The 57671-nt window shown below is 65.5% G+C and carries 33 protein-coding genes (2 of these 33 cut by a window edge); 13 read left to right on the top strand and 20 right to left on the bottom strand.

Going from position 1 to position 57671, the window contains the following annotated elements:
• A protein-coding gene (glgA, locus tag J8F10_RS01415; RefSeq protein ID WP_210651978.1) for a glycogen synthase GlgA crosses the window boundary here: on the bottom strand, positions 1-249 show its 5' portion. It extends 1257 nt beyond the left edge of the window; 249 of the gene's 1506 nt are visible here — the first part of the coding sequence; the start codon lies at positions 247-249; its stop codon lies beyond the left edge, outside the window.
• 357 nt (positions 250-606) lie between these two features.
• On the opposite strand from glgA, the gene J8F10_RS01410 reads away from it, so the two are divergent.
• Positions 607-1605, top strand: a complete 999-nt coding sequence (locus J8F10_RS01410; protein ID WP_210651976.1) for an IS701 family transposase — start codon at positions 607-609, stop codon at positions 1603-1605.
• A gap of 217 nt (positions 1606-1822) precedes the next feature.
• Here J8F10_RS01410 and J8F10_RS01405 read toward each other — a convergent pair whose 3' ends face one another.
• A complete protein-coding gene (locus tag J8F10_RS01405; RefSeq protein ID WP_210651974.1) occupies positions 1823-3175 on the bottom strand; it encodes a hypothetical protein in 1353 nt (450 codons plus the stop codon).
• A gap of 726 nt (positions 3176-3901) precedes the next feature.
• On the opposite strand from J8F10_RS01405, the gene J8F10_RS01400 reads away from it, so the two are divergent.
• Positions 3902-5602 carry a sigma-70 family RNA polymerase sigma factor gene (locus tag J8F10_RS01400; RefSeq protein WP_210651973.1) on the top strand — a complete coding sequence of 567 codons (1701 nt, stop codon included), beginning with the start codon at positions 3902-3904 and terminating at the stop codon, positions 5600-5602.
• 231 nt (positions 5603-5833) lie between these two features.
• Here the strand turns inward: J8F10_RS01400 and J8F10_RS01395 are convergent, their stop codons facing one another.
• The gene (locus J8F10_RS01395) at positions 5834-6133 is read right to left on the bottom strand and encodes a hypothetical protein (RefSeq protein ID WP_210651971.1); all 300 of its coding nucleotides are present in this window, start codon (positions 6131-6133) and stop codon (positions 5834-5836) included.
• Positions 6134-6484: 351 nt separating this feature from the next.
• Here J8F10_RS01395 and J8F10_RS01390 point away from each other — a divergent pair, with 351 nt between their 5' ends.
• The gene (locus J8F10_RS01390; RefSeq protein ID WP_210651970.1) at positions 6485-7510 is read left to right on the top strand and encodes a hypothetical protein; all 1026 of its coding nucleotides are present in this window, start codon (positions 6485-6487) and stop codon (positions 7508-7510) included.
• Between the two features lie 104 nt (positions 7511-7614).
• Here the strand turns inward: J8F10_RS01390 and J8F10_RS01385 are convergent, their stop codons facing one another.
• Positions 7615-8799, bottom strand: a complete 1185-nt coding sequence (locus tag J8F10_RS01385) for a thiamine-phosphate kinase (protein WP_246522750.1) — start codon at positions 8797-8799, stop codon at positions 7615-7617.
• Between the two features lie 100 nt (positions 8800-8899).
• On the opposite strand from J8F10_RS01385, the gene J8F10_RS01380 reads away from it, so the two are divergent.
• From J8F10_RS01380 to J8F10_RS01370, 3 genes are all read left to right on the top strand, one after another.
• A complete protein-coding gene (locus tag J8F10_RS01380) occupies positions 8900-9388 on the top strand; it encodes a metallophosphoesterase family protein (RefSeq protein WP_210651969.1) in 489 nt (162 codons plus the stop codon).
• A 70-nt stretch (positions 9389-9458) separates the two neighbouring features.
• A complete protein-coding gene (locus tag J8F10_RS01375) occupies positions 9459-10865 on the top strand; it encodes a trypsin-like peptidase domain-containing protein (RefSeq protein WP_210651968.1) in 1407 nt (468 codons plus the stop codon).
• A gap of 129 nt (positions 10866-10994) precedes the next feature.
• Positions 10995-14360, top strand: coding sequence for a S41 family peptidase (locus J8F10_RS01370; protein WP_210651967.1), 3366 nt, complete (start codon positions 10995-10997; stop codon positions 14358-14360).
• 142 nt (positions 14361-14502) lie between these two features.
• Here J8F10_RS01370 and J8F10_RS01365 read toward each other — a convergent pair whose 3' ends face one another.
• The 3 genes from J8F10_RS01365 to J8F10_RS01355 all read right to left on the bottom strand — a co-directional run bounded on the left by J8F10_RS01365 (position 14503) and on the right by J8F10_RS01355 (position 19579).
• Positions 14503-15441, bottom strand: coding sequence for an SMP-30/gluconolactonase/LRE family protein (locus tag J8F10_RS01365; protein WP_210651966.1), 939 nt, complete (start codon positions 15439-15441; stop codon positions 14503-14505).
• A gap of 268 nt (positions 15442-15709) precedes the next feature.
• Entirely contained in the window at positions 15710-18796 is a 3087-nt protein-coding gene (locus J8F10_RS01360) for an HzsA-related protein (RefSeq protein WP_210651965.1), read from the bottom strand.
• A 231-nt stretch (positions 18797-19027) separates the two neighbouring features.
• Positions 19028-19579, bottom strand: a complete 552-nt coding sequence (locus J8F10_RS01355; RefSeq protein ID WP_210651964.1) for a hypothetical protein — start codon at positions 19577-19579, stop codon at positions 19028-19030.
• Positions 19580-19965: 386 nt separating this feature from the next.
• On the opposite strand from J8F10_RS01355, the gene J8F10_RS01350 reads away from it, so the two are divergent.
• Together J8F10_RS01350 and J8F10_RS01345 are read left to right on the top strand one after the other, a co-directional pair.
• Positions 19966-20403, top strand: a complete 438-nt coding sequence (locus J8F10_RS01350) for a DUF2784 family protein (RefSeq protein WP_210651962.1) — start codon at positions 19966-19968, stop codon at positions 20401-20403.
• A 70-nt stretch (positions 20404-20473) separates the two neighbouring features.
• On the top strand, positions 20474-21766 hold the full coding sequence (locus J8F10_RS01345; RefSeq protein WP_210651960.1) for a glycosyltransferase family 4 protein: 1293 nt from the start codon (positions 20474-20476) through the stop codon (positions 21764-21766).
• 203 nt (positions 21767-21969) lie between these two features.
• On the opposite strand, the gene J8F10_RS01340 is transcribed toward J8F10_RS01345, so the two are convergent.
• From J8F10_RS01340 to J8F10_RS01290, 11 genes are all read right to left on the bottom strand, one after another.
• Entirely contained in the window at positions 21970-22617 is a 648-nt protein-coding gene (locus tag J8F10_RS01340) for a hypothetical protein (RefSeq protein ID WP_210651957.1), read from the bottom strand.
• A gap of 740 nt (positions 22618-23357) precedes the next feature.
• Entirely contained in the window at positions 23358-24239 is an 882-nt protein-coding gene (locus tag J8F10_RS01335; protein ID WP_210651955.1) for a transglutaminase family protein, read from the bottom strand.
• An 18-nt stretch (positions 24240-24257) separates the two neighbouring features.
• Positions 24258-26849: a circularly permuted type 2 ATP-grasp protein gene (locus tag J8F10_RS01330; protein ID WP_210651953.1), complete on the bottom strand. Its 2592-nt coding sequence runs from the start codon at positions 26847-26849 to the stop codon at positions 24258-24260.
• Between the two features lie 132 nt (positions 26850-26981).
• Entirely contained in the window at positions 26982-30449 is a 3468-nt protein-coding gene (locus tag J8F10_RS01325) for a transglutaminase family protein (RefSeq protein ID WP_210651950.1), read from the bottom strand.
• Between the two features lie 22 nt (positions 30450-30471).
• Positions 30472-31500, bottom strand: a complete 1029-nt coding sequence (locus J8F10_RS01320; protein ID WP_210651948.1) for an alpha-E domain-containing protein — start codon at positions 31498-31500, stop codon at positions 30472-30474.
• Between the two features lie 62 nt (positions 31501-31562).
• Entirely contained in the window at positions 31563-33083 is a 1521-nt protein-coding gene (locus J8F10_RS01315) for a circularly permuted type 2 ATP-grasp protein (protein WP_210651946.1), read from the bottom strand.
• Positions 33084-33271: 188 nt separating this feature from the next.
• A complete protein-coding gene (locus J8F10_RS01310; RefSeq protein WP_210651944.1) occupies positions 33272-34738 on the bottom strand; it encodes a glutamate synthase subunit beta in 1467 nt (488 codons plus the stop codon).
• Positions 34739-35004: 266 nt separating this feature from the next.
• Entirely contained in the window at positions 35005-39573 is a 4569-nt protein-coding gene (gene gltB / locus J8F10_RS01305; protein ID WP_210651934.1) for a glutamate synthase large subunit, read from the bottom strand.
• A gap of 1306 nt (positions 39574-40879) precedes the next feature.
• Positions 40880-42562, bottom strand: a complete 1683-nt coding sequence (locus J8F10_RS01300; protein ID WP_210651933.1) for a SulP family inorganic anion transporter — start codon at positions 42560-42562, stop codon at positions 40880-40882.
• Between the two features lie 109 nt (positions 42563-42671).
• A complete protein-coding gene (locus J8F10_RS01295) occupies positions 42672-44135 on the bottom strand; it encodes a sigma-54-dependent transcriptional regulator (protein WP_210651931.1) in 1464 nt (487 codons plus the stop codon).
• Positions 44136-44137: 2 nt separating this feature from the next.
• Positions 44138-45571 (bottom strand): sensor histidine kinase, encoded by a 1434-nt coding sequence (locus J8F10_RS01290; protein WP_210651929.1) that lies wholly within the window; start codon positions 45569-45571, stop codon positions 44138-44140.
• A gap of 522 nt (positions 45572-46093) precedes the next feature.
• On the opposite strand from J8F10_RS01290, the gene J8F10_RS01285 reads away from it, so the two are divergent.
• Both J8F10_RS01285 and J8F10_RS01280 read left to right on the top strand, forming a co-directional pair.
• A complete protein-coding gene (locus J8F10_RS01285) occupies positions 46094-47533 on the top strand; it encodes a proton-conducting transporter transmembrane domain-containing protein (protein WP_210651928.1) in 1440 nt (479 codons plus the stop codon).
• On the top strand, positions 47530-48906 hold the full coding sequence (locus J8F10_RS01280; protein ID WP_210651926.1) for a proton-conducting transporter transmembrane domain-containing protein: 1377 nt from the start codon (positions 47530-47532) through the stop codon (positions 48904-48906). Before J8F10_RS01285 ends, J8F10_RS01280 begins: the two co-directional genes overlap by 4 nt.
• Positions 48907-48997: 91 nt before the next feature.
• Here J8F10_RS01280 and J8F10_RS01275 read toward each other — a convergent pair whose 3' ends face one another.
• A complete protein-coding gene (locus J8F10_RS01275) occupies positions 48998-51157 on the bottom strand; it encodes an efflux RND transporter periplasmic adaptor subunit (RefSeq protein ID WP_210651925.1) in 2160 nt (719 codons plus the stop codon).
• Positions 51158-51359: 202 nt separating this feature from the next.
• Between J8F10_RS01275 and J8F10_RS01270 the strand changes: the two genes are divergently transcribed.
• The 3 genes from J8F10_RS01270 to J8F10_RS01260 all read left to right on the top strand — a co-directional run bounded on the left by J8F10_RS01270 (position 51360) and on the right by J8F10_RS01260 (position 55963).
• Positions 51360-52253 (top strand): hypothetical protein, encoded by an 894-nt coding sequence (locus tag J8F10_RS01270; RefSeq protein ID WP_210651923.1) that lies wholly within the window; start codon positions 51360-51362, stop codon positions 52251-52253.
• A gap of 384 nt (positions 52254-52637) precedes the next feature.
• Positions 52638-54278, top strand: coding sequence for a TolC family protein (locus tag J8F10_RS01265; protein WP_210651921.1), 1641 nt, complete (start codon positions 52638-52640; stop codon positions 54276-54278).
• A gap of 38 nt (positions 54279-54316) precedes the next feature.
• The gene (locus J8F10_RS01260) at positions 54317-55963 is read left to right on the top strand and encodes a TolC family protein (RefSeq protein ID WP_210651919.1); all 1647 of its coding nucleotides are present in this window, start codon (positions 54317-54319) and stop codon (positions 55961-55963) included.
• A gap of 195 nt (positions 55964-56158) precedes the next feature.
• Here the strand turns inward: J8F10_RS01260 and J8F10_RS01255 are convergent, their stop codons facing one another.
• A protein-coding gene (locus tag J8F10_RS01255; RefSeq protein WP_210651917.1) for an efflux RND transporter permease subunit crosses the window boundary here: on the bottom strand, positions 56159-57671 show its 3' end. The gene runs 1886 nt beyond the window's last position; only the last 1513 of its 3399 coding nucleotides appear in the window; its start codon lies off the right edge, out of view; it ends in the stop codon at positions 56159-56161.

Raw genomic sequence — 57671 nt, 5'->3', positions numbered from 1 at the left:
CGGTAAGTGCGAGCGGTACACGCGGCACGCGAGCACCCGGTCGCCCATTGGCACGGGGAGCACGATCCCGGTGCGCTCGATGGGCACCCCGGACCGGCGCACGGAGTTGTAGAACGGCATCACAACGGAGACGGAGTTCCCGCGCCGCGCCAGTGCCGCGGGCAGCGCCCCGGCAACGTCCGCCAGCCCCCCCGTTTTGGCGAACCCGACCACTTCGCTCGCCGCCACCAACACCCGCAAGCCGGCCACGTTGTGTCCCCGAGTCAGTGTTCAGTTATTCGCGTTCAATCGTCTCAGCGCCACCCACGCGGCCCAGGAGTGTCTTATCGGTCGTCGCACCGTCGAAACGGTATTTTGCTGTCTTCAAGCCCTAGTTCCGAAACACCACTCACTATCCTTGCGTTCACGACAGAAGCAGGGTCCCCTCACTTATGCCGTAATCCGTCCCAACCTCTTGGAGAGGAACCGTGCATGCGATTTGCCTGCCGAGCGGCCGCAAATCTCGCCTGCGCAATCTATTTCCACAAAATCTTATTACGTTAGGTGTTACGCAGTGCGGCGTTTTTGGGGCTTGCGCGGGTGCCGGTGTGGTACTACGATCGGCCCATGAGCGTACCCAAGGTGTTCCCGCGCGACTACATCGAGTTCCTGATCGCGACCCCGAAGGCGTGCTCGGGGGCGGAAGCCGCGCGGGTGCAGCCGGCGGTCCCGGACCCGCCGGCCCACGACGCCTTCACTCGCCTGCTGACCCGATTGGAGCCGGACCCGAGCACCCTTTGGGCCGAAGCCGCAACCCAAGTCCGGCGCGCCGGCGGTGTCCTTGTCATAGATGACTCGACCCTCGACAAGCCTTACGCCAAGGCCATCGAACTGGTGACCCGGCACTGGTCCGGCAAGCACCACGCGGTCGTCCAGGGGATCAACTTGGTGTCCTTGCTGTGGACCGACGGGGATCGCCATATCCCGTGCGATTACCGGGTGTACGACACGGGCGACGGGCGCACCAAGAACGACCACTTCGGGGACATGATCCGGACCGCCTACGCGCGCCGGTTCAAGCCCCGGTGCGTCGTATTCGACGGCTGGTACAGTAGTTTGGACAACCTCAAATTGATACGCGACTGCGGGTGGACGTGGCTCACCCGGCTCAAGTCGAACCGGCTGGTAAACCTCGACCGTCGGGGCACGCGAGCCCTGGCGGACACGGCCATTGCAGCCACGGGCACGGAGGTGTGGCTGCCGGGGTTCGGGTTGGTGAAGGTATTCGGGATCGCCATCCCAAACGGTGGCACCGCGTACTGGGCCACCAACGATTTGGCGATGACGGACTTGGCGCGGTTGCAGCTCGCGGACTTCTCCTGGGCCATCGAGAACTACCACCGAGGGATCAAACAATGCACCGGGATCGAGCGGTGCCAGTGCCGAACGGCCCGCGCGCAGCGGAACCACATCGGGTTGGCCCTGCGCGCGTTCCTCCGGTTCGAGGCCCACTGCTTCGCCCGTGGCGTCAGTTGGGTGGAAGCCAAGACCGCCATCATTCGAGACGCGGTCCGCAGCTACCTCACGCGACCTCATATTTGCTTCCCAAACATGCGGACTGCGTAACACCTATACGTATATCATTGCGGCAATTCGCTAACAACACTGTGCCCCGAAAACGTTAGCGTTTGTTAGCCACGCGATGCCCGAGGGCAGTCGCGTCTTAGTTCGGTGTCTCCTGAAAGCCGGCCTTCGGGTTTGTAGAGGTGAGCCACCCCGACCCGAACCGCCGTAGACACCAAGCACTCTCTTATCAGCGCATTCGGCCACTTGGACGCAGGAATTACTTCTTCTCCTCGACGATCTTCTTGGTAACAGAGAGGCTCCGCACAATGCGCGTGACTTCGGACCGGATGTCCGCGTCCGCTGCGGGCAAGCGCGCGGCAACCGTGAGTCCGCCATCAGTTTGTTTCAGGACCGCGTATTCGAGTCGCACCTTCTCCGTACCGAAGGTTGCATCAAGCGAAAAGCGGTCCAATTGCACCGGCTCGGAGCGAATTTGCACCGGTTTCTCGCTGGCGGTAATTTGTGCTTTCTCCTTCGCCAAAAAGCCGGTTACTTCCTTGAGGTAGTCGTCGGGCACGGGGACTTTTGCCGGCGACTCCAGCGTGATGAGAACGCCCGCACCGCGGGCGTGATCGAGCGTGAGTTGCTTACCCTGCACGGCACCGACGCGCCAGCCGCGCGGGTACAGGAAGCGAACCCCGAGGTCCGCGTTGTCGTACAGGAGGAGCGTATTTTCCGCGTTCGGTCTCAGTTCGAGGTCGCGGAGCGAGGCGTCGGAGAGATCCGCGGGCATCTGCGGGACGGGCGTGCGCGTCATCGTGAACTGTCCCTCGATTACGCCGGCCGTTTGCCCCTTCCCGTCGAGTAGCTCGTGTGTGCCCTTCACCGAAAGGTAGGTCAGCACGTTGTTCCCGAGGTCGAAGTACGCGGTGCCCTCGAGTTTCTGGCGGTTCGGGCCGTCCTCGTTCACCCCGCGAACGGTCCCACTGATCTTGAGGCGCGCGAGCCGACGGTCGTTGAGCTTCGCAATGCCGACGAACTCGACCGTGATCGCGCCTTCCTCGATCTTCTCCATGTCGGTCAGTTCGGAGACGCTCGCGGCGGTCGCTTTCCAGCTTTGGCCCGGCTTTACTGCGTTCGGGGGAAGAAGACCGGGCACGAGCGCCGGGTTGAAGACGTCGGTACGGACGACATCGATTTCGCCCCACGTCAGGGGGCCGTCCGGCGAGAACGGGGCCTTGCGCTCGCCCGCCTTGATGATGACCATGCGCCGCACGGAAGGCCGAAGCCCTGCGTCTTGCTTCGCCTCACCGACCGTGCGCTCGAACGCGACATCGCGGTACGCCCGGACGGTCTTGAGTAGTTCCGCATCATCGGGCTTCAGGAGCCGCTCTTCATAGGTGAGTTTGCTAGTGCCCAACACTGGCACGAGCTGTGGCGCCTTCCCCTTATCGGTGGACGGGAGCGCGAGTTTGCCGGTGAGCTTCACCTGCACTTCGACTTTCGTGGTGTGGCCGGGCTTGAAGGGCTCGACGAGCGCGATCGCGTCTTGCGCTCTTACACGGTCTGCGAGTACCGTGAGAAGCAGCACGGAAAGAGCAACGCGGCTGAATCTGAAGGGGGTGCGCATAGTGTCCTCAAAATCGCCCGGTTCGCGCGCCATTCTAGCGCAGTTTTGTTCCTGTTCCGGCGCAAACTTGAGGCAAAATCGGGTTCTTGTTATGAAGTGCGTAAGGTGTGATGATTAGTTCGATTGGGTCAAATGTGAGAACTGGCGCGAAGCGACTCAAGTCGGCAATATCGCTTTGCAAAAAAGAACACATTGGAAGAAAAGAAAGTGTCCTTCCGACACGTGTTCCAAACTCATTAAGGCAAGAAGCAAAAATGTTGCTGCAGAGCATTCGATCGCAAGTTACGATTGAGTAACGATTAGTGACCGCAGCGATTTGTGATTCGGGTCGAGTTTTGGTCTTTGGCAAGCGACGTGCTACTAGGTGAAGCGACTTCGCGGATTACCGCCGAGACGAACACCCCGAGATCGCACCGCCTTCGCGTCCAGTCCTTGATAACTAGCGATTTAGTGAGACCGGTGAACCCCTAACACGGGGCGTGTATCCAATCCAACAGATTGGCTCAAGTCCGAATTTTGGTCACCATTCTCATGGGGAACTGGGTAAGAACGGATAATCGCGAAGAGTATCTCATTGAAGACAACGAAGTCGTGAAACCCGCGACGGGTTGAAGCGAATACCAGATAGAGTCCTGACCCCATCTTACCGCCGGGGACTAGTGATCCGGCGATCAGATACAGTTGAGCCATACGAGCGGGCCGTTTGCCCGCGGCCGGGAGGAGCCGGTGAATACTTTTAAAAGCCAAGTTCTGAAGGAACTGACCGAGCAACAGACCCGGTTCGCCCCGGCCGCGCGCCGGCAGGCCCAGATCGCCAACGCCCAGAAACTCTTGGGCGAAATCGAGTCGGGCAAGGCGTACCCGTACCAATACGTTTGCTACCGCGTGACCGAGTACCGGTCGGACGCGCACCTGGATCTTTTGCTCACGGGCGACGACCTCAAGCACGACCTCGCGCAGTTCATTCGTCGCGTCGAGCGGTCCGTTCCGCCGCAGCCGATCGAGCAGACCGTCGAGCCCATGCTCACGCTCGATGAGGTGAGCAGGCGATTTAACGTCTCTACGAAGACCATTTCCCGGTGGCGTGTGAAAGGTCTGTCCGCGCGGCGGGTGAAAGTTAACGGGCGCAGTCAATTGGGGTTCCCCACCATCGCCGTCGAGCGGTTCGTGGCGGAACACAAATTGCTCGTTGAGAAGGGTGCCCGGTTCAGCCACCTGACGGACGTTGAAAAAGAAGGTATTCTCCGACTGGCACGCGAACTGCGAGATGCCGGCGGGACGCTCACGGAGGTGAGCAAGAAGATCGCGACCCAACTGAGCCGCAGCCCGGAGGCGGTGCGCTACACGATCAAGAACTTCGATCGCGGCCACCCCGAGGGGGCACTGTACCCGCACGCGACCGGTCCGTTGAGTGATGCCGCGAAGCAGGAAATCTACTTGGCCAAGCGACAGCACGATGACGATCTGAAGAACGCCAAACCCACGGGGGATACCGTGAACCTTATTGCCAAACGATTCGGCCGCACCCGGTCCAGTATGTACCGGGTGGTGAACGAAGTGCGGGCCAAGGAACTGGTTCGCCAGCCGGTCGATTACATCTATAACGCCGAGTTCGACGACCCGACCCGCGAAGCCGCCATGCTCGGCGAGATGCCCGGCCTGGCCGAGTTCGAGGCCAAGCGCATCGGCAAGACCCCGCCGAAGGACGTGCCGCCGCACATGGCGCACTTGTACGAGTGGCCGCTGCTCACGAAGGAGCAGGAGCAGCACGTGTTCCGCAAAATGAACTTCCTGAAGCACCAGCTCCACAAGCTCCAGGACGCGATGGACCCCGCGAAGGCCCGGGTGCAGGATCTCGTGCGCGTCGACGAACTGAAGGACGGCATCCGAGACTGTCGCGACGTGCTCATCAACTGCAACCAACGGTTGGTGTACGCCCAGGCGAAGCAGAAACTCGCGCTCGGCGAGAACATCGACGACCTCGTGAGCGACGGGAACCTTTCGCTGATGCGGGCGGTCGAAAAATTCGACTACGGTCGTGGAAATAAGTTCAGCACCTACGCGACGTGGGCCATCATGAAGAACTTCGCCCGGTCGATACCGGACGCGAAGACCCACAAGCAGCGGTACATGACGGGCCACGATGACCTGTTTGAAGCGAAGGCCGATGTGCGCACAGATGAGCAAGAAGTGCTCGCACTCGCGGACCAAGCTCGGTCCCGCGTGAACCGGCTCCTCGAGCACCTCGACGTTCGCACCCGGGAAGTGATCCGGATGCGGACCGGCCTGGACGGGTCCGAGGAAATGACGCTGGAGCAGATCGGCCAGCACTTCGGCATCACGAAGGAGCGGGTGCGCCAGATCAACGTTCGCGGGATGAAGATGCTCCGCGAATGGGCCGCGAAGGAAAACGTCGAAGTGCCGTGATCGGGCACCGATCACGGTGTAAGGACGCGACCCACCCTGGAAGCGGGGTGGGTCGCGTCGTTTCTGCTATGAGTGATTCGACCGGCGCATGCGGAATGCGTATTTTCTTTGGCCGGTCGGTGCCGTGTTGAGGTCGTGCGAACGGCGCGGCGTAAGCCCGCCGGTTAAGCCTATGGAGCACCGGCGGGCTTGCGCCGCGCCGTTCGCCAATGCCCTGTGAGATTGTGCGATTCACCCGCGCGGGGCGAAGATCCCACTGATGAGTAGTCCAACGGACAGCGCGCCGAGGGCACCGAGCAGGCCCGAAACCGCTGCCGGCTTCGGTTTCGCGACCGGGCGTCGGGGGGCACTTTCGATCCGCGTCTGGCAGGCTTTGCAAACCGGCACCGGGCGCCCGTTCACAGCAGGAAGGGCGCGAATGCGCGCGAGGTACGCGGGGTTATCGAGATTGTCGGTTTCGACGAGGAACCGGAGCTGTTGAGCGGGCTCGAGGTTACCCTTGCAGGACCAACAGCGGCACAATTCAGTCACGGCAGTCCTCACCGCGTGCGGAAACAGAGGCAGAAGCCTCGGGGGGGCAAAAGTAAGTGGACGGAGAGGTTACGAGTAAGTGTAAGGTATCTCACTCTCGCCGGGAGTCAAAGTTTCGGGCGGCAAGCTACCAGTTTTCGCCAATTTGTCGAGATCGAAATCACGTCGATTACGCATTTGACAATCTCCCGTGCTTCGCGTCTCGTCTGAATTACAGGAACGCGCTGCCTTTCCACAGAGAAGCGAAATCCGCACTATGCTGTTAGCCGAGTCGCCGTAACTCGTCACAAACAATCTCCGATCGGCGGCGCCCGACACCGCCCGTTCTCACACTCTTTTCGAGGCCTCATCATGCGGACGCGGATCGCTGCCGGCATTGCCGTGCTCACGGCAGTGATGGTCGTTCTGGCGGGCGGCTCGTCGAGCCCCGCCGGCGCCCAGGATAAATCCAAGATCGTCCCACCGGCCCACCTGTACGGGCACGACCTGCGGGTGCGGACGGGCGGCGATCCGAACTTCGGGCCGACCACGCCGCGCATCGGCGTCGAGTTCTTCCGCGACGAATCGACGCGGGCCATCGTCGCGATCAGCGACTCGGGCTCGATCGCGGTCACGAAGGCCCCGATCGGCGCACTGGGCATGGACAAGACGTGCAAGTGGCTGACCGCCCACGACCTCTCGTGCCGCAAGGCCGGCGAAGCGGAGTTCACGCAGAAGACCAAGAAGTTCGGCGTCGAACTGTTCCAGGACCGGGCCTCGAACACGTTACTCTACGTGTCGGAAACGGGCAGCGTCGTGCTGGCGCCGGTCCCCGGCGGCTTGGTGACCGACAAGGGTCCGAAGTGGCACCACGCGCTGGAACCGAAGGTGCGCGCCCCGGAACAAGAAAAGTTCGACGCCGCGAAGAAGTTCGGCGTGGAGATTTTCAAGGACGAGAACACGGGCGGGTTGATCTACGTCACCGAAGTCGGCGCGATCGCCCCGGCCGCGGCCCCCGGTGCCGCACCGGACCCGAAGAAGATCCTGCCGCCAAAAACGATGTACGGGCTCGTGCTCCGCGTGCGCGGGGCGGACGAAACCGAGTTCACCGCCAAGACGAAGCAGATCGGCGTAGAAGTGTTTGAAGACCCGAACTCGAACGTGCTGCTCTACATCACGGAAGCCGGGTTCGTGGCGACCGCGCCGAACACCGCGAAGATCCCGGCCGACGCGAAGGGCGTGACGTGGAAGGGCGCGATGGCCCTCCGTGCCCGTAAAGCCGGCGAAAAGGACTTTGACAAGGCCCGCAAGTTCGGGATCGAAGTGTTCGAGGACAACCGCACCGGGAACCTGATCTTCATCAGCGAAACCGGCTCCATCGCGGTACTGCCCAAGTAGGCTTTAAGTCGAAAGTCAGAAGGTCACAGGTCGTAAAGTCGAAGACCCTAATAATTGGGGTCTTCGACTTTACGACCTGTGACCTTCGACTTGCAGACCGAATCTCACAGCGCGTGTACCCACCCCGTTGGCGCGAGTGGCTTCCGCGCGGCCCCCTCTTCGATCCACAAGCCTGCTTCGATACACTCCCCGATCTTGGCCAGTCCCGGTACCGGTGGCTGATGCAGTAGCTTCGCACCGTCCGCCGGCGACACCGCGAACACCAGCTCGAAGTCTTCCCCGTCCCCCAGAGCGTGCTGAAGTGGCGTCTTGCCCGACGTGCGGCTCAGCTCACGCGCGGCGTCAGAAATGGGAATCGCTTCCGCCCATAGCACGGCACCACACGCGCTCTCTTCACAGATGTGATTCAGGTCAGCGGCGAGGCCGTCACTGATATCGAGCATCGCCCGCAGTTCGACCGCTTCGTGCAAAAGGAGCGCTTCGCGCACGCGCGGGGTGAAATCCAAGTGGTGCCCCGAGATACTTCCCCCGAGCGGGCCGGTCACGAACAACCAGTCGCCCGGCTTCGCGCCGGAGCGCCGTACCGGGCCGCGCGCGGTGGCTTCGCCGAGTGCCGTGACCGAGATCACGAGTTTGTCGGTCCAGGTGTTGGTATCACCGCCCACAATTGCGACACCGAAAGCGTCCGCGACATCACGCAGCCCGAGATAGAGTTGTTCCGCAAGACCTACCCCCCTTTCAGAGAAAGGGCTGTCGGCAGAACCTACCCCCCCCGCCCCCCTCGCTCCTTGTGAGGGGGGCGGGGGGGGGGATCCCTTACAAGGAGCGAGAGGGGGAGGTTGTAGCTGTAACCCCTCCCCAACCCCTCCCCTAAGCGGAGAGGGGCTTAAAACCACCTCGGGTTGCGTTGTGTCTGCCGCATTTGGTTCTGTTCCCCCTTCCTTCCTAGGGAAGGGGGTTAGGGGGTTAGGTTGCCTTTGCCTCTCTTCAGGGAGGGGGGATGGAGGGGTAGGTCGAGGTAGCGCCACACTCACGACCGCGGCCGTGGGCACACCGGCCATCGCCGCGATGTCACTCAGGTTCACCGCCATCGCCTTGCGCCCGATCCGGCGCGGATCGATTTCCGAGAGAATGAAGTCCGTGCCGTCCATCAGCATGTCGGTCGTGACGAGCAGTTCGTGCGCGGGCGGCGCGAGCGCGGCACAGTCGTCACCGGGGCCGATCCGCACGCGCGCATCGGTCGGGGTTTGTGCCCGCAACCACGCGATGTACTCGAATTCATTTGGCATTGGTGTCGCGCTTCACGTGTACGAGCCATCGCGGGTTCCGATGGTCTGGGTGTATAGTACGTTGACGACAGTTCCCTTCTCACTCCGTTTTGGCGCGGCTATGCGTCTGGGTATCCTCTCCGACACGCACGACGAACTGGAGCGCACGCGGCACGCCATCGAACTGTTACGGGCCGCGGGAGCCGAAGCACTGATTCATTGTGGCGATCTGGTGTCGCCTGCGCTCGTGGCCGCTCTACGTGTGCTGCCGAGCTGGTTCGTGTTCGGGAATCACGATTCGGACATGGTTCCGCACCTCGAACGAGCTGCCGCCGAGTTGGGCGTTACCTGCTTGGGTTGGGGCGGCGTGGTCGAACTGGACGGCAAACGCATCGGTGTAGCCCACGGCCACATGAGTGCGGACGTGCGCCGGGTGCTCGCCGCGCAACCCGATTACTTCCTGTCGGGCCATTCGCACATCGCTTCGGACGTTGTGTCAGGTTCGGTGCGGCGGGTCAATCCCGGCGCGCTTCACCGCGCCGATGAATTCACTGTCGCGCTGTTGGAAGTGGGGAGCGGTGAGTTGCGGTTCCTCTGCGTACCGAAGTAGTGGTGCCGTGCGCGGGTTTGCGTCTGGTACAATCATTTCCAGTAGGCAAATGCACCGCGGAGAACACACGATGAAAGCCGAACGCTGGGCGCTCGCTGCCGGGTTTCTCGCTCTGGGACTGGCCGGTGGGATGTTCGCCACGCAGCCGCTTTCCGGCCAACCCGCGGTGCCGCAACTGAACCAGCCCCAACCCCTCCCGGGGCGCGAGTGGCAGTCACTCGCGCCCGTGGCGAAGCGCGTGCTGCCGGGCGTGGTGTGCATCGAAGGCAAGGGGCGGGCCAAGCGGCTCGCGGGCGAGGACACCGACCCCGGGTTCGGCTCCGGCGTGCTCGTCGACGCGACCGGTGTCATCCTCACGAGCAACCACGTCGTGACCGATCTCGATTCGGTCGAAGTCACCCTCACCGACGGGCGCAAATTCTCCACCGGCGACATCCGACGCGACCCGAAAACTGACATCGCGCTCGTGAAGATCGAATCGAAAGATCCCCTGCCCTTCCTCGAGTTCAGTGACAGCGACGCGATGGAAATCGGCGACCGCGTGCTGGCAGTCGGTGCCCCGTTCGGCCTCACGGGTTCGGTCACGAGCGGCATCGTGAGTGCAAAGGGGCGCAACAACCTGAAACTGAACCAGTTCGAGGACTTCATCCAGACCGATGCGGCCATGAACCCGGGCAACAGCGGCGGGGCACTCGTGAACCTCGACGGCAAGGTGATCGGCCTCACGGCCGCGATCAAAACGCGCAGCGGGGGCTTTCAGGGCGTCGGCCTCGCGGTCTCCAGCAACCTCGCGAAGAAAGTGGGTGACGAGTTACTCAAAAACGGTCCCGCGCGCCGGCCGTTGCCGCCGTCATTCGGGATCGCCGTCCGCGACCTCGACGAAGAGAGCGCGAAGAGGGCCGGGGCACGAAGCACGAACGGCGCCGTGGTGACGAGGGTCGTCGATGATTCGCCCGCGGCCAAAGCCGGTATTTCGATCGGGGATGTGATTACCAAGATCAACGGCGAACTGGTCAAAGGTTCGCGCGACGTGCAGAAGATCACCGCGATACTGCCCGCCAACCAGGTCGTCGACGTCCTGCTCTGGCGCGACGGCAAGTTCTACGTCGGCAAGGTGAAGGTGGAGGGCGAACAGCAAGCACTCAAACCGGATGCACCTTTCGCCCCCGCACCGGGCGGCGTCACCGCGGACAAGATCGGACTCGCGCTCACTGATCTCACGGCCGAGTCCGTGAAAAAGAGCAACTTACCGAAGGATTTAAAGGGCGTGGTGGTCGCGACCGTTGCGCAGAACAGCCTCGCGGAGAAGTCCGGCCTCAGTCGCGGACTGATCGTACTGAAGGTGGATAAGGTCGCCGTTACCTCGGTCGCGTCCTTCGACGAAGCGCTGAAACAAGCGAGCACCGAAAAGGGCGCGATACTGCACGTCCTGCGTGCGAACGGCGACGTGGATTTCGTGGTGCTGCGGTTGAAATAACAGTACACAGGGCGGGAGCCCGGTTCTTCGCCCCGGGCACGTTTATTCCCTTCCACCCGCGTTCGCGGCGCGTAAGATGTCGCTTGCCTATCCTTTGTATCCTCTCCCAGCCCCATCGAGGCGTTCATAATGAAACGCTCGTTCCGACTCGTTTTGCTCGCGGCGGGGATATTTGCCCCTGCCAGCGCGAGCGCCCAGCCCGATGCTACCGACACGCGGCTACTCACAATGCCGGCCGTGAGCGCGAAGAACATCGCGTTCGTTTACGCCGAAGATTTGTGGGTCGCCGATATTGACGGCAAGAACCCGCGCCGGCTCACCACCGACCTCGGCCTGGAAGCCTACCCGGTGTTCAGCCCCGATGGGCAGACCATCGCGTTCAGCGCCCAGTTCGATGGCAACACCGACGTTTACACGATTCCTCTCGGCGGCGGCGCCCCCACGCGGCTCACCGCGCACCCCACGCCCGACATCGTTCGCGGGTTTACCCCGGACGGCAAGAGCGTGCTGTTCTCGTCGCCGCGGAACGTTTACAGCAACCGCTACCAGCAGCTCTTTACCGTACCCCTTACAGGGGGGATGCCGACGCAGCTCCCGATCCCGTGGGGCTTCGAGGCCGCGTACTCGCCGGACGGTGAGTACATCGCGTACACCCCGGTGCGCGACGCCACACCGCAGTGGAAGCACTACCGCGGCGGCACCCACTCGCGCGTCTGGATCTACAACGTTAAAACGCACGACGTGACCGAGATCTCGCAGCCCAAGGACCGGTGCAACGACCTCGACCCGAACTGGGTGGGGCACACGCTGTACTTCCGCTCGGACCGGGCGGGCGAGTACAACGTGTTCGCCTACGACACCGATAACAAGGACATCAAGCAACTCACCAAGTTCACCGACTTCCCGGTGCTCGACATCAACACCGACGGCAAGCAACTCATCTTCGAGCAAGCCGGGTACCTGCACCTGATGACGCCGCCCGAGTCCGTTTCCACGCGGCTGAAAGTCGGGATCACGATCGATAACAACGAGGCCCGCGCGCGGTTCGCGAAGGGCGCAAAGTACGTGCGCGACGTGAGCGTCTCGCCGAGCGGCTCCCGCGTCGCGGTGGAGTTCCGCGGGGAGATCGTGACGGTTCCCGCCGAGAAGGGCGACGCCCGCATCCTGACGAACACGCCCGACATTCACGAGCGCAACCCGTCATGGTCGCCGGACGGCAAAACGATCGCGTACTTCTCGGACGCCGGCGGCGAGTACCAACTCGTTCTCGCGCCCCAAAGCGGGAAGGGCGAGGCCAAGAAGGTCAAACTCACCGGCAGCGGCTTCTACTTCAACCCGATCTGGTCCCGGGACTCGAAGAAAGTTCTTTTCACCGACAACGCGGAAACCGTGTTCGTGCTCGACGTCGAGTCGAACAAGATCACGAAGGTCGTGGAGCCGAAGCACGGCCTCGGGCGCAACCTGACGGCGGCGAGCTGGTCGCCAGACTCGAAGTGGGTGACCTACGCGCTCAACACGCCCGCCCAGATCTCCCGCGTGTACGCGTACTCGCTCGAACAGAACAAAGCGACCCCGATCACCGACGGGCTGACCGAAGCGAACGGACCGGTCTTCGACGCGGGCGGGAAGTACCTGTACTTCCTCGGCTCCAACGACACCGGCATGAGCAAGCACGGGTTCAGCCAGTCGGCCGCGGACAGCCGCCAGCCCCGGTGGTCGATCAACCTCGTGGTGCTGAACAAGGATCTGCCGAGCCCGTTCCTGCGCGAGAGTGACGAGGAGAAGGGCGAGGGCGAAAAGCCCACCCCGAAGACGGACAAGAAGGACAAGGACGCGGCGTTCGCGATCGATTTCACCAACATCGACCAACGCATTCTGGCCTTCCCGCTCCCGACCGGTAACTACGCCGGGCTGCAAACCGGTAGCGCGGGCCAAATCTACTACCTCACGCGCTCCGAGGGGGGCGGGGGCGGTGGACCGGGTGGCGGCGGGGGCGCGACGCTCAGCCGTTACGACCTCGAGCGCCGGCGCGCGACCGTTGTGCAGGCCGGGGTGCAGGGGTACGAACTCACGCCGGACGGCCGGAAAATGCTCTACTCCACCGGCAATGGCAACTGGTTCATCACGTCATCGGCAGGTGGTGGCGGCGCGTCCCCGGCCGGCCCGACCAGCGGCGCAGCGCGCCCGGGCGGTCGGCCGACCGCACCGGCCCCGAGTCCGGCGGGCGGCGACGGCGGCGACGGCAAGGTGAACTTCGAGGGCATCGAGGTCCGCGTCGACCCGCGCGCCGAGTGGAAGCAGATCCTCGAAGAGGCCTGGCGCATCAACCGCGACTTCTTCTACGACCCCAACATGCACGGCGCCGATTGGCCCGCGGTGAAGAAGAAGTACGAAGTGTTCCTCCCGCACCTGACGAGCAGCGCGGACCTGTACCGCGTGGTCCGGTGGATGCTGTCGGAACTCGCGGTCGGGCACAGCTACATCACGAGCTTCGGCGAGCGCACCTTCGAGCGCAAGACCGTTCCGGGTGGACTGCTCGGCGCGGACTACGAGATCGCCAACGACCGGTACAAGTTCAAGAAGATCTACGGCGGGCTGAACTGGAGCGCGACGATGCGCTCGCCGCTCACCGCGCCGGGCGTGAACGTGAAGGAGGGCGAGTTCCTGCTCGCCGTGAACGGCAAGGAGCTGAAGGCCCCGACGGAGGTCTTCGCGCTGTTCGAGAACACCTCGGGCAAGTTGACCGAACTCACGGTCGGGCCGAACGCGGACGGAACGGGTTCGCGTACCGTGACCGTCGAGCCGATCGCGAGCGAGTACAACCTGCGCAACATGGACTGGGTGGAGGGGAACCTGAAGAAGGTCGAGAAGGCGACCGGCGGGAAGGTCGGGTACGTTCACGTGCGCGACACCGCGGCCGGCGGCATGGCCGACTTCAAGCGGTACTTCTTCCCGCAAGTCGATAAGGACGCACTCATCATCGACGAGCGGTTCAACAGCGGCGGGCAGATCGCCGACTACTACATCGACATCCTGCGCCGGCCGTTCGCGAGCTACTGGGCGCCGCGCCACGGGGCCGACAACCGCTCGCCGAGCGCCGCGGTGTTCGGGCCGAAGGTCATGATTATCGACGAGGGAGCGGGGTCCGGCGGCGACATGCTGCCGTACATGTTCCGCAAGTTCGGCGTCGGCCCGCTGGTCGGCAAGCGCACCTGGGGCGGGTTGGTCGGCATTTCGGGCTACCCGGTGCTGATGGACGGCGGAACGGTGACCTCACCCAGCTTCGCGATCTGGTCGCCGGACGGCGGGTTCATCGTGGAGAACGAGGGCGTGGCGCCCGACTTCGACGTGACCATGTGGCCGAAGGATCTGATCGCCGGCAAAGACCCGCAATTGGAAAAGGCGATCGAACTGGCGCTGGAGGCGCTCAAGAAGAACCCGCCGAAGAAGGACACGCGGCCCGAGTACCCGAAGCGGGCACAGCCGCAGCCGTAAGTAAAACGAAAGAGAAGAACCGCAGATAACGCGGATCACGCAGATTAAGACAAAAAGACGGATTTAATCACAATTCGCTTTTGTCTTAATCTGCGTGATCCGCGTTATCTGCAGTTCTTCTCTTGATCTGATCTATTCTTGCCTACTGCCGCGCTACACCCTTTACCTTCATCGGGATCGAATAGAACCCCGTGCCCGCGGTGATGAACAGCGTCTTCATATCCTTGCCGCCGAAGCACACGTTCGTGGTGCCCTCCGGGACGTCGATCGCGGTCACCTTCTTCCCGCCCTTGTCGTAGATCGTCACGGCCTTGCCCAGCGTGAAGTACACGTTCCCCGCCTCGTCGATGGTCATGCCGTCGGAGCCTTGCGAGCAGAACAGTTTGCGGTTCTTGAGCGCCCCGTCCTTCTCGACGTCGTACTGGTACGTTTTGCCCGCCCCGATATCGGCGACGTAGAGCGTCTTGCCGTCGGGCGTGCCGATGATACCGTTCGGCTGCTTGATGTCGCCGGCGTCCGCGCGGCTCAACTTGCCCTCGACCGAGACGAAGTACACGGCCTGTTTGTCCTGCTCGATCGGCCCGCGCTTCCAGTAGGGGCGCTTGTAGAACGGGTCGGAGAAGAACGCGCTGCCGTCGTCGCGCACCCAGATGTCGTTCGGGCCGTTGAGCAACTTGCCATTGTAGTCCTTCACGACGACAGTCTTTTCCTTCGTCTTCACGTCGATCTTCCACAACTCGTTCTTCTCGTCGGCACACGCCCACAAGGTGCCGTTCTTGTCGAAGGACAGCCCGTTGGAGCGCCCGCACGGTTCCATGAACGTGGTGAGTTTGCCGTCCGTGCTCCACTTCAGGATCTTGTCGTTCGGCTGGTCGGTGAAGTACACGTTGCCGTCCGCGTCGGGCGCGGGGCCTTCGGTGAACTTGAACCCGCCCGCGAGCTTCTCGACCTTCGCGCCCGGGGCCACGGGCGATTCGCCCTCCGCGCGGACCGTGCTGGGAACGGGTAACGGGTCGGCCGAATGAGCCAATAGCGGGAGCGCTGGCAGCGCGAGCGCGATCAGGAAACGTGTGCGGAACATGAGACGTCCTGCGTGGGAAAGGGAACCGCCGGACATTGTTCCCGCAATACGAACGCGGGTCAACAGTCACACAGGAGTCACAGGGGGCACGAAGTCACAGGGCTTCCGCCCTGTGCTACGAACGCCGGCCTCTCCGGGGCGAAATGCACAGACACAAAAACAAGACGGCCCCTCCGGGGCGAAGACGAGGAACCCTCGATTCTTCGCCCCGGAGGGGCCGACTTCCGTAGCACAGGGCGGAAGCCCTGTGACTTCACGTTGTGCGTGTTTACTTTGCCGAGAACGTGCGCTCGATGCGCGTGACGTTCCCCTGCTTGTCCTTCACGCTCACCGTAAGCTTCTCGTTGGCGCCGGTGAACGGGGTCGCAAGTTTCAGTTCGTACACTCTACCGCCGAGTGGGGTGAACTTCTCCGCGAGGTTCGTTCCCGGCGCCGCGCCGTTCGCAGTGAAGGTCGCGGTTACGGTGAAGCTCGTCGCATCGAGACCGGTACCGTAGTCGTGCATCCCAACCAGAATCCGATCGAGCGGCGGGTTTGCGCCGGGCTTCGGCGAAGTGAGTGCGAGCGTCGGGCGCTGGTCGTCGAGCGCCCAGCCGAAGCCGGTCTTTTGAGGCGCGGCCGAGTCGTAATCGAGGTCGATGGGGCAGCCCAAGTCGATCCAGCGCACCAGCGTCAACTTGTCCTCGTCCGTCAGCGGTGCCACCTTGCCGGCCTTCACCGCTTCCGGAGGCGGCATCACACTACCGGTGAAATCGAGGTCCGCACGGTTCCGGTTCGCGAGCGTGTTCGTGACCGGTTCACCCTTCAACTTCAGCGTGCGCGCGTCGCCGGGGGTGGTTTCTGTGGGGAAGTCGTCGTTGTTCCAACCGTCGAGCCGGGCGCCGTAGACCTTCCAGACGAGCAAGCTGCGGCGCGACTGGAACATGCGCACGTAGCGGGAGGCGTTCGCCCCGCGCCAGCCCGTAATGAGCGGCTTGTGCCCGAACCGGCCGGCCCCGTCCATCGCGAGCCGGTAGTACGTGCCGGGCACGTCGTCGCAGTCGGCCACGTTCACCGTCTTGTGGTCGTCGAGCACCAGTTTCGCGGGCGCGTCGCCCTTGAGCGTGTGGCACGCTGCGCAACTGCGGTCGAGGATCGGCTTCACGTCACGGAAGTACTCCACGTTCTTCACGCCGTCGGCGAACTTCAACCCGGTTTCTCCGCGTGCGTCCCACTGCTTCTTCGACTCGTCCTGAGCTTTTGAGGTGAGCAGCGGGGTCTTCTGCGTGAGGTCGAAGACCTCGTAGTCCGCCTTCGCCGCGGCGGTCAGTTTGAACTCGGTCGGTTTCTGGCTGTGGGCATGGCACCCGCCGCAATCGTTGCGGATTTCGCCCGGGCGCACTTGGTGCCACGTCTGGGCCATGTTCAGTACCATGCCGTTTTTGTCGAGCGTCTGAAACGTGAACCCCACGTCCGCGGGGATTTTTGCGAGGAAGCTCGTGTCCGGGTTCCCGTCGGGATCGGTCGGTTCTTTGCCGCTCGTGAATTTGCGCAGCGGGATCTCGCCGAGGACGCGCAGGCGCTCGGTCGCGTGGCTACGGAACGTGCGCCCGGAGTGCGGCCCTTTGTTGCGGTCCGTGGCGGGTTCCATCGCGAGGATGCGCACCGCGTGGATGTCGTCGTTCGTGTACCGGCCCGCGTCCGCGCCCTGGTTGAACCAGTTCAGCGAGGTGGCGTCGACCGTGGTGTTGAACAGGTCGAGGTCTTGCGTGCCGGTCGCATCCGGCCCGCCCGCGAACGCCGCGGTGACCGTGCCCGGCTTTACGACACCGTTGGGGTAGCTCTCGCGCTTGTAGAAGCTCGACGTCCCCACGAGGCCGAACGGTGTACCGGCCGGGAGGTGTTTGGAGAGCGTGCCGTCGTTCGCGAGTGAGGCGAGCTTTTTCGGCTCATCAATGCCGTGAATGCGCTTGTACGGCACCAGAGCGCGGGGCCACTGCTCGTTGTACTTCGGGTCGTTTTTGATGAGCAGCATCTCGCCCGGTTCGTTAACGGCCTTGCCCTCTTTGATGAGGTACAACCCGCCATCGACCGCCGGAACGTGGACCGTGTACCCGCCGTTGACAGGGCCGCTCGACCAGACCGTCAGGAGGTGATTGTCCGGTGCCGCGGACGGGTGCGTGACCTTGCCCACCCGCGTGCCGGTCCGCTGACCGCGAACGGCGAAATCCGATGCCCCTTCATCGGCGCGTGCGAACTGCGTGATCGACTCGACCCCATAGGGGCTAAAGGGCAACCTGCGGGTACGCGCAGCGCCCGAATCGAGGCGCCCGTGCCGCAGCGCGGGGTTCCGCGGGTCGAGCGTGTACCCCGGTCCGAACGCCGCTTCGCCACTCGGCGGCGCGAGGGGAAATTTCACCAGGCTCCCGAACCCGCTCGACGTCTGATTGTAATACTCCTCTGCGACAATGGACCCGTCCGTCATCTGCGTCTGGAAGTGCCACGCACTCGGGCTGGCGCCGGGCATGAACGCGCTGGCCATTGGCCCCCAGTTAGTACCGTCCGGGTTGATGGTCCACAGTCCCCAGAGCGTCGAAGCGCGCAGCCCCTGCGATTCGAGCGAACTGAACATGATGCGCCCGTCGCGCAGCACGGTCGGATGCAGCGCCATGCCGAGGTTCAGGTGCCCGATGCACTCGACGTTGCTGCCGTCCTCGTCCATCACGAACAGTTGCATGATGTGTGGCACGCGCTTGGGCGGTTTGAACCCGTTGCGGTTGCTCGTGAACGCGACCTTTCCGCCCGGGAGAGGGCACGGCCCCGTGTTGAAGACGCCGTACTCGAAGTAGTTCTTGCCCGCTTCGGGGGTACGGTAGTCCTTGCTCCAGTTCGCGGCACCGGTGTTGGGGGTGAACCCCTGGTGCGTGAGGCGCACGACCTTCTTCGACTTCACGTGGATCTTGTAGATGTCCGCCCCACCGGACGGCCCTTGCGAAATGCTCGCGCCCTTCATGTCGTGGAAGTGCGAGTAGTAGACCCACTCGCCGTCGAACGACACGACGGGATCGGTGACGGAACCCGCGCCCCCCTTCACCAGAATTTCTTCGGTCCCGTCCGGGTGGAGCAACATGAGGTCCGCGCCGGGGTCCATGAACACCGGGTTGGAGATTTCGGGCCAGTTGGTGCCCACCTTGTCGCCGTTCCGCCGCGCGCGAACGTAAACGATGTCGTAATCGAGTTTCACCGTCTTGTCGGACGCGACCGGTTTGGGTTCGACGTTGATCGGCCCGCTCACGTCCGGCGGTTGCGGCTGCGCCCCGGCGAGCGACACGACGACCAACAATAACGCGACGAGAAAGCAAGCGCGAAACGACATGAGGAAACCTGCGCGAAGGGCTTGAGTGCGGTCCGAACATGGTACCGCGCGGCACGCGAGCGGTCGAGATCGGGATCGTTTAACGAAATTAGGGGTTGAATCCCCTGGCTATTTCCGGTGGCCCCCGTTGGGACCGCAAACACACACTTGGTGCGTCTGCCTTCTGGACCCCGAAGGGGTCACCGGTAATAGCCAGGGGTTTCAACCCCTGGCTCGAACGAAGAACCGAGCTTACTTCACGGCTTCGGTCGCGGCTTCGGCGATTTCCTTGGCCTTCTCAGCGGCTTCCTTCGTCGTCTTGAACGCGAAGTTCTTGGCGACCGCCCCGCCCTGCTTGTAGACCAGCACGGTTACGGCGGCGGCCTTGTTCAGCTCGTACTTGGCCGGGCCGTCCTTGTCTTCGGCGATGGTCAGCGGCGTGGTCAGCTTGTGGGTGGCCTGGATCTTCTCGAAGTCGGCGGCTTCGACGCCGCTGACGCCCACGACCACGGTGCCCAGCTTTTCGTTCGTCTTCTGGACCGCGTCGACCGCCTTGACGACCGTGACGAGGTTGTCGTCGGCCTTCTGCGTGAAGATCATCACCACGGCCGGGCGCTTCTGGGCGCTGTACTGGCAGTAGTAGCACAGGCTCGTGCCGGCCTTGTCGCCGGTGATCGCTTTCACGTCGAACGGGCCGCCGACCTTCTTGGTCGAGCCCGACTTCACGTCTTCGCCGACGGCGACGGACGTGCCGAACCCGAGGACCAGAACGAGCGCCAGGCCGAGGAAACGGATCGCGCGCATGGTGTACTCCTACAGTTAGGCCGCACCCGGAACCGTACCGAGTTCGGCGGAAAGGCCGAAGAGATCGTAAGCACGTGTCGCGAGAAAGCAAGGCCCCATTTCGCGATTCGATGGGGGCGCGGTCGTGGGCGAAATTACGCGACCGAACGTTGAGACGGTCCCGGGCGGGCGATTATTCGACCGCTTCATAAAATGGGTGATGGCCCGCGAATACTGCGCGCCTGCGTACCCGCCAGAAGCACCGCCCAACATAGCTCCTCGGTTCGATCCGCGGCTCGTCGGTCGGCGCGCACATTCCTGGGAATAAACCCTTTCGGGCCGGGATCATATCTAACAGACCGCACACGTCCGCTGCACAAAACACCCAACAATACAAGAGGTGCCCCATGTGGTACGGCCTTGCCGCCGACTCCGTCGTCGCCGTTCACGTCGCTTACGTCGCGTATGTGGTCCTCGGCCAATTGGCCGTCATCGTGGCCGCGCCGTTCAAATGGCAGTGGGCACGGAACCCGTGGTTCCGGTTCTCCCACCTCACCGCGATCGCCGTCGTCGGGTACGAGGAGGTCCGCGGCCTCCGGTGCCCGCTGACCGTATGGGAGGAGCAGCTCCGCGCACTCGCGGGCCAGACCTACAACGTCAGCGAGACGTTCATGGGCCGGCTAATGCACGACGTCCTGTTCATCGATAACAAGCCGGAAATCTTCTTCACGACCGTTCACCTCGCGATGCTGGTATTGGTCGCCCAGGCGCTGATTATGTACCCGCCGCGGTGGTTCCGGCTCGGGCACCGCCCGAAAGCGGTCCTCGCGCCCGCGGGGGCGTAACGCCCGCAGTTCGGCTTGATTTTTCCGGGCACAACTTTACCATCCGCCGTCCCGGTAATGGAGTACCGAAATGGCAGACGCGACCGCCCCGCCCGGCCGCGGCGGGTTAATTCCCGCGATTCGGGCGAAGCTCAACCTGTTGATGTACACGCGGGACTTTCGCGGGGCGTTCCGTGCGTCGTGCCGCGCCGCGAGCTGGCTCGCCACCGGGCAGTTCAGTCGGGTCTTCCACAAGTTGCGCACCCCGCGCCACGGGCTGCGCCCGGCCGGGTTCTTCGTGCCGGTCCGCACCGGCCCGCCGCTGTACCTCGCGGGCCACATCCACGGCCACGGCGGGTACGACCACGTCGTACTGAAGGCGCTCGTCGGGCTGACCGCGTCGGACATTCACGTGTTCCGCGACCCGCGCGCGTTCATGAACCCGAAGTTCGTGCCGGACGAGGCGATCCCCACCGAGCGGATGTACACGTTCGACGAACCGCGGCTCGCGATCATCCCGCCGCACCTGCTGTTCCGGTTCCGCCCCGGCGCGCGCACCGCGGCCTGGACGATGTGGGAGACCGACGCGCTCCCGCACGGGTCCGCGAAGCACCTGAACAAGTGCGGCCTGCTCCTCATCCCGAGTCAGTGGGGCGTGGACTGCTTCCGCGCCAACGGCGTCACGGTGCCGATGGAAGTAGTGCCGCTGGGCTACGACCCCGAGGTGTTCTCCCCGCGCCCGGCCAACAGCGGACCGGACATCTGCACCTTCGGCACCGCAGGCGCGCTCGACGAGGGCGGGCTGCGCAAGAACGTCCAGCGCGTCATCGACCTCTTCGTGAAGGCGTTCCCGAACCAGACCGACGTGCGCCTCAAGGTGAAGATCACCCCGCGCTCGCCGATGGTGAAGACGCACGGCGACCCGCGCATCGAGGTCGTTCACGGCAGCCTCACGCCGCACGAACTGGCCGACTGGTACCGCTCGCTGACGTGCTACGTGAACGCCTCCTACGGCGAGGGGTTCGGGCTGCACCTGCTCGAAGCGATGGGGTGCGGCGTGCCGCTCGTGAGCACCACGTTCAGCGCGGTCGGCGAGGTCTTCGATTCGGCTGTGGGTTACGAGGTCGGCTACAAACTGATCGAAGCGAAGAACAAGATCTACTCCGGCATGTGGGCCGACCCGGACAACGACCACATCATCGCCCGGATGCGCGAGGTGTTCGCCGACCGCGCCACCGCCGACCGCTTCGGCATGGCGGCCGCACAGCGTGCGCCATCGTTCAGTTGGGCAGAAGCGATCCGCAAACTCCGCGGCGCACTCGCGAAACACGGCTACTTGCCGGCGGAATCGCACGAAATCGAAGCGAAACGCGCTGCCGCGTGACCGAGAGCTTGAGGCTCGTCCGCGAGCGGCCGACGCCCGCGAATAGGAAGTGCATTAGTGTGGTCCGCTCGCTCCGCGAGCGGTTGGCTCCCACGAACACGCGCGGTCCAGATGAACTAGAATCGCCTCCCCGCTCGCGGAGCGAGCGGACTACTCTCAAAGCCCACACGAACCGGAATCGCCTCCCCGCTCGCGGGCGACTCTTAAGCTCCGGTCGCGTCGAAGTACGCCTGGCGCACCCGATCGAGCACCACTTCGTTCTCGGTGACGCGGTCCACGATCACCGGCCCGGCCAGGGTGTACCAGAGCGACAGCGCGATCGGTAACAGAATCGTTGCGAGGATCGCCGTCATCACCAGCGTGACAGCCAAGTCCGTGTTCTCGGTGCCCATTACCCGTCGCGTTACGACGATCGCCCACACCCACAGTGCGACCAGCACAAGCCCCATCGCGAAGCCGGTCCAGACGAATCGGTCGCGGAACCGCCGGTGCCGGTCGCAGGTTGTGACCGCAACGAGCGTCGTCGGTGGATCGACTGGCCGCGCGGGTTTGGGGGTAGGCGCTGGTGTACCCCGGGGCTTCGTCACGAACCCAACGAGCGCGCCGACCGCGGACACAATCCCCTTCAGCAGTTCCCACAGCACGAACGGCAGCATGAGTAAGCCGATCCCGGCCGAAATGGGATCGTCGCCGGACGGAGCCACCAAGTCGGTCCCACCTCCACCACCGCCTTTAACCGGCTTGTGATTAACGACCCGCCACTCCTGCTTTGTGGTGGCGGTCGCACCACAGTACATGCACACCATCGAGGTCTGGCGGTGATCGTTGCGGCTCAGGGTCAGTTCGGGCATCGGTCCTGGGTCCGTCGCGGTAGAGAGATTTGGTCGTGATTCGGTACTATCGGCGGTGACGGGCACACGAATTCAGAAGATCGACCCCGATCACGTCTTCGCTCGATCTGCTGCGACAGCGCCGAGTTGCGCGATTCCCCGAACGTACAGCGGCGGTCGTTATTTCAGTGCTGATGTGGTGAACGGGCACAAGTCCTCCGGTGATAAGACGTTGGGACTGCAAAGCTAACATTCACTAACATTTTGCGGGTTCGGCGTCCCGTCTCTCTTCGCCGAATCGTATTAACTGCTTGCTTCACTGTGACTTCCGACTCCAAAACGGCCCTCAACTCTTTGTTTCGGGGCCAATTTTGGCTAACATTCGGCTAACACGGACGTGGGATTCGGCCAAATTTTGCCCGCATGATGCTTACAAGTGTGGTCCGCTCGCTCCGCGAGCGGTTACCCGAAACAGAAGCTCACCCAACAACGCAGAAGCCAAAGCCCCGCTCGCGGAGCGAGCGGACCACACTTCAGAACTTCCTTGCAAGTCCGACGGCACGGCTCGTTGACACGGCCCATCGGACAGCTCACCAATAGTATACGCAAAAGCAGTAATCTTATCCAGGGCCGGCGCACGCGAATCCACCCGCCCCGTACAAGGTGGTGAGCCGGTCCGCGCATGGGCGCGGCCGCAGTGGGAGGGGAAGTTCGAGTGAGTTCTCCGAGGTGCGGCTCGGGGCAAGGTTCGCGCCCCGGTGCTACTCGTCTTCAACGCCGACATCGACGGCCACTTTAATGACGTGCTGTCCGCCGCCGAGGATCACGCCTTTCAGCGGGCTCACGTCGTCGTAGTCCCGACCCCACGCGAGCAGAATGTGCCGCTCCTGCGGGATCTGGTCGTTCGTGGGGTCGAGGTCCACCCACCCGGCGTCGCCGCAAAACAGGCTCACCCAAGCGTGGGTCGCGTCCGCGCCAATGAGCCGCGGGCGGCCCGGGGGCGGAAGCGTGGACAGGTACCCGCTGACGTAGCGCGCGGACAACCCGAGGGACCGGAAGCACGCGAGAAGCAAGTGCGCGAAGTCCTGGCACACGCCGCGGCGCTTTTCAAACACCTCCGCGACCGGTGTTGATACGGTGGTGGCCCGCGGGTCGTAGACGAACCCGGCGTGAACCCGGTTCACGAGGTGGAGCGCGGCTTCCAGAATCGGGCGCCCGGGTGTGAACGACGGAGCGGCGTACTCCACGTAACGCGGGTCGGCCGCGGCGAACCGGGAGTCGAACACGAACTGGTACGCATCGAACCAGGCCGGGTCGCGGTCAGTTCCCAATCGGTCGCGGATAGTTTCCCATGCCGGCGTCGCGCCGGGGGCGACGTCCGGGACCGATCCGACCGCGATCCGGTGTTCGGCTCGCACCGTTAGTTCGCGGTGCGGTTCCTGGATGGTGAAGTAGTGAACCGGGTTGCCGAAGTAATCGACCCGCTCCTCGATCACGGCCGGGTCGGGCGAAATCGAGAGGATCGACGGCTCGGACCGCTGTCGGTCGCATTCGCGCACGGAGAGGTGCGCGACGTTCTGGCACAGCGAGACCGGTTCGGTGTACTCGTAGGTGGTGACGTGGGTGATCGTGTAGCGGGTCATACGTGTTCCGCGGCCGCTTTACAACCGGTCCCCGGAGTCGGCCCCGGTCCGCCGGATCGTGTCGGGGGTCGCCATGTGGCGCGAAGTCTGGAGGTGGCTGAGATACTGCTGCGTGATCGCATCGGACAGGATCGGGAGCCACCCGGCCACGTGCCCGAGCAGATCCCGCAGCCCCGGGCGCGTGCCGCCCTCCACTACCGCGAGTCGGTCCGGCTCGGCCAAGCGCACGGACGCGAGCGCGGCCAGCGCGAACCGCTGCTCGGGCGCCCGCCCCGCCGACGCCGGGCGCGGCAAGTGGTCCACATCGTCCACGAGGGCCGCGAGTTGCGTAGCCAGCGAACGCGGATTGGTTTCGTCGGCCACAACGAGATCCAAAACGGCTTCGGCGCGGAGGCTGCTCAAATACCGGCGCCGGTACGTCATCCCGCTGTCGACTACTTCCAGCACCGCGTCGAGCACCGGCCCCTCGTGCTCGGTGGCGGTGACGAGCGTCGCACGCAGCAACCCGATGAGGTGCAGCGCGCGTTCCAGCTTCCGGCCCATGTCCAGGAACCGCCACCCTTCCCCGCGCGTCATGCTCTCGGAAACCAGCCCGCCGAACGCGGCCAGCGTGGTGACGGTCCGGTTCAACAGATCGAGCACGTCGGCCGGAGTCGGGTCGTCCTCGTCCGTGCCGGAAGTCAGTTCGCCGGGGAGCGCGCTCAGCGTGTTGACCACGCGCCACATGTCGAGCGAAATCAGATCGCGGACGACCGAGGCGACGAGCCGAACGGACCGGACCACGGACACGAGACTGTTCGGGTCCGCCTGCGCGAACACCACCGGGAACACGCGGGCGAACGGGTCTTCGATTCCGTCCGCACGCGGGCACTTGGGATCGGCTTGCGCGGCGAGTGCGGTGAGAAGCGAGGGGAGTTCCGGGCAATCGGCCAAACCGGAGCGCTCGGTCAACCGGACCACGATCCCGCGGAGCAGGCGCGTCAGCCCTTCGGCACGTTCTGCGTACCGGCCGAGCCAAAACAGGTTGTCCGCAGCGCGACTCGGGAGATCGCCACCGGACCGCGTGAGCGCGACCCGGTACCCGGCCGCCGGGAGCAAACTGAAGTCGCTCACCTCCGCGTCCGCGAGCACCCAGGTGTCCTTGCTCCCGCCCCCGCGCTGCATCGACACCACCGTCGTGTCCGATGAGGCGCTCACTCGCGTCAAGCCGCCCGGCATGAACACGAACCCGCCCCCGGATTCGGCCGCGAGGTACGAGCGCACGACCAGCTTCCGGGGAACGAGCCGGTCCCCGTCCAGAACCGGGGTCGCGGACAGGTCGAGGCGCTCTTGGGCGACAAAGTCGCGGGGCCGGTGCTTGATCCGAGCCGCGAGTGCGGTTCGTTGACCCGCGGACAGATCGGCCGGGAACTCGGGTTCCATCCGGCTCGCCGGAAATGCTGGTTTAATGACGAGATCGGCGAGGTGATCGAGGACGTAGCGGAGGGATTCCGGCTCGCCGCACCACCACGTCGGTACGGACTCGAGTTGCAACTCTTCGCCCAGCAGCGCGCGACAGAGGCGCGGAAGGAAGGCCGGGAGCGCGGGTGTTTCCAAAAGCCCGGTGCCGAGGGCGTTCGCCACCACCACGTTGCCGCTGCGGACCGCGTGAACCAACCCAGGCACACCGAGGAACGAGTCCGGGCGCAGTTCGAGCGGGTCGCAGAAGTCATCATCCAGTCGGCGGAAGATCACCTCCACCGGTTGCAGCCCGCCGAGCACCTTGAGGAAGACGCGGTTGTCCCGCACCGTGAGGTCGCCGCCCTCGCAGAGCGTGTAGCCGAGGTACCGGGCGAGATAGGCGTGCTCGAAGTACGTTTCGTTGTACGGCCCGGGGGTCAGGAGCACGACCCGCGGGTTGTCCTTGTTCCGCGGGGCGAGCGCCCGCAGCGTGTCGCGAACGGTCTGGAAGAACAGGGCCAGCCGGTTGACGCGGCAATCCTGGAACGCTTCCGGGAGCGTCCGGGTCATCACGATGCGGTTTTCGAGTGCGTACCCGGCGCCGGACGGGGCCTGAGTGCGGTCGCCGATCACCCGCCAGCGCCCGTCGAACCCGCGCCCGAGGTTCGCCGCGTACAGGTGCAGGTACCGCCCGCCGGGTACACGTATCCCGTGAACGGGGCGGAGGAACCCCGGGTTCGGGACAATTAACTCGGGCGGGAGAATCCCGTCCTTCAACAGCCACTGCGGGCCGTACAGGTCGGCCAGAACGAGTTCCAGGAGCCGCGCACGCTGAACGAGCCCGCGCTCGAGTGCGGCGGCTTCCGCGTGCGGGATGAGGAGGGGGATCGGGTCGAGTTGCCAGGGGCGGGCAATGCCGTCGGGGTCGCCGTAAACGTTGTACGTGACCCCGTTCTCGCGGATCAGGTCTTTCGCTTCGCGCCACCGGCGCGCCATCTCGGTCGGCCCGAGTTCGTGCAGCGAATCGAAGAATTTGATCCAGTGAGGGCGGCACGTACCGTTGCGATCGGTCGACTCATCGAACCCGGGCGCTGATTCGTACCCCGCCCGGGGATCAGCGCCCGGAGGAACGTGGGGGTCGATCGGCGCGTGGGAACGGGTGTCGGGCATCGGAGAGCGGGTGGGTCGGTCTTGGGTGAGGAGGCGCCCCGCCAGGGGGTTCACCCCTGGCTACACGCCTGCGCCCTCTGCGAGGGCTGAAAACTGCGTGCGTCGGCCAACTGCGGAACTCCTACCTCGGAGTTATTCTACCTCACTGACGGGCACGCGGCCGAAGACCGCGGATTCTTTGACCGGCGCCGGCGCTCGGTACTGCGGCAGTTCGGGCCGGCGCAGGTCCAGGGTGAACGGGAACTCGGGGTCCGGCTCCTCCGGTGGAACGCTCACCGGGCCGGGCGTGTGGCCGAACGCGAAGAACCGGGCGATGCGCCGGCTCTCGGCCGCGAGCGCGTTCACCGGGAAGTCCTCGGGCGCCATCCCACCGGGGTGTGACACATGATATGTGCAGCCCCCGACGCTCCGGTCGTTCCAGGTGTCCAACACGTCGAAGACGAGCGGCGCGTGAACGGGAATCGTCGGGTGCAGGCAACTCGGCGGCTGCCAAGCGCGGTAACGGACCCCCGCGACGAATTCGCCGTTGGTGCCGGTCGGGTGCAGCGGAACGCGCCGGCCGTTGCACGTGAGGACGTGCCGCGGATCCGTGAGCCCGCGCACTTTCACCTGAACTCGTTCGACCGACGAATCCACGTACCGGCTCGCCCCCCCCGCGCTGGACTCCTCGCCGAGCACGTGCCAGGGCTCGATCGCGGTCCGCAGTTCCAGATTCACGCCGCGGCTCGTGACCGTGCCGAGGACCGGGAACCGGAACTCGACGTGCGGCGTGAACCACGCGGGGTCGAGTGGGTACCCGCCGTGGGCACGGAGCTCGTCCAAGACGTCGTTAAAGTCCTCGTTGACGAAGTGCGGGAGCATGAACTTGTCGTGCAGCGCGGTCCCCCACCGCACGAGCTTGTGCTCATACGGTTTGCGCCAGAACCACGCCACGAGCGACCGCATCAGGAGCAGTTGAGCACAGCTCATCCGGGCGTGCGGCGGCATCTCGAACGAACGCAGTTCCAACAGCCCGCGCCGGCCCTCCGCAGAGTCCGGGCTGAACAACTTGTCGATGCAGAACTCGGCCCGGTGCGTGTTGCCCGTGAGGTCGGTGAGCAGGTTTCGGAACAGTCGATCAACGAGCCACGCGGGGGGGCTGCCTCCCGCGCGCACTTGGCCGAACGCGATCTCCAGTTCGCGGAGCGCATCGTGTCGGGCTTCGTCCACTCGCGGGTGCTGACTGGTGGGGCCAACAAACAAGCCGCTGAACAGGTACGACAGCGACGGGTGGTTGTGCCAGAACCCGACGAGGCTCTTGAGCAGGTCCGGTCGGCGCAGAATCGGACTGTCCGCAGGAGTGGGACCACCGATCACGACGTGGTTCCCACCGCCGGTACCAGTGTGCCGGCCGTCGAGCATGAACTTCTCGGTACACAGCCGGGATTGCCGCGCTTCTTCGTAAAGCGTTGTGGTGATGTGAACGAGTTCGTCCCAGGAACTCGCCGGGTGCATGTTCGCTTCGATCACGCCGGGGTCGGGTGTGATCGAGAAGTTGTTCACCCGGTGGTCGTGCGGAGGCTTATAGCCCTCAATGAGCACGGGCCGGTCGAGTTCGGCGGCGGTGGACTCGATCGCGGCGACGAGATCGAGGTAGTCCTCAATGAACCGGGCCGGCGGCATGAACACGTGCAGTTTGCCGTTACGCGGTTCGATACACAGCGCGGTGCGAACCACGTTGTTCGGGACAGAACTGTGGGCCGTGCCGTTCGACGGCGGGAGTGCCGACCCGAGGGGCCGACGCGCCCGGCCGTTCTGAGAGTCCGTCGGGCGCCCCCAGACGTCGAGCAGCGAGTCGGGTGCCGTGCGCGCGAGTCCGGCCGGGACCGCGGGGCCGATGGGGTGGCCCGGTAGCGGCCCGCGCGGGGCGAACGGGTCGCGCTCTTCGAGGAACTGCCGGTCCGCCGGCGTTTCCCACGGGAGCGAATCGAGGGGCAACCGGTACCCCATCGGGCTGTCGCCGGGGATCAGGAACAAGTGCTTCGAGCGGAGCGCCCACGGCCCGCTCTCCCACGGCGAACCCGCCCCGAACGCCCTGCGCAGCGGCAACACCGTCCCGACGGTGCTCCCGAGCTTCTGCTCGAACACCTTGGCCAGCCGTTCGCGGTCTTCGGGGCTGTCCAGTTTGTTGTTCAGCGGATCGACGTTCGTGGGCAGTCGGCGCTCCCGCCACAAGTAGTACCAGGCGTCCTCGTACCCCGGAATCGCGTATTTGGGATCGACGCCCAGCTTCTCGGCCAGCGCCGTGGCAAAGCGCGCCGCGTCATCGGCCCCGAACCCGTAGGATCGGCCCTCGTCGGCAATGAGCAGCGGGTCGACCCAGATCGGTTGACCATCGGTGCGCCAGTAGCACCCGAACGCCCACCGCGGGAGTTGCTCGCCCGGATACCACTTCCCCTGCCCGAAGTGCAGCAGCGCGCCGGGGGCGAACTTGTCTCGGAGCCGCTTCAACAGCGTGACGCCCTGACGCCGTTTCTGCGGCCCGAGAGCGGCAATGTTCCATTCCGGCGCGTCCCGGTCGTCGATGCTCACGAACGTCGGCTCACCGCCCATCGTCAGCCGCACGTCCCACTCGCGGAGGTCGGCGTCGATGCGCGTTCCGAGTGCGTTGATCGCGTCCCACTGCGGTTCGCTGTACGGCTTCGTGACCCGCGGGGTTTCGTCGATCCGCGCAATCGACATGTGGAAGTCGAAGCCCTCCACGACCTCGTCGTCCTCGTCGCGCTTGGTCCAGGAAAAGGAACCGGTCACGGGCGCTGCAGACTGCGGGTCGGCGGTACACGCGAGCGGGATGTGCCCCTCCGCGGTCATCAACCCGGAGGTGGGATCCAACCCGACCCAGCCCGCCCCGGGCAAGTACACCTCGGCCCAGGCGTGAAGATCGGTGAAGTCGGCCGTCGGCCCCTCCGGGCCTTCCAGGGGCTTTTCGTCGGCGACGAGTTGAATCAAGTAGCCGGAGACGAAGCGTGCTGCGAGCCCGAGGTGCCGCGCGAGTTGCACGAGCAGCCACGCGGAATCGCGACACGACCCGCGCCCGAGTTCGAGCGTTTCTTCGGGCGCCTGCACTCCGGGTTCCAACCGAATGACGTAAGAGACCTGCTGCTGGACGAGCCGGTTCAGCCCGACCAGGTAGTCGTTCATCTTCACGCCGGACTGTCGCGCGCCGTCGATCAGCTTCTGCAGCAATGGTCCGGCCGGGAGCGTCTCGAGGTAGGGTACGAGTTCGCGCGCGAGTGCCGCGTCGTACTGAAACGGGTACTCCTGCGCGTACTCTTCGATGAAGAAATCGAACGGGTTGATCGGCGTGAGATCGGCGATCAGATCGACGGTGACGACCAACTCGGACACCGGGTCCGGGAAGACGAGCCGGGCGAGGTAGTTGCTGTAAGGATCTTGCTGCCAGTTCAGGAAGTGCGGGGTGGGCTCGATCGAGAGCGAGTAGCTCGGGACCGGGGTCCGCGCGTGCGGGGCCGGGCGCAGCCTGACGACGTGCGGCAGGAGCGTGACCGGCCGGTCGTAGGTGTACTTGGTGACGTGGTGGAGGGCTACGCGGATGCCCATGCGGGGTTCCTGTTCCGATCAGTTAGGACTGACTCTGTGTCTGTGTCATTGTGGCCGGAGCCGGAGCAGAAGGCGGTGTCGGCACCTGCGCCTTCGAGTCGGGCGGGCGCACGTCCGCGGCGAAGAATGTCGCGTGGATGGCCGCGCCGATTTCGTGGACCGAATCGACGACGTGCGTGAGCGTCTCGTGCAGCCCGTCGCGGATCACGTCCGGGATCATCCGCGCGTCCAGGTAGGCCAACAGGGTCGCGAGTCGCCGTTCCGGTTCGGTCGGGCGTACCCCGACCGGGTGCCCGGCCGCGGCCGCGGTCGCCGCCTCGCACTCGCGCAAGCACCGGCGGACCGATCGGGGGAACAGTTCGTCGAAGATCAGGAACTCGGCGACCGCCGACGCGGGGTCGTTCGGCATCAGCCGGGGCTTCTTGTGGAACGGTTCGTACCCGGAGCAGCTCATGAGGATCGCGACCCAGTGCGCGTTGTCGATCGGGCTGCCGACGTCCTCGACCCGGGGTAAGAGGGTGTGGTACTTCACGTCCATGATCCGGGCGGTCTGGCTGGTCCGCTCCAGGTACGTCCCGAGTTTGAAGAACTCCCACGCCTCGCCGTGGCTCATGGTGGTGTCGGCGATCCCGTGCAGGAGCTGGTTGATGCGCCGCACCTGGGCGTAGAACTCGCTCCGGTGCGCGTCGAAGAGCGCGCGCCCCTCGTCCCCCTGCATCCACAGGTGGTAGAAGTTCAACCGCTCCCACATCTCGGCCGAAATGACTTCGCGGATGATCCGGGCGTTCTCCCGCGCCCACGCCAGCGAGGACGCGATGCTGAACGGGTTGTCCCGGTCCCAGGTCATGAACTCCTGGACGTTCTCGGCGGTCGGCTCGTCTTTGTAATCGTGGACCCCCGAGATGATGAGCAGCGGGCGCCACTGCTGTTCGACCGGGACGTGGAAGTCCAACAGCAGGGTGTGGTTCACCTCGAGAACGCGGGCCGTGTTTTCCGCCCGTTCCAGGTACCGGGCGAGCCAGAAACAGTGTTCCGCGACACGGGAAATCATGCTCGCTCGCCGGGGTCAGAGATCAGATCGAATTGCGCCGGAGGAACTCACCCGCGTGTCCGTCACTGCGGGTGTCGGCCGTTCTCCAGAACCCAGGTGTCTTTGCTCCCGCCGCCCTGACTGGAGTTCACGACCAGTGACCCCTTCGTTAGCGCAGTGCGCGTGAGACCGCCGGGCAGCACCCACGTTGAGCTACCGGTAATAATGTAGGGCCGCAGGTCGACGTGGCGCGGGGCCACGCCCTCTTCGGTCCAGGTCGGGCACGTGCTCAGCGTCACGACCGGTTGTGCGACGTAGTTGCGCGGGTTGTCTTTGATCTTCTCCGCGAACTCCGCGCGCTGCGCCGCCGTGCTGAACGGCCCCATCAGCATCCCGTACCCGCCGGACTCGTTCACCGCCTTGACGACCAGTTCGTCGAGGTGATCGAGGGTGTACTGTTCGTCTTCCGGGCGGGCGCAGATGTGCGTCGGGACGTTCTTCAGGAGCGGTTCTTCGGACAGGTAGAAGCGGATCATGTCCTCGGTGTACGGGTACACCGCCTTGTCGTCGGCGACGCCGGTGCCGACCGCGTTCGCGAGCGTGACGTTCCCGGCGCGGTACGCCCGGAACAGCCCGGGTACCCCGAGCAGGCTGTCGGGGCGGAACGCCTCGGGGTCGAGGAAGTCGTCGTCCAGTCGGCGGTAGATCACGTCCACGCGCTGCGGCCCGCGCGTGGTCTTCAGATAAACCACATCATCGTGAACGAACAAGTCCTGGCCGAACACGAGTTCCACGCCCATGTGCCGCGCGAGGAAGCTGTGCTCGAAGTACGCCGAGTTGTACTGCCCGGGCGAGAGCACCACCACGCACGGCGTGGTCGCTGCGGAGGCCGGTGCGACCGACGCGAGCGCTTCGCGCAGGCGCCGCGGGTAGTCCTCGACGCGCTTCACCCGGATGTCGGCGAACAGTTGCGGGAACACCTTCTTCATCACGGCCCGGTTCTCGAGCACGTAGCTCACGCCGCTCGGCGTCCGGCCGTTGTCTTCGAGCACGAGGAACTGGCCCGCGGTGTCGCGGATGAGGTCGGTCCCGCAGATGTGGACGTAAACCCCGCCGGGCGGGGTGAAGCCGATCATCTCCTTGCGGAACCCTTTCGACCCCAGCACCAATTCGGTCGGGATCACGCCCTCGCGGAGAATCCGCTGGTCGTGGTACACGTCGTGGAGGAACAGGTTGAGCGCCCGCACCCGCTGGACGAGTCCGTCTTCCAGCGCGGACCACTCGGTGGCCGGGATCGTGCGCGGGATCAGGTCGAACGGGAATATCTTCTCGACGCCCCGGCGGTCGGAATAAACGCTGAACGTGATCCCCTGGTTGACGAACGCCAGGTCCGCGTTGCTCCGCTTCGCCTGGAATTCGTTGACGTGGAACCGCCCGAGGCGCTCGACGACCGCGGCGCAGTGCGGGTGCGGGTTGGGTGCGCGGTCGAAGAGTTCGTCCCAGGCTGTTGGGTGAGGGGTGTAGTGATCGAAGAGACGCGGCTTGGGAATCAATGACCCGTTGAGACTCGGGGTCAGCCGGGACGGGGTGCCAAGGGTGGGCATGGGAGACTCCTGCCACTTTACAAGGCTTCGGCCGCGCGTAGATCGGGCACTTGGTGTTATTTCAGCGGTCGAATCAAGCCATATTCGGGTGAATCCCTAGTTGAATTGCAAGTGCGGTGCCGAAACACGCGGCACGAATTGCTTCGCGAAATCCGGCGGACCTCACAAAGCGATTCGTGCCGTGCGCGTTACCGGATCAGTCCAAGAGGCAGATCCCGTCCCCGGAGCCGGCTTGGGCGCCCGGTCAGCGATTCGTCAATGTGCCGGGCGGCTTCCCGGCCTTCGGCAATCGCCCAAACCACGAGCGACTGTCCCCGTCGGCAATCCCCGGCCGCGAACACACCGGGCACGGAGGTCGCGTACTTACCATCACTCCGGATCGCGCCGGAGGTGGTCAGCGCCAGCCCCAATCGTTCCGGTAAGCTCTGCTCCGGTCCGGAAAAGCCGATCGCGAGCAGCACCAACTCGCACGGGAACACGAGCTCGGAACCGTGCAGTTCCTCGAACTGGCGCTCGCCTTCTTTGTCGTAGTAGTGGTGAATCCGGACTGCGTGCAGTTCCGTGACGCGGCCCTGATCGTCGCCGGCAAAGTTCTGCGTCTTGATCTGCCAGTCGCGCTTGCCGCCCTCCTCGTGCGCCGGCGTGATGCGGAGGATTTTTGGCCACAGGGGCCACGGCGTTTCCGGGTTCATGTCCTCCGGCGGGCACGGGTTGTAGTCGAGCTGAAGCACCGACTTCGCGCCCTGGCGGTGACACGTCCCGAGGCAGTCCGCCGCGGTGTCGCCGCCACCGATGATAATCACGTTCTTGCCGGTAGCGGTAAGAGATTCCCCGTCGAGCGCGTCGCCGAACCCGCGCCGGTTCTGGGCGGTCAGGAACGTCATCGCCTGCTCGACGCCCTTCAACCGGCGGCCCGGGATGTCGAGTTCGCGCGGCTTGGTCGCCCCGACCGTCAGCAAGAGTGCGTCGTGGCGCCGGCGCAACTCCTGCGGATCGGTTGTGACCCCGACGTCCGCGTTGAGGACGAACTCGACGCCCTCCGCGAGGAGCTGGTCCACGCGCCGGGTGACGTAGTCCTTCGCCATCTTGAAGTCGGGGATGCCGTAGGTGAGCAGCCCGCCGGCGCGGTCCGCGCGCTCGTAGACGGTGACCGCGTGCCCGGCCCGGCGCAGTTGCTGCGCCGCGGCGAGCCCGGCCGGACCGCTCCCGATGATGCCGACCGATTTGCCGGTCTCGTGGCGCGGCGGTTCGGGGACGATCCACCCCATCTCCCACCCGCGGTCCACGATCGCCTGCTCGATGGTCTTGATCGTGACCGCGGTCCCGTTGAGCGCGAGGACGCAGGACGCCTCGCACGGCGCGGGGCACGTCTTGCCGGTGAACTCCGGGAAGTTGTTCGTGTCGTGGAGCGCGGCGAGCGCCTCCTTCCACCGGTTCCGGTAGACGAGATCGTTCCAGTCCGGGATGCGGTTCCCGAGCGGGCACCCGGTGTGGCAGAACGGGATGCCACAGTCCATGCACCGGGTCGCCTGCGCCCGCGTGCTCTCGGTCGGCATCGGCTGGTACAGTTCGTCGTAATCGCGAATGCGCAGGTGGACCGGCCTCGGGGTCGGTTTCTGCGGTTCAACGTTCAGGAACCCGCGCGGGTCGGCCATTGTGGTGGGGGTCAGGGGTTAGGGGTTGGAAATAACGTCGCGATCCGCATCAATCTGGGGCATCGCCCCGGATCGGTACCCGGGTGTTGTTCTGGATTAACCCCGGGGTGTTGCCCGGGTTGATCCCGGGGCGGTTTCCCGCCCGAACCCAGGGCGTTGCCCTGGGCTAAGAAATCGCAGGCTTTCAGCCTGCCAGTGCGGTTCGCCCTGAAGGGGCGAGATTCCCCAGCCCAGGGCAACGCCCTGGGTTCGGAGGAAGGCGGTCATTACCCGTTCACGAGTTCCCATTGCCGTTGAACGGCGCGGCTCTGTTCGAGCACGCGGCGGTAGTCCTTCGGGAACACCTTCACGAATCGCCCGAGGGCCGCGGCGAAGTCGTCGACGATCGCGTTGCCGACCGTCGAGCCGGTGTAAAGGACGTGCCGGTTAATCAGGTTGCTGAGGGTACCGACGTCCTTGTAGTGATCGACCGGGACGAGGTCGACCATTTCCGTGTTGCAGTTCTCGCGGAACGTCCCGTCCGGGTCGTACACATACGCGAACCCGCCGCTCATGCCGGCCGCGAAGTTCCGCCCCGTCGAGCCGAGTACCACCACGACACCGCCGGTCATGTACTCGCACCCGTGGTCGCCGATGCCCTCGACGACGGCCTTCGCGCCGCTGTTGCGGACCGCGAACCGTTCCCCCGCGCGGCCGCAGAAGTACGCTTCGCCGCCGGTAGCGCCATAGAGGGCCACGTTCCCGATCACGACATTGTCTTCCGCGACGTACCCGGCTTCGGGCGGCGGGGCGACGATCAGCTTGCCGCCCGAAAGTCCCTTGCCGACGTAGTCGTTCGCCTGACCGCGGAGCCGCAGCGTGATCCCGCGCGTGGCGAACGCGCCGAAGCTCTGTCCGGCCGTGCCGGTGAACCGCAGGTCGATCGTGTCCTCGCGCAGACCGGCCTCGCCGTACTTCGCGGTGACGAAGTAGCTCAGCAGCGTGCCGGTCGTGCGGTTGCGGTTCGTGATCGGCAGCGCCAGTTGCAGCCGGCGCGGGTGCTCGACCGCGTCCTTTGCGGCACGCACGACTTCCCAGTCGAGTTGTTCCGCGAGGATGTCCGGTTGCCGCTCCACGCACCGGATGATCGAGCCCTGCGGCACTTTCTGGCGCGCGAGCAGCGCGGAGAGGTCCAGGTGCTTTGCCTTCCAGTGCCAGGACAGATCGTGCTGCGCGAGCAGGTCGGGCCGCCCGACGATCTCGTCGAGCGTGCGGAAGCCCATCTCGCTCAGCAGCTCGCGCACTTCCTCGGCCACGAAGAACAAGTAATTAACAACGTGCTCCGGGGCGCCGGCGAACTGCGCACGCAGAACCGGGTCTTGCGTCGCGATCCCGACCGGGCACGTATTCAGGTGGCACTTCCGCATCATCACGCAGCCGAGCGCGATCAGCGGGGCCGTGGCGAAGCCGTACTCTTCCGCGCCCAAGCACGCGGCCACGACCACGTCGCGCCCGGTCTTCATCTGCCCGTCGGCCTGGAGCCGGACGCGCCCGCGGAGCCCGTTGCGGACGAGCACCTGTTGCGCTTCCGCGAGCCCGAGTTCCCACGGAACGCCCGCGTGCCGGATGCTCGATAACGGACTGGCGCCCGTTCCGCCACTGTCCCCGCTAATGAGGATGCGGTCGGCGTAGCCCTTCGCGACACCGGTGGCGATCGTGCCCACGCCCGCTGCGGCCACGAGCTTGACGGAAATCTCCGCGTGCGGGTTCGCGTTCTTCAGGTCGAAGATGAGCTGCGCCAGGTCTTCGATGCTGTAGATGTCGTGGTGCGGCGGCGGCGAGATCAGTCCGACGCCCGGGGTGCTGTATCGCGTCTTCGCGATCGCGCTATCGACCTTGTGCCCCGGGAGCTGCCCGCCCTCACCGGGCTTCGCACCCTGCGCCATCTTGATCTGAATTTCGACCGCGTTCGCGAGGTAGTTCGCGGTGACCCCGAACCGGCCGCTCGCCACCTGCTTGATGGCGCTGCCGCGCCGGTCCCCGTTGCCGTCCGGCTTGAACCGCACCGGGTCTTCGCCGCCCTCACCGGTGTTCGAGCGCCCGCCGACCCGGTTCAGCGCGATCGCGAGCGTCTCGTGCGCCTCTTTGCTGATGCTCCCGAAGCTCATCGCCCCGGTGAAGAACCGCTTCACGATCTCCTTCGCCGGTTCGACCAGTTCCAGCGGGATCGCCTTGTGCGTCTTCTTGATGTCGAGCAGCCCGCGGAGCGTGCAGAGGTGCCGGCTCTCGTCGTTCACGGACCGAGAGAACTCGCGGTACGACGCACGGCTCTCCTGGCGCACCGCGTGCTGGAGCGTTTGGACCGTTTCCGGGTTCCACATGCGGTGCTCGCCGCGGCGCCGCCACATGATCTCCCCGCCGACGTCGAGTTCGGGCGATTCCGCGTCCGGGTCGCCGGGGAACCCGACCGCGTGGCGCGTGAGCGACTCGCGGGCGATCTCGGTCAGCCCGATGCCCGCGATCCGGCTCGGCGTATCCGTGAAGTGTCGGTCGATGACGTCGGCGTTCAGCCCGATGGCCTCGAAAATCTGCGCCCCGCGGTAGCTCATCAGCGTGCTGATGCCCATCTTGCTGAACACCTTCAGCAAGCCCGCGTTGATCGCCTTCGCGTAGTTCTTGAACGCCTTCACCAGATCCAGCTGCGCGCCGTGCGCGTCAACGAGCATCCCCTCGGCGGCGAGACCGCGGTACGTCTCGAACGCGAGGTACGCATTGACCGCCGCGGCGCCGTACCCGACGAGCAGCGCGAAGTGGTGGACCTCGCGCGCCTCACCGGTCTCGACGACGAGTCCGCACTTCACGCGCAAGCCCGCGCGGATCAGGTGGTGGTTCACCGCCGCGGTCGCGAGCAGCGACGGAATCGGAACGAGATCCGCGTTCACGCCGCGATCGGACAGGATCAGGACGCTGCAGCCGCCCTTCACCGCATCGGCGGCCGCCGCACAGAGCGCGTCCACTGCCGCGGCCAGCCCCGGTTCCCCGGTGTCCTTCGCGAACAGCGTGCTGAGCGTGCGCGCCTTCAGACCCGGCTGGTCGAGCGCCCGGATCTTCGCGAACTCTTCATCGGTGAGCGCCGGCCCCTTGAGGCGCAGCAGCCGCGCGTGTTCGGGCGATTCCCCGAGCAGGTTCGATTCGCACCCGATCAGCGATTCGGTGCTCATCACCACTTTTTCGCGGATCGGATCGATCGGCGGGTTGGTGACCTGCGCGAAGAGCTGCTTGAAGTAATTGAACAGGAGCTGCGCGCGGTCGCTGAGCACCGCGAGCGGCGTATCGGTGCCCATGCTGGACACCGGCTCCTGACCGTCCTGCGCCATCGGCAGCAGCACGCGGGAAACGTCTTCTTGCGTGTAGCCGAAGACGTGCTGGCGGTGGCGCACGGGGACGGACTCGTCACCGAACACGGGCGCCGCGGGGAGATCGTCGAGTTGAATCTGGTTCTGCTCGACCCACGCGCGGTACGGCTTTCCGCGCGACACCTCGAGCTTGATCTCTTCGTCCGTAATCACTTTCCCGCGCGCCGTATCGACGATGAACAACTTGCCGGGCTGGAGCCGACCGGTCGAGCGGACCTCGCTCGCGGGGGTGGGGAGCGCGCCCACTTCGCTGGCGACGATCACCCGTTCGTCGGTGACCACGAACCGCCCCGGGCGCAGCCCGTTGCGGTCGAGCATCGCCCCGATGATGGTGCCGTCGGTGAACGACAGGTTCGCCGGGCCGTCCCACGGCTCGGTCAGGCACCGGTGGTAGCGGAAGAACCCGCGCACGTCCGGGTCGAGGTGCTTTTGCTCCTCGTAGGCCTCCGGCACGAGCATCATCATCACGTGCGGCAGGCTGCGCCCGGACTGAACGAGCAGTTCCACGGCCCGGTCGAGAACGGCCGAGTCGCTCAGCCCCTCGAAGTTCAACGGGAGCACTTTGGCGAGGTCGTCGCCGAGCGCCCCGCCGTGCATCATCGACTGGCGGGCCTTGAGCCAGTGGACGTTGCCGTTGAGCGTGTTGATTTCGCCGTTGTGCGCGAGCGTGTGGAACGGCTGCGCGAGCGCCCACTGCGGGAACGTGTTCGTGCTGTACCGGCTGTGAACGAGCGCGAGGGCCGATTCCGTGCCGGGGTGCGCGAGGTCCGGGAAGTACGCCTCGAGCTGGTCCGGCTTGAGCATCCCCTTGTAGATGATCGTGCGCGAACTGCAACTCGCGATGGCGAACCCCGTCGCCGTCCCCGCGGCCTGCGCTGTAGCCCATAGCTCGGCGCGCCGGCGGATCACGTACAACTTCCGCTCGAACGCAGCCGCATCAGGCGCGCCCTTCCCGCGGCCGATGAGCAACTGCTCCATCGCCGGCTCGGACGACCGCGCCAGCCAGCCGATCGCGCTCGAAACCACCGGAACGGGCCGCCAGCCCAAAATGACCTGCCCTTCCGTGCCGACGATCTCTTCGACCGCGCGGCGCGCGGCGGCACGGTTCTGGAGGTCGGTCGGCAGGAAGCAGAACGCGACGCCGTAGTCGCCCGCCGCGGGCAAACTCAGCCCGAGTTTTTCGCCCGCGTCGCGGAAGAACGGGTCGGGGAGCTGGAGCAGAATTCCGGCCCCGTCACCGGTGTCCTGATCGCACCCGCACGCACCGCGGTGCTGGAGGTTGCGGAGGAGCTGGAGGGCGTCGCGAACGGTCGCGTGCGTCTTCCGACCGTGCAGGTCGGCAAGAAACCCGACCCCGCAGGCGTCGCGCTCAAATGACGGGTTGTAAAGCCCCTCTGGAACCAGAGGGGAGGGACTGAACGGAGGAGAGACTGGCTGCATGGATTTAAGGCGAGTGCAAAGCTCGTACCCGGAGGGCACGAATAGCTGTAAAGCGTTCACTATCCAAGACAAACTCACATAATGAACGAAGTAAACATACTCAACGCATGCTCGTAATCAATGCACAAAATGCCCGGCACTGCCCAGCGAACTCGACCCGAGCCGGAATTTTCTGACCCATTGGCCCACGATTTTGATCTCCGGCGCTGGTTCCTCGGTCATCACTGCGTTCCCACCCAAGCTAACAATTGCTAACAATTTCGGCCCCTGGAATGATCTTCCACCCGACCTCAGATCGCCAACGTGCCAACTGTTGGTTACCCGGGAATTTTAACCGTGCTGCTCCGCGCTTAGCTGCATCAGCCGCCACCGCAGATTCGTTCCGTTTCCGTGTCGCGACCGCAAGGGCGCGGGAGGGGCCCCCGTTTATCGTCCCGGTTCCACGCACGGGAAGCCCCGCTCCCTTGCGGTCGCGGCTCGTTCGGACGCTACGGGGATCTCGAAACGGGACTAACACTCGCTAAAGTCGCGCGGTTTTTGGCTCACAGCCAAGCCGCAAACTGCGCCCACTTTGTTCTCGAAACTCGCTCCAGGCCAGACACATCAACAAAGCCAATTGCATACATGTGAACAAAAGAATACAAGCGAACCCACCTGTTTCATGATGTCATGGTGAAATCTTTGGTGCGAGCGAACGGCGCGGCGTGAGTCCGCCGGTGTTTTTGAGCTACTACCGGCGGGCTCATGCCGCGCCGTTCACAAGGTTTCAAACGAGCACGCCCAACTCGTTCGCGTCAGTTGAATTCCCGCACGTGCGGTTGGCATTGACCCGATCGCCCACTTCGAGCAAATTGCGCTTCCCATTCCGACCCCTCGCATCGGGAGGGGACAAACAGGCTCTCCACATGCTCCACACGACTGACGACGACCACACCGACGGGTGGGTAGTGCTATACGCGGCACTGTCCGTAAGCCTGTTCGTGTTCGCGGTGATCCGTCACTTCAACATCGTGTAGGTGCGCCAACAGCGCCCGCAACGATTGCCGGAAACTTCCCACTCGCGCGGCCGCGTTACGTGATTTCAGGGACGTTTCCACGAAACACGGGCGGTCGTTGCGCGACCGGAATTTGAGCGGCCCCGTACCGCCGGGTCGCATCAGTCAACGCGATCGAATTGAAGGAAAGACGTCACGAGTTGCTCCCCAAAAGCTCAACCCCGGATGGTCTATTCCCGTCCGGGGTTGAGCTTTTGGGGCAAGCTTTTCCATCAGTTCCAGGCGTGCGGCAGGCGCCCATCGACACGCGCTCAGACGGCGGCATCGACCGGCGCGTGCCGGGCGCACTTGCGCGCGGCGAGCGGGTGCGCCGAGAGCGGCCGGTGAGAGTCCAAACCGACCACCTTGAGTGCCTTGTCTGCCGCGGCCAGTTCCTGTTCCAGTTGGTGCAGTTTTTCCATTGTGCTGTGGTCCACGAACTTGGTCTCCGACAGGTCGAGCACGACCTCGTCGCGGTCGACCGCGTACTTCAGGATTGCACTCTTGAGGCCGAGCCAGTTCGCGAACACCGCCGCTTGGCGCACCTTCAGAACCGCGACCCGCTCGTCGTCGGTACTCGCCACCTCGATGTCGGCCCGGACGAAGCTCCGGAGCGGGGTCCCGTTGAGGACGTGAATCACCAGCTTCAGTGCGATCCCGGACGCGACGCCGATGAGGAGGTCGGTGCAAAGGGTCACGGCGATTGTGGTGACGAACACCACGAGCTGCTCGAGCCCGATCTTGTAGGTGTGGACGAACTCTTTCGGCGACGCGAGCCGGAACCCGGTGAACACCAGCATCGCGCCGAGCGCGGCCAGCGGGATCATCCGAATCACGGACGGGAGGAACAGGATGAACGCGAGCAGGAACAGGGCGTGGAACAGGTTCGCGTACTTGGTCCGGGCGCCGTTATCGATGTTCGCCTTGCTGCGGACGATCTCAGAAATCATCGGCAGCGCGCCGAGGACCGAGCAGAGCGTGTTGGCCACGCCCACGGCGAGGAGGTCGCGGTTCTGATCGGTCTTCCGGCGCCACGGGTCGATCATGTCGACCGCCTGCGAACTGAGCATCGATTCGATCGTCCCGATCAGCGAAAAGAGCACGACGTACTGGACCCCGGTCGCGGTCGCCAGGCCCGAGAAATTGGGGAAGAAGAATGCGGTCTCAGGGGCTTGGAGCACGTCGGGCACGAACACGAGGAACTTGGCCTGGTCCTTCGCGTTGAGCATCCCGTCGAGCCCGAGCAGCAGGCCCATCGGGATCGCGACGAGCAGCACGATGAGTTGCCCGGGGACCGGCTTGAGGAACTTGATGCGGGCCTTCAGGAACGGGAACGCGATCAGGATCGCGAGGCTCGTCAACCCGACGAGCGCGATGGTCGGGTTCCACTCCGACAGTTTACCGGGGATCGCCGCGATCACGTTGATCGGTTCGCCGCCCGGCACCTTCTCGATGCCGAGCATCGGGAAGAACTGCTTCGCCATAATGGTGATGCCGATCGCGGCCAGCATCCCGTGGACCGGGGTGAGCGGAACCAGTTCGCCGAGCTTTCCGGCTTTGAGTAGGCCGAACAAGATCTGAATCACCCCGGCCGTCACGCCGACGCCCAGCGCGAGCGGGTAGCCGGCGGCGATCTTCGCTTCGATCGGGGCGTCGTGACCGACCACGTCGCCGCCCAGTCCCAGAACGGCCCCTTCCACGATGACGATGAGCCCGGCCGCCGGCCCCTTGATCGTGAGCTGGGAGTTACTCAGGATGCAGGCGAAGATCCCGCCAATGACGGCGGTCCAGATGCCGCAAATCGGCGGGTACTTACTCGCCGTCGCGATCCCAAGGCACAGCGGCATTGCGATCAGGAAGACCAGGAACCCGGACTGGAGGTCGAATCGGACGTTCGGAAGGAATCCGGGCGTAAGGGGCGGGGCGGGATCGTTCGCGTGAGTCGGTTCGGCCACGGCTTGTCCTCGGGGAATATTCGGTTCCCTCAAGGCAATGCTCGTGCCGTTTTAAAAACGTTGATTTTCCAGCAAAAACGGGTTGTGCCGCACGAAGCACGTTGGCTGGTCAGGCGTCACCGTGATCGTCATCGGACCACACCGAGCGGGCGATGCTGATGCCCAGGAGCCGGATCTTGTTTCGGAGGCTGCCGCGGGTAATGCCGAGTATGCGGGCGGCCTGGAGCTGGTTCCCGTCGGTGTGTTTCAGCACCCGCACGAGAACTTCGCGCTCCATGCGCTCCAGCGCCTCCGCGTACAGGTTCTCGCTGTTGGCGCTGATGCGCCCGCCGACGAACTGGTCCCAATCGAACGCGCCGCCGACCCCGTTTGTTACAGCGACCGCGGTCGGCGGGAGCCCGGCGGGGTGGAGCACGTGTTCCGGCAGGAAATCGGCGAGCAGGGCCGACCCGCTCATCCGCAGGACCGATTGCTTGAGCACGCTCTGCAGCTCGCGCACGTTCCCCGGCCACGGGTACGCCCGGAGCGCGGCCGCCGCGTCGGGGGCGACCTCGGCCACCGGCTTCCCCAGTTCGTGCCCGAACCGCTTCAGGTAGTAATCGACCAACAAGCCGACGTCGTCGCCGCGCTCGCGGAGCGGTGGGAGCTTGATCGTGAACACGTTCAGCCGGAAGTACAGGTCGCGCCGGAACCGCCCGTCCTCGACCATCTTTTCCAGGTCGGCGTTGGTCGCGGCGACCAGCCGAACGTCGGTCTGCACCGTCTCCGTTCCGCCCAGGCGCTCGAACCTCTGCTCCTGGATCAGCCGCAGCATTTTTGCCTGCGTGAGCGGGGCCATCTCGCCCACCTCGTCCAGGAATATGGTCCCCCCCTGGCACTGCTCGAACTTCCCGATGCGCTTGCGGTCGGCCCCGGTGAACGCGCCCTTCTCGTGCCCGAACAGCTCGCTCTCCAGGAGCGGCTCGGGGATGGCCGCACAGTTGATGGCCAGGAACGGCTTCGTGGCGCGGCGCGAGTGCTGATAAATCGCGCGGGCGACCAGTTCCTTTCCGGTGCCGCTCTCGCCGAGGACCAGCGCCATCACGTTCTGGCCGGCGACGCGCCCGACGGCCTTGTACACCTCCTGCATGGCCGGGCACCGCCCGAGCAGCACGTCACCGGCGACCGGGGTCGCTTCCACTTCCGGCATCGCGGCCGGCGTGCGCATGAGTCGACTGGACTGCACCGCGCGGTCGATTAACTGCCGCAAATCGGGCAGCTCCAACGGCTTGAGGAGGTACTCGTAGGCCCCTTCTTTCATCGCTTCGATGGCGAGATCGGTGGTCCCGTGGCCGGTGACGAGGATCACGGGGATCCGGGCGTCGATCGCGCGGACCTGGCGGAACGTGGCGAGCCCGGTCGCGTCGGGCAGGTGGACGTCGAGCACGACGACGTCCGGGCGCTCGCGCGTGAATTCCGCGAGCCCCTCGGCCGCGGTGGTCGCGGTGCGGACCGTCACCCCGTCGTCCCGGAACGCGCGCTGAAAGGCGTGCCGAATGGCCGGTTCGTCATCGATCACCAACAGCGTCGGCATCTTCACTCCTCGATCGGGAGCCGCACGAAGAAACTCGCGCCCCCGCCCGGTCGGTTCGCCGCGTTCATCGTCCCCCCGTGATCCTCAACGATGCGCCGGGAGATGACCAGCCCCAATCCCAGCCCCGTGTCTTTACTACTGGCGAACGGCTGAAAGAGGCGCGGCATCATCCCCTTTAGGATACCCGGTCCGGTGTCGGATACTACGACCTCGACTTGGTTTACGGTGCGCTGGGTCGCGACGGTTAGGGTACCGCCGGTCGGCATCACGTCGAGCGCGTTGAGCACCAAATTCACGAACACTTGCTGGAGCTGCCCCGCGTCCGCGGTCAGGGTGATCGGTTCGTCGCGGGCCTCGAAGATCGCGCTCACGTGTTGCTTCTCCGCGCGCCCGCGGACCAAACCCAGCACCGCGCCCAAGACGGTCTTCAGTTCGACCGGTCGGCGCTCCAGTTTCGGCGGGCGGGCGAACTCGAGGAACGTCTGCAGGGAGCGCTCCATGCGGCGAATTTCGGCCTCGATCACCCGCAGGTCCTCGGCCGTCAGCCGGTGCCCGTCCGCGTCCTCGAGCCCCGTTTGGATCAGCATTTTAATCGACGTCAACGGGTTCCGCAGCTCGTGCCCCACCCCGGCCGCGAGCTGGCCGACGGCCGCGAGCTGTTCGGCCCGTGCCACCTCGCGCTCGCGCTCGCTGAGCTTCTGGACGACCTCCTCGATGCGGTCCGTCAGGGAGTCGAGGTCCTCGTGCAGCCGGCCGAACTCGAAGTCGCCCGTCAGGACGATCTCCGGCGGGTCCGGGCCGAGTTTGCCGGCCGCGTCGCGGATCTGCACCCGCAGCCGCCGGATCGACTGGCTCAGGAGCCGGGCCGCGCCGTACCCGAACACGATCCCGGCCACCGCCCCCAACCCGCCCACGACCGCCATCCCCCACGCGAGCTGACTCAGAACCCGTTCGTGCTGGGTAGTCGTGTCCTCGACCCGCTGGTCGTTGAACGTTTCGAGTTCGCGGCACGGGTAGAGGACGTGGACCTCGAGGTACTCGGTCGCCGCGGCGACCCGGGCGGCGTGCGCGGCGTCATTTTTCGGGGGCAGCGATTGCCACAATTTGAGGTACCGGGCCACCCCGTCGTCGAGCTGGGCCGACAGCGCCTTCTCCTCCGGGTGGTTCGCCAGCTTGCGGATCTCGGTGAGGTGCGTCTGGGCCCGGGTGTGTAACTCGGCGACCGATTCGACCTGGTTGAGTTCGAGCGCAATGAGCGTGTTCAGGCACCCGCGCAAGTCGGACGCGGCCCGGCGGCTGGACACGTTCTCCCGGAGCACGCTGGTGATCGTCGCCTGCTGGTGGAACAGGGACACGGCCGTGAACGCGCACAGCGCCACGAGGCACAGGGTGCCGAGCGATACCGGCCCGAGGAACCGCCACCGGAGGCCGCTCATATCGATCTCCTCCTGATTCGTGGCGACGGTCCGTGGCCGCGCCGCGGCCAGACTGGTTCCAGCGGGGCCACTGGTTCCGGCGCGACCAGTGACTTCGGCCGCGATTTACGGGGCAGGCGCGTTGGCACATCAGTTGCGTTCACGAACACCATATCTCGTATTGAGTTGTGAGAGCGCCCCGAACGATGGTGGAGGCATCGGATCATTCCGACCGCGCCGCGCGTAACGGAACCGGCTCGCGATCCCGCACCGACCGAACTTCTGGAACCGAGGGGCTTCGCGGAGCGGCCCACTCGGTTTGCCGATTTTGGTGCGCTCCCGAAAGGGCACGAGTCAGTCGGGCGCCGGTTCGATTCGCGCGCTCCTCTGACTATGTTACTGTACCGGCACGGGGCCGGGCGCGTTCGGCCGCCCGGGGAGATGCGGAAATCGTGTAGTCGGTGCCCGATGGCAATTCGATGGGGAACTCGATGACCCTGGTCAAGAAGTGGTCGGTGCGCCGGCACCCGGCGGGAGGCCCGCGTGCCTGATCTCGCTCAACTCGCGACACTCACGGGGCTCGTTGCGCTCGCGACCCCGATGGCCCTCGTCGCCGTCCTCGGGCTCCCGTCCCTGGTCGGGCGCCCGCTGTCCGAGCGGGCGACGGGCCGCGCGTGCCGGTGGTTCATCGCGCTGGGCTTCCTCGCGACCCTCGCCGTGTTCGTTCTCATGCTCGCGACCGGCGACCGGCACGTGGTCGTGAACCTCGGCAACTGGGTGTCGATCCCCGACGCGCACGGGGGGCACCCCAAGTACCACTTCGCGGTGAAGTTCGAGTTCGACCGGCTCTCGGTTCCGCTGGCGCTCCTGTCGTTCTCACTGTGCGGAACGATCGGCGCGTTCGCGGTGAAGTACCTCCACCGCGAACCGGGGTACAACCGGTTCTTCGTGCTGTTCTCGGTGTTCCTGGCCGGGATGGTGATGGCGGCGCTGGCCGACACGATCGAGACCCTGTTCGCGGGGTGGGAACTGGTCGGGCTGTCGAGCGCGCTTTTGGTCGCGTTCTTCCACGAGCGCCCCGCGCCGTCGCGCAACGGGCTGCGGGTGTGGATCGTGTACCGGGTGTCCGACGCGGCCCTGCTCTTCGCCGCGGTCGCGCTCCACCACGTGACCGGCGAGGGGGACTTCGACCAACTGATGGGGGCCGAGCCGTGGCCCTACGGGCGCGCCGCCCTCCCCGAGCTCCAGGCCCTGGGAATCGGCCTGCTCTTGCTGCTCGCGGCCGCCGGGAAGTCGGCGCTGGTGCCGTTCTCGGGGTGGCTGCCGCGGGCGATGGAAGGGCCGACGCCGTCGAGCGCCGTGTTCTACGGCGCGCTGTCGGTTCACCTGGGCGCGTTCCTGTTGCTCCGGCTCAGCCCGCTCATCACCGTCTCGGTCTGGCTCGCGCTGGCGGTTGTGGCGCTGGGGCTCACGACCGCGGTGTACGCGTACCTGGCCGGTACGGTCCAGACGGACATCAAGAGCGCGCTGTCGTTCGCGTCGCTGACCCAGGTCGGGATCATCGTCGCGGAGATCGGGCTGGGCCACTGGGTGCCGTTCCTGTGGTACGTGGCCCTGGCCCACCTGCTCGGCCACGCCTGCCTGAGAACGCTGCAGTTCCTCCGCGCGCCGACGCTGCTGCAGGACTACCGGAACCTCGAAAACGCGATCGGCGACCGGCTCCCGCGGGCGCCGGGGCCGCTGGCCGCAGCGCCCGGGCGGTTGCGCACGCGGCTCTACCGGTTCGCGCTCGAGCGCGGCTACCTCGACACGTTCCTGAACGACTTCGTAGCGCGGCCGTTCGTACTCGTGTTCCGGTGGTTCGACCGGCTGGAGAACACCTGGACCGCGTTCCTGAACGGCACGCGCGAACCGGCCCCGCCGGCCCCGCCGCCCGCCGGCGACCCGAAACCCGTTGCGGAACTCGCGGAGCACCGGTCATGACCTTCGCGTCTGTTCCCTGGCTCGAACTGGCGGTCGCGGTTCCCCTGGTCGGCGCCCTGTGCCTCTCCCGGAGCCGGGACGCGCTATCGGCGTCGCGCTGGTGCCTCGGGTTCCTCGGGGCCGGGCTCGTGTGCGCGGTCGCGGCGTGGGGCGGGTTCATGGGCGGACTCACCGCCGACGGCACCAGCCCCTTCGACGCGCTCCCGCTACTATTCGGGCGCAACGTGTTCGCCATCGACGCGCTGAGCGCGCCGCTGGTCCCGCTCCTCGCGCTGCTCCACTTCCTGACGGCGCTCGCCACCGCGCGAACCAAGATGTCGCGGTTCTCGTTCGCGTGGCTGTTGGCCGGGTCCGCGCTCCGGGTCGCGGTGTTCGCGTGCAAGATGCCGTGGGACCTGGGCGTGCTGTTGGTGCTCGCTACGCTCCCGCCGTACTTCGAGTTGCGCCGGCGCGGACGCCCGACCCGCGTGTACGTGATCCACATGGCCCTGTTCGTGGGGCTGCTCGTGGCGGGGTTGGTGGCAGACGGGACGGCCGCAGCCGTGCTGCTGATGGGCGCGGTACTGGTGCGTAGCGGAACGGTGCCCGTTCACGTGTGGGTGACGGACCTGTTCGAGAACTGCTCGTTCGGCACCGCGCTCCTGGTCGTCACCCCGATCACCGGGATGTACGCGGCGCTGCGTCTCGTGCTCCCCTCGCAGCCCCCGGAGTGGGTGTTACAGGGGATCGGGGGCGTGTCGCTGTTTACCGCGGTGTACGCCGCGGGGATGGCCGTGGTGCAGACGGACGCTCGCCGGTTCTTCGCGTTCCTGTTCCTGAGCCATGCGTCACTGGTGCTGGTCGGGTTGGAACTCCACACTGCGATCAGCCTGACGGGGGCGCTGGCCCTGTGGGGATCGGTGATAGTGTCGCTGGGCGGGTTCGGGCTGACGCTCCGGGCCATCGAAGCCCGGTTCGGGCGGCTCACCTTGTCGGAGTTCCGCGGGCTGTACGCGGCGTCGCCGTCGCTGGCGGTTTGCTTCCTCCTGACCGGGTTGGCGAGCGTCGGGTTCCCCGGGATGTCCGGGTTCGTGGCGACCGAGTTGCTGGTGGACGGAGCGGTCGTGGCGAGCCCGATCGTCGGGCTCGCGGTACTCGTTGCCGCGGCGCTGAACGGGGTCGCGGTGATGCGGGCGTACTTCGCTCTGTTCACCGGGGACCGGTACACCCCGCGCGTCCCGTTGGGAATCACCCTGCGGGAACGAGGCGCGGTGCTCGCGCTCACCGCACTGATCTTCGCCGGCGGGTTCTTCCCGCAAGCGTACATCGCCTCCCGCCACCAGGCTGCGGAAGCGACACTCGAGGACCGCGGTGCAGAAAAGCCGGCCCACTAATCGCGCCTGGTAAGTGCGCTCCTGTGAAAAATGCGGGCCGGCGGAATGATCCGCCGGCCCGTTGCCTTTGGTTCGTGCCGAGCCGGGGCCGTTACTTCGGCGGTGCCGGGCGCTCGACTTCGACCACTACTTCGGCCTTCCACTCCAGCCCCCGGGCATTGGTCACCACGAGATCGTCCGCCGTCAGTCCGGACGTGATCTCCACTTCTTTCTCGTTCTGGTAACTGACGCGCACAGGGGTGAGTCGGGCCTTGCCGTTGCGGTACACGTACACCGCTCTGTCCGAGTCTTCTGGCTTCTCTTGAGGAATGCCGACAACCGCGCTGATCGGTACACGTAGAGCGTCTGCCGGCCCCTTCGCGAAGTTCAAGGTGACGATCCCGTACATACCCGGTCGGATGTCATTACTTGCGGCCGGAATATCGACTTCGACGCGCATCAGCGAGGTCTTCGGATCGACCGCGAACCCGATCCGGGAGATCCTTTCGTTGATGCGAACCCCGGGCAGAGCGGGGAAAGTCACAACGGCAGAAGCGCCCACGCGAGCGTGGGCAACCTCCGATTCGGGAACGGAAGTGACAAGGCGCATTCGGTCGATCCGCGTGATCGTGAGCAGCACGCGCTCGGCCGCTCGTTCGCCGGGGCGCACGTGTTCTCCCGGTGAAGCGTTTCGGCGAGTCACGACTCCGTCGAACGGAGCCTCGATCTTCGTTTGGTCCAGCGCGAGGCGGGCTTTCTCAAGCGCGAGGTGGGCCGCGTCGATTTTGGTCTTCGCGGTTCCCACGTTCGCTTCGGCCTGGAGCGCTTGGCTCTGCTTGATCGCCACATCGCTTTGGGCTATTTCGATGGCCACAGCCGCGCCCTGCATTTGGGCTTCGGCCGTAAGAGCGAGGCGCTCAGCTTCGTCGAGCGTACTCTGGGTCCCATTTCCCGCTTTCGCGTGCGCGGCAATCCGATCGTGCGCCCGTTTTCGGGCCGTGAAGTCGGCTTTCGCCGCAGACAATTCGATTTCGCGCTGTTTCACCAGTATTTTGGCGGTCATGACCTCCGCGCGTGCGGCTTTCATTTGGGCCTCGACCGCGACCATCTGACTCTTCGCCTGCTCGATATCGCTCCTTGCCTGGCGCTGCTCCAGGGCGAGCGCGGGTGCGTCAATCTCGGCCAAGAGTTGCCCGCGCTTGACGTGATCGCCGATGTCCACGTTCACGTGTTCCAATTTCCCAGAGATCGCGGCCAGCAAATCGGCCTGCTGGAGCGGTTCGATGCTGCCGGAGCTTCGGGAGACCCGGTCCAGCCCGCCGCGCTCGGGGCGGACGAGCCGAACCACCGGTGGGGGTGGGGGCTTCTCCGTGCCCTCAACTTTCGCTTTCGGCGGGGGCTGGGTTGGCTCTTCTTTGGGGTCGGCGTTCGGCGCAGCGAACACGCCGCCGACCGCGAGAAGCCCCAGCGCAAATAAGGGAGCAAGGGATTTGAGTTTGGTCGCGTTCATGGTTCGGATCACTCCTTCCGCAATCGTTGCGGGTCGAGCTGTGGACGGGGCGGTTGAACCCCGGGTCGCGAACCCGGGCGCAGCGCGCACGGTGGAATCGATGAGTGTGGTCAGAGCGAAGGCGGCAGCCGCCTTCTCCTCGCACGCGGTTAGCGCGGTGATTGCGAGCGTTGGCGCGAAGCCGCGGCGGGTCAGCCGGTCCCGGAGCCGTTCGCGGGCGCGCGTCAGCCGCGAAGAAACCGTTCCGGGCGGGCACCCGATTAGCCGACCCGCTTCCTCGCCGGTTTTGCCTTCCAGACAACACAGGACGAACGCGACCCGGTGCCGCTCCGGTAGCTTCGCGATCTCTTCGTCCAGCACGCGCTCCAGTTCCCGCACGTTCGGGTCGTTCACCGGCGCGGGGAGTTGTTCGGCGCTCGATTCCTCGCGCGCCGATCGGCGGAGCCGGTCCGAACGGATGCGAAACGCGGCCCGGCACGCGACCCGGTAGAGCCACGCCGCGAGAACCTCGCCCCGCGCGACTGAAGCGGCCTTGCGCGCGAGCACCAGGAACGTTGCCTGGAACGCATCGTCGGCGTCGTTCGGGTCCGCGAGCACGCGGCGGCAGGCGGCGACAACCATCGGCGCGTGTCGCCGGACGAGCAACTCGAACGCGACTTCGTCCCCCGCGCTGATGAACCGCGCGAGCAGGTCCGTATCGACGGGCGGGCCGGTCGAGTGGAGGGACGGGATGCGCGGTATTCGACGGGGGCCGTGATTCACAGTTCGTCCTCGGGCCTTCACCGTAGTAGAGCCGCGCAGGGCCGCGAGTTCTCCAACTTTTTCTCGCGCTCGTGTCAAATGGGGGGCTGTTGTTCCCGGCGCGTTGAACATCGCGGCGAAGCGAATCAAGCGGTTCGCGGTGTGGCGACTCGGAATTTCCTCGCTAAAAAATCTGAAGTGTTCCCCTTCACAAGAGAACCAGATGCCCATTCCAATCTCGTGCCCGAGCTGCGAGGCCCGGATCAAAGCGCCCGACGCCGCGGCCGGGAAGGTCGTTCGCTGCCCGAAGTGCCAGGGTCGGATTCCGGTCCCGGCAACCGAGCCGGCATTTGAAGTTATCGACGAACCCGATGACGAACAGGACGATGAGCCCGTCCGCCCGAAGCGGAGCCCTAAATCGGCCCGCCCGTCGAAGAAGCAAAAGTCGGCCAAGACCGGCGCGCCCGTGGCCCTTCTGGTGGGTGTCGGCGTGCTCGTTTTGGTATTGGGCGGCGGCGCAGTGTACTGGTTCGGGATCAGGGACAGCAGGCCAGTCGTCGAGGCCCGTTCCGACTCACCGGCGCCAGTACGCCCCGGCCCAGCCGGTACCCCTCCGACGACAGCACCGGACCCGAAGTTAGAAAGCAAACTTGCTCCCTACCAGGATGTGTCTGGTTTTCAAATCCGACCGCCGGAGGGTTACACGGCGATACCCTCGCCCAAATCCCCTCCGGGGACCACGATGTGGGGCTGGGCCGGAACCCGGCGGCCCGACGGAACGGCCCCAAGTTTGACCGTCATGGTGGCCACCCCGCCGCCGGGAGAAGCGGATAAGTCTGGTGAAGAATTTCTCAACATCCTCCTGGGTGGCATCCAGCGGCGCCGGACGAATTGGGAGCAGTCGGCGGTCGAGACGGTCGCGGTGAACGGACTGACGATGTACCGGGCTCGGTGGTCCGGGACCGACCCCGGAACAGGTAAGGCCATGCGCGGCTTCCAATACGCGAGTAAGAACGGGAGCCAATACATCCAGATTGGTAGCCAAGACGTCGATCCCGGGCACGAGGTCGACTTGGCATTGGCCGATGCCGCGGCGCTGACCTTGCGGAAGAAGTGATCCGAGACAATTGCCGCCCCGTTGCGATCGGTCAGTTGATTGACCTCTCCCACGCACTCCCTCCTCGCAAATCTCATCCGCCAGCGCGCGTATCGCGTCGTCGCCCGACGGAAACGCACTGGCAACGGCCGAACGTGAGCAAAAAGCAGTGAGACCGGTCCCATGCGTGAGCAGTTGCGCACCGCGGGGGCGAAAAAGTCGCCAGACTGCGCCGAGAAACTGATCCCCGCCCCCGGCGCATCCGATGAATCTCCTGTCACCTCCCGAATCGACTAATCTTGCCACCCGCGCGGGTTCGATCAAATCCCCAGCCCGCAATCGCTCGCCCGGCGCTCTTCTGAGAACCGGGCACGGTCCGTGGCGTTCTACTTGTCGGAGGGGACCATGCGCACGACGCGCCGGGTGTGGGGACGACTCGCAAGCGGGGTTCTCGGGACCGCGCTCGCGACGACCGTAGCGGCTCAACCTCCCAAAACGGGTCTGCCCCCGACGAAGGACGGCCCCACGGACAAGGCCCCTTCTCCCAAGCCCGCGATCGACCCGCCCCCGGGAACGATCCTCGCGCCCGGTGAGGTGCCGATCGACCTCGCCAGCGCCCTGCGACTCGCTGGGGCCGAGAACCCCGAACTGCTCCTCGCGCGCCAGCGCATCGCGGAAACCACCGCCCAGCGCCAACTCGCGGCCGCGCAGATCCTCCCGAACCTCAACGTCGGGACCAACTACGACGCCCACCGCGGAACACTCCAGCAGTCCACCGGGAGCCTGTTGCGCGTGGACCGCGATTCGCTCTACGTCGGGCTCGGTGCGAACGCGATCGGCTCCGGCACGGTCAACATTCCCGGGCTCAACTACAACCTGAACATCGGCACGGGCTGGTACGGGTTCCTCACCTCTCGCCAGCGCGTCACAACGGCGCACGCGGTCGCCGATGCCGTGCGCAACGACGTGCTCCTGCGGGTCTATTCGGCATACCTCGACCTGCTCCGGGCCGAGGGGCGCCGAGCAATCGCGGTGAAAAACCGCACCGAGGGCGCGGAACTCGCCCGGGTCACCGACGCCTACGCGAAAGCGGGCCAGGGCCGGAAGGCGGACGCGGACCGCGCCGCGGTGGAACTCCGGCGCCGCGACGCGGACCTCACGCAGTCCGAAGCCGATATTCTCACCGCCTCCGCGCGGCTGTGCCAGTTACTCAACCTCAACCCGTCCACGCGGCTCAAACCGGTCGACGGGTGGGTCGTACCCGCGCCGCTCGTCCCGGACCCGACCCCACTGGCAGACCTGCTCGCGGTCGCGCTCATGCAGCGCCCGGAACTCGCCGCCCGCCGGTCCGAAGTGCGCGAGATGCTCTACGAACTGTCGCTCGCGAAAGTGCTACCGTTCTCGCCGAACGTGATCCTCGGCTTCAGCGCCGGTGGGTTCGGCGGCGGGAGCGATTTGGTGAGTACGCCCCCCGGTGTTGTGGGGAGCAACGGGCAACCGACGCTCGCGCCGCGTTTCAGTAATCTCGATGGCCGCGCGGACTTCGATGTGGTCGTGTTCTGGACGTTCCGCAACTTGGGTGTCGGGAACATCGCACTGGTTCGCGCAGCGGACAGTCGCGTGAAACAGATGCGGCTGCGCGAACTAGAAACGGTGAACCTCGTGCGCGCGCAAGTGGCCGAATCGCACGCACGAGTGGCCGCCCGGTTCCTCCAGATTGATGCGACCGAGAAAGCGGTGCGGGCCAGCACCGAAGCGTATTCCGAGGACTTCACGCGCATCAAGGCGGGGGCCGGGTTGCCCCTCGAAGTGATCGACAGCCTGCGGTTGCTCGGCCGGTCGCGGTACGAGTACCTGGACACCATCGTCGATTACAACCGCGCACAAATCCAGCTCTGGGTGTCGCTCGGCCAACCGCCCGCGAACGCGCTCGCGCGGCCCGTCCCGGCCGAACTCGTTCCGCCGCCCGTCATCGAAGTCCCGCCCGGTCCGCGCCCCTTCCCCGTCCCGCCCGCGTTGCCGAAACTGCTCTCGGTCAGACCGTGACGGCGGGCGCAGAGGCAGCACTTGTGCGGAGGACGGTGATGGTTCGCATTCCCCTAAAAATGAGCCTGATCGCGCTCGGCGCGGGAGCCGCGCTGACGGGCGGTTGTCGGTCGATCGACGCGCCGCTACCGGAACCACCGGCCCAACGCGGAGCGATCTACCCGGGCGTTCCGGCCCCGAGTGTGCCGAGTGCGTCGGCGGCGCGAACGGCACCCGCAACCCGACCCGAGGGCGCAACGGTTTCGGTGACCGCGTCCCCGGCCCGGCCGAGCGCGATCGTCCCGGCCGCCGCAACAACCGCGCGCGTCGCCAAACAACCCATTCAAACCGCGCGATTTGAACAACCCGGCGCGTCTCCGGTCGCACCCGCGCCGGCTCCGCAACCGCAGCCCGAGAACACATTGGATCTCGGCGTCGCATTGCGTCTAGCCGGGGTCGAGAACCCGACGATCAATCTGGCGCAGGAAGTCGTTCGCGAAGCACTCGCGAACCAGCTCGCGGCCCGGTCGCTGCTGCTGCCGGACCTGAGCGCCGGTACCAATCTTCGCTTGCACCGCGGGGCGTTCCTCTCGGCGTCGGGTCTGGTCCGCACGGTGGACCTCCAGAGCCTCTACCTCGGGTTCGGGGCGGGGGCGGTCGCGGGCGGCCCGCCGGTCGTGCCCGGGGTGCGGATGTTCGCGCACCTCGGCGATGCCGTTTACGAACCACTCGCCGCGCGCCAGCGGGTGGCGGTAAGCCGGTCCGAATCGCACGCGGTCCAGAACGCGATCCTCCTCGACGTTGCGGCCGGGTACCTGGAACTCGTGGGCGCCGAGAGCCGGGTCGATATTCTCCGGCGCGGGGAAGCGGACCTGGGCGAACTCGCTCGTTTGACGGAGGTTCACGCGAAAGCGGGTCAGTACCGTCAGTCGGATGCGAAGCGCGCCGAAACGAACCTCGAACTGCTCCGGCGCGATCTGCGGCGCGCGGAGGAGGATGTCGCGGTCGCGTCGGCGCGCCTGTGCCGGTTGCTCAATCTCGACCCGTCCGTGCGCCTCCGCACGCCCGGCGGGAGCGTGCAACCGATCCGGCTGGTTCCCGAGGACGGGGATCAGGAAGCACTGATCGCGGGCGCGCTGCAAGCGCGGCCCGAGGTGTTCGCGCGGGGCGCTGCGGTCACGGAGGCGCAGACCCGCGTGCGCCAGGAGCGCGTGCGCCCGTGGTTGCCGACACTCTCGGTCGGCTACAGTTACGGCGGGATGGGCGGCGGGAGCAATCAGGCGGTGTCTGATTTCGGCCCCATTCGCGGGCGCTCGGATTTCGACGTGCTCGCGGTGTGGAGCGTGCAAAACCTCGGGTTCGGCAACCACGCGCGGGTGCGCACCGCGGACGCGGCCCTCGGCGCGCGGATCGCCGGCTACGACCTGATGACCAACCAGATTCGCCGAGAAGTGTCCGAGGCACTCGCGAGCGCCCGCGCCGCGTCCGCACAGATCAAGACCGCAGAAACGGCCCTCGTGATCGCGGAAGAGGGCTTCAAACTCGAAATGGAGCGCATCAAGCAGGGACAGGGGCGACCGATCGAGATCCTCGACAGCTTCCGGCAACTGCTGGAATCGCGCCAGGAACTGCTCCGCGCGGTCGTCGCGTTCAACGTCGCCCAGTTCCGGCTCTTCGTTGCAACCGGGAACACGCCGCAACCGTGAGGTTGAGAGTTGGTAACGTGCATTCGCAGTGCGAACCTCGTTGTTGTTGGCGCCCCTCATCCTGCGCTACGAATGACAGTTAAGGCAACAAAGGCGAACGGCCGGCGTGAGCCGGCTGGTGGAACGGACCCGGGGCCACCCCGGAGCTTTCACCAGCCGGCTCACGCCGGCCGTTCGCCTGATCTGACCGGCGCCCTACGCTTCGGGCGGGTGAACGATCACTTCGGTCGGGCCGTGTTCGGGGTCGCCCGGGAGCGGTTCGTCCTCGTCGCCCAGCTTCTTCGGGACGAGCAGCGAGTACACACAGGGCACCACGAACAGCGTCGTGAGCAGCCCGGCCACGAGGCCGCCGAGCACGGCGCGGCCCAGCGGCACGTTCGCCTCGCTCCCGCGCTCCAGCCCGAGCGACATCGGGATGAGCGCGAAGAACGTCGCCAGCGCCGTCATCACGACCGGGCGCACGCGGATCGCCCCGGCGCGCTTGATCGCCTCCGTGGGGTCGAGGTTCTCACTCTTCTGCAGGTTCGTGGCGAAGTCGGTCAGGAGCACCGTGTTCGACACCACGATGCCGATCATGAAGATCACCCCGAGCAGCGACTGAATGTTCAGCGCGGTCCCCGTGAAGAAGAGCACCAGCACGACGCCGATGACACCAATGGGCACCGCGGAGAGTACCACCAGCGGCGTGATGTACGACTTGAACAGCGCGACCAGCAGGAAGTAGATGAGCACGATCGCCGCGACCATGCCCATCGCCTGGTACTTGAACGTCGTCTGCATCTTCTGGTACTCGCCGCTGAGGGTCACCTTCGCGCCCTCCATCGGCTTCTGGTCCTTCGCGTCCGGGTCGAACGGGGTCCACCCGCCCTCTTTGCGCGCCTTGCCGTGCTTCGCGACCACCCGGCTCACGTCCTCCGCGACGTGGCCCAGGTCGCGCCCGAACACGCCCATCGTCAGGTCGATGGTGGGCTGGAGGCTGGTGTGGACGATCTCGGACGGCACCTGTGCCGGTTTGAGCGCGGCAATGGTGCCCAGGGGGACCGCTTCGCGCTGGACCGGGCTGGTGATGGGGATCTGGAGCAGCGTTTCCAGCGAGGTCACGTCGCCCTCCGGGTACTGGACGCCGACGTAATACTGGTTGTGGCTCACCGGGTCGATCCAGAAGTTCTTCTTGTTGAACTGGATACTGGAGTTGAACGCGGACACCACGTTCTTCATCACCTCCATCTGGTTGAGGCCCAGCGACGCGGCCTTGATCCGGTCCACCTCGATCATGTAAAGCGGGTAGTTCAGGCGCTGGATGATCCGCGCGTCCACCACGCCGTCGATCCCGCGCACCTCGTCCAGGATCTGCTCGGCCACCTTGCGGTTCTTCTGGAGGTTCTTGCCCGTCACCTTCACGTTGATCGGCGTGGACTTGCCCTCGTTCATCGCGGACCGGATCATCCCGCCCGAGTCGAACGCGAACTCCAGGTTGCCGCGCGAGAACGGCGTGACGCCCGGCTTCAGTTCCTCCGCCGCGATCTTCCGCTCGTAGGCCTCTTTCAGCAGGCGCTCGAACTCCGGGTCCGTGGCGAACCCCGCCCGCAGCACCGCGACGTGCTCCTGCGCCGACTTCGAGCGCTCGGACGTCAGTTGCACCTTCACCACCGCGTCCATCGGCCCGCTGTTCGGGGTGAACGCGGCCGACCAGTCGGCGGTCAGCCCC

The sequence above is a fragment of the Gemmata palustris genome, assembly GCF_017939745.1.
Lineage (GTDB): Bacteria > Planctomycetota > Planctomycetia > Gemmatales > Gemmataceae > Gemmata > Gemmata palustris.
The sequence above is the reverse complement of the archived record's forward strand: the minus strand, read 5'-3'. Positions and strand labels throughout refer to the sequence as shown.

Coding starts and splice junctions, on each gene's coding strand:
- J8F10_RS01410 (WP_210651976.1), top strand. CDS start 607: ATGAGCGTACCCAAGGTGTTCCCGCGCGACTACATCGAGTTCCTGATC.
- J8F10_RS01405 (WP_210651974.1), bottom strand. CDS start 3,175: ATGCGCACCCCCTTCAGATTCAGCCGCGTTGCTCTTTCCGTGCTGCTT.
- J8F10_RS01390 (WP_210651970.1), top strand. CDS start 6,485: ATGCGGACGCGGATCGCTGCCGGCATTGCCGTGCTCACGGCAGTGATG.
- J8F10_RS01385 (WP_246522750.1), bottom strand. CDS start 8,799: ATGCCAAATGAATTCGAGTACATCGCGTGGTTGCGGGCACAAACCCCG.
- J8F10_RS01380 (WP_210651969.1), top strand. CDS start 8,900: ATGCGTCTGGGTATCCTCTCCGACACGCACGACGAACTGGAGCGCACG.
- J8F10_RS01375 (WP_210651968.1), top strand. CDS start 9,459: ATGAAAGCCGAACGCTGGGCGCTCGCTGCCGGGTTTCTCGCTCTGGGA.
- J8F10_RS01370 (WP_210651967.1), top strand. CDS start 10,995: ATGAAACGCTCGTTCCGACTCGTTTTGCTCGCGGCGGGGATATTTGCC.
- J8F10_RS01365 (WP_210651966.1), bottom strand. CDS start 15,441: ATGTTCCGCACACGTTTCCTGATCGCGCTCGCGCTGCCAGCGCTCCCG.
- J8F10_RS01360 (WP_210651965.1), bottom strand. CDS start 18,796: ATGTCGTTTCGCGCTTGCTTTCTCGTCGCGTTATTGTTGGTCGTCGTG.
- J8F10_RS01355 (WP_210651964.1), bottom strand. CDS start 19,579: ATGCGCGCGATCCGTTTCCTCGGCCTGGCGCTCGTTCTGGTCCTCGGG.
- J8F10_RS01350 (WP_210651962.1), top strand. CDS start 19,966: ATGTGGTACGGCCTTGCCGCCGACTCCGTCGTCGCCGTTCACGTCGCT.
- J8F10_RS01345 (WP_210651960.1), top strand. CDS start 20,474: ATGGCAGACGCGACCGCCCCGCCCGGCCGCGGCGGGTTAATTCCCGCG.
- J8F10_RS01340 (WP_210651957.1), bottom strand. CDS start 22,617: ATGCCCGAACTGACCCTGAGCCGCAACGATCACCGCCAGACCTCGATG.
- J8F10_RS01335 (WP_210651955.1), bottom strand. CDS start 24,239: ATGACCCGCTACACGATCACCCACGTCACCACCTACGAGTACACCGAA.
- J8F10_RS01330 (WP_210651953.1), bottom strand. CDS start 26,849: ATGCCCGACACCCGTTCCCACGCGCCGATCGACCCCCACGTTCCTCCG.
- J8F10_RS01325 (WP_210651950.1), bottom strand. CDS start 30,449: ATGGGCATCCGCGTAGCCCTCCACCACGTCACCAAGTACACCTACGAC.
- J8F10_RS01320 (WP_210651948.1), bottom strand. CDS start 31,500: ATGATTTCCCGTGTCGCGGAACACTGTTTCTGGCTCGCCCGGTACCTG.
- J8F10_RS01315 (WP_210651946.1), bottom strand. CDS start 33,083: ATGCCCACCCTTGGCACCCCGTCCCGGCTGACCCCGAGTCTCAACGGG.
- J8F10_RS01310 (WP_210651944.1), bottom strand. CDS start 34,738: ATGGCCGACCCGCGCGGGTTCCTGAACGTTGAACCGCAGAAACCGACC.
- gltB (WP_210651934.1), bottom strand. CDS start 39,573: ATGCAGCCAGTCTCTCCTCCGTTCAGTCCCTCCCCTCTGGTTCCAGAG.
- J8F10_RS01295 (WP_210651931.1), bottom strand. CDS start 44,135: ATGCCGACGCTGTTGGTGATCGATGACGAACCGGCCATTCGGCACGCC.
- J8F10_RS01290 (WP_210651929.1), bottom strand. CDS start 45,571: ATGAGCGGCCTCCGGTGGCGGTTCCTCGGGCCGGTATCGCTCGGCACC.
- J8F10_RS01280 (WP_210651926.1), top strand. CDS start 47,530: ATGACCTTCGCGTCTGTTCCCTGGCTCGAACTGGCGGTCGCGGTTCCC.
- J8F10_RS01270 (WP_210651923.1), top strand. CDS start 51,360: ATGCCCATTCCAATCTCGTGCCCGAGCTGCGAGGCCCGGATCAAAGCG.
- J8F10_RS01265 (WP_210651921.1), top strand. CDS start 52,638: ATGCGCACGACGCGCCGGGTGTGGGGACGACTCGCAAGCGGGGTTCTC.
- J8F10_RS01260 (WP_210651919.1), top strand. CDS start 54,317: ATGGTTCGCATTCCCCTAAAAATGAGCCTGATCGCGCTCGGCGCGGGA.